At 52.3% G+C, this 55,935-nt stretch carries 57 protein-coding genes, 1 other RNA gene and 2 pseudogenes (1 of these 60 only partly in view); 33 read left to right on the top strand and 27 right to left on the bottom strand.

All coding sequences use genetic code 11. The features are described 5' to 3' along the window. The 4 genes in view from aroK to CX650_RS11460 are tightly spaced (at most 48 nt apart) and all read left to right on the top strand, a layout consistent with a single transcriptional unit that may run on beyond the window. Positions 1-508, top strand: partial view of a shikimate kinase AroK gene (gene aroK, locus CX650_RS11475; protein WP_025011596.1) — the 3' portion only. It extends 8 nt beyond the left edge of the window; only the last 508 of its 516 coding nucleotides appear in the window; its start codon lies beyond the left edge, outside the window; it ends in the stop codon at positions 506-508. An 8-nt stretch (positions 509-516) separates the two neighbouring features. After that, on the top strand, positions 517-1,593 hold the full coding sequence (aroB, locus tag CX650_RS11470; RefSeq protein ID WP_101095889.1) for a 3-dehydroquinate synthase: 1,077 nt from the start codon (positions 517-519) through the stop codon (positions 1,591-1,593). 16 nt (positions 1,594-1,609) lie between these two features. Next, entirely contained in the window at positions 1,610-3,079 is a 1,470-nt protein-coding gene (locus CX650_RS11465) for an AAA family ATPase (RefSeq protein WP_101095888.1), read from the top strand. Positions 3,080-3,127: 48 nt separating this feature from the next. Further along, positions 3,128-3,967 carry a Dam family site-specific DNA-(adenine-N6)-methyltransferase gene (locus CX650_RS11460; RefSeq protein ID WP_039035988.1) on the top strand — a complete coding sequence of 280 codons (840 nt, stop codon included), beginning with the start codon at positions 3,128-3,130 and terminating at the stop codon, positions 3,965-3,967. A gap of 21 nt (positions 3,968-3,988) precedes the next feature. Here the strand turns inward: CX650_RS11460 and CX650_RS11455 are convergent, their stop codons facing one another. Both CX650_RS11455 and CX650_RS11450 read right to left on the bottom strand, forming a co-directional pair. Then, on the bottom strand, positions 3,989-4,177 hold the full coding sequence (locus CX650_RS11455) for a DUF2970 domain-containing protein (protein WP_071475629.1): 189 nt from the start codon (positions 4,175-4,177) through the stop codon (positions 3,989-3,991). Between the two features lie 84 nt (positions 4,178-4,261). Continuing rightward, positions 4,262-4,612, bottom strand: coding sequence for a hypothetical protein (locus CX650_RS11450; RefSeq protein ID WP_039035990.1), 351 nt, complete (start codon positions 4,610-4,612; stop codon positions 4,262-4,264). A gap of 192 nt (positions 4,613-4,804) precedes the next feature. Here CX650_RS11450 and rpe point away from each other — a divergent pair, with 192 nt between their 5' ends. The 3 genes from rpe to trpS are packed head-to-tail and all read left to right on the top strand — an operon-like array spanning position 4,805 to position 7,176. Further along, complete coding sequence (rpe, locus tag CX650_RS11445) at positions 4,805-5,473, top strand: ribulose-phosphate 3-epimerase (RefSeq protein ID WP_039035991.1); 669 nt, start codon at positions 4,805-4,807, stop codon at positions 5,471-5,473. A gap of 3 nt (positions 5,474-5,476) precedes the next feature. Further along, positions 5,477-6,163 carry a phosphoglycolate phosphatase gene (locus CX650_RS11440; protein ID WP_373297554.1) on the top strand — a complete coding sequence of 229 codons (687 nt, stop codon included), beginning with the start codon at positions 5,477-5,479 and terminating at the stop codon, positions 6,161-6,163. Positions 6,164-6,171: 8 nt separating this feature from the next. Beyond that, on the top strand, positions 6,172-7,176 hold the full coding sequence (trpS, locus tag CX650_RS11435; RefSeq protein ID WP_025011602.1) for a tryptophan--tRNA ligase: 1,005 nt from the start codon (positions 6,172-6,174) through the stop codon (positions 7,174-7,176). 57 nt (positions 7,177-7,233) lie between these two features. Here the strand turns inward: trpS and CX650_RS11430 are convergent, their stop codons facing one another. After that, positions 7,234-8,124, bottom strand: coding sequence for a LysR substrate-binding domain-containing protein (locus CX650_RS11430; protein WP_101057323.1), 891 nt, complete (start codon positions 8,122-8,124; stop codon positions 7,234-7,236). Between the two features lie 122 nt (positions 8,125-8,246). Between CX650_RS11430 and CX650_RS11425 the strand changes: the two genes are divergently transcribed. Continuing rightward, positions 8,247-9,122, top strand: a complete 876-nt coding sequence (locus tag CX650_RS11425; RefSeq protein WP_101057321.1) for a DMT family transporter — start codon at positions 8,247-8,249, stop codon at positions 9,120-9,122. 35 nt (positions 9,123-9,157) lie between these two features. Here CX650_RS11425 and CX650_RS11420 read toward each other — a convergent pair whose 3' ends face one another. The 4 genes from CX650_RS11420 to CX650_RS11405 form a co-directional block, all read right to left on the bottom strand. Further along, on the bottom strand, positions 9,158-9,727 hold the full coding sequence (locus CX650_RS11420; protein WP_101057319.1) for a BON domain-containing protein: 570 nt from the start codon (positions 9,725-9,727) through the stop codon (positions 9,158-9,160). Continuing rightward, complete coding sequence (locus CX650_RS11415) at positions 9,724-10,317, bottom strand: phosphoheptose isomerase (RefSeq protein ID WP_039035996.1); 594 nt, start codon at positions 10,315-10,317, stop codon at positions 9,724-9,726. Before CX650_RS11415 ends, CX650_RS11420 begins: the two co-directional genes overlap by 4 nt. 96 nt (positions 10,318-10,413) lie before the next feature. After that, entirely contained in the window at positions 10,414-10,740 is a 327-nt protein-coding gene (locus tag CX650_RS11410; RefSeq protein WP_101057317.1) for a YraN family protein, read from the bottom strand. A gap of 8 nt (positions 10,741-10,748) precedes the next feature. Further along, entirely contained in the window at positions 10,749-12,578 is a 1,830-nt protein-coding gene (locus CX650_RS11405; RefSeq protein WP_101095887.1) for a penicillin-binding protein activator, read from the bottom strand. 88 nt (positions 12,579-12,666) lie between these two features. Between CX650_RS11405 and rsmI the strand changes: the two genes are divergently transcribed. The 6 genes and pseudogenes from rsmI to CX650_RS11380 all read left to right on the top strand — a co-directional run bounded on the left by rsmI (position 12,667) and on the right by CX650_RS11380 (position 16,637). After that, a complete protein-coding gene (rsmI, locus tag CX650_RS11400) occupies positions 12,667-13,509 on the top strand; it encodes a 16S rRNA (cytidine(1402)-2'-O)-methyltransferase (RefSeq protein WP_101095886.1) in 843 nt (280 codons plus the stop codon). A gap of 44 nt (positions 13,510-13,553) precedes the next feature. Further along, positions 13,554-13,923: RNase P RNA component class A (gene rnpB / locus CX650_RS11395), an RNA gene on the top strand. 40 nt (positions 13,924-13,963) lie between these two features. After that, positions 13,964-14,152, top strand: a pseudogene (locus CX650_RS20635) (DUF6538 domain-containing protein); the annotation flags it as partial. A gap of 30 nt (positions 14,153-14,182) precedes the next feature. Beyond that, complete coding sequence (locus CX650_RS11390) at positions 14,183-15,382, top strand: tyrosine-type recombinase/integrase (protein ID WP_157823022.1); 1,200 nt, start codon at positions 14,183-14,185, stop codon at positions 15,380-15,382. Between the two features lie 258 nt (positions 15,383-15,640). Next, entirely contained in the window at positions 15,641-16,369 is a 729-nt protein-coding gene (locus CX650_RS20630) for an ATP-binding protein (protein WP_380661587.1), read from the top strand. Next, positions 16,350-16,637: an STAS-like domain-containing protein gene (locus tag CX650_RS11380; RefSeq protein WP_101095883.1), complete on the top strand. Its 288-nt coding sequence runs from the start codon at positions 16,350-16,352 to the stop codon at positions 16,635-16,637. The genes CX650_RS20630 and CX650_RS11380 overlap by 20 nt, the downstream gene beginning before the upstream one ends. 519 nt (positions 16,638-17,156) lie before the next feature. Here the strand turns inward: CX650_RS11380 and CX650_RS11370 are convergent. From CX650_RS11370 to CX650_RS11355, 4 genes are all read right to left on the bottom strand, one after another. Further along, positions 17,157-18,611, bottom strand: coding sequence for an ATP-dependent nuclease (locus CX650_RS11370; RefSeq protein WP_101095881.1), 1,455 nt, complete (start codon positions 18,609-18,611; stop codon positions 17,157-17,159). A 500-nt stretch (positions 18,612-19,111) separates the two neighbouring features. Continuing rightward, positions 19,112-19,339, bottom strand: coding sequence for a hypothetical protein (locus tag CX650_RS11365; RefSeq protein ID WP_101095880.1), 228 nt, complete (start codon positions 19,337-19,339; stop codon positions 19,112-19,114). Between the two features lie 68 nt (positions 19,340-19,407). Next, positions 19,408-21,057: a BamA/TamA family outer membrane protein gene (locus CX650_RS11360; RefSeq protein WP_229800104.1), complete on the bottom strand. Its 1,650-nt coding sequence runs from the start codon at positions 21,055-21,057 to the stop codon at positions 19,408-19,410. Positions 21,058-21,213: 156 nt separating this feature from the next. After that, the gene (locus CX650_RS11355; RefSeq protein WP_025889321.1) at positions 21,214-22,434 is read right to left on the bottom strand and encodes a threonine/serine exporter family protein; all 1,221 of its coding nucleotides are present in this window, start codon (positions 22,432-22,434) and stop codon (positions 21,214-21,216) included. Positions 22,435-22,649: 215 nt separating this feature from the next. On the opposite strand from CX650_RS11355, the gene CX650_RS11350 reads away from it, so the two are divergent. Beyond that, on the top strand, positions 22,650-23,054 hold the full coding sequence (locus CX650_RS11350; RefSeq protein ID WP_039035849.1) for an MAPEG family protein: 405 nt from the start codon (positions 22,650-22,652) through the stop codon (positions 23,052-23,054). Between the two features lie 175 nt (positions 23,055-23,229). Beyond that, a complete protein-coding gene (locus CX650_RS11345) occupies positions 23,230-25,590 on the top strand; it encodes a YgiQ family radical SAM protein (RefSeq protein ID WP_101056796.1) in 2,361 nt (786 codons plus the stop codon). Positions 25,591-25,682: 92 nt separating this feature from the next. On the opposite strand, the gene CX650_RS11340 is transcribed toward CX650_RS11345, so the two are convergent. The 4 genes and pseudogenes from CX650_RS11340 to CX650_RS11325 all read right to left on the bottom strand — a co-directional run. Next, positions 25,683-28,391, bottom strand: coding sequence for a DEAD/DEAH box helicase (locus CX650_RS11340; protein WP_101095879.1), 2,709 nt, complete (start codon positions 28,389-28,391; stop codon positions 25,683-25,685). Between the two features lie 269 nt (positions 28,392-28,660). Continuing rightward, positions 28,661-29,815 carry a porin gene (locus CX650_RS11335; RefSeq protein ID WP_101056794.1) on the bottom strand — a complete coding sequence of 385 codons (1,155 nt, stop codon included), beginning with the start codon at positions 29,813-29,815 and terminating at the stop codon, positions 28,661-28,663. Between the two features lie 76 nt (positions 29,816-29,891). Then, entirely contained in the window at positions 29,892-31,211 is a 1,320-nt protein-coding gene (gene potE, locus CX650_RS11330) for a putrescine-ornithine antiporter (protein ID WP_101056793.1), read from the bottom strand. Between the two features lie 58 nt (positions 31,212-31,269). Continuing rightward, positions 31,270-31,899 (bottom strand): annotated as a pseudogene (locus CX650_RS11325) (Orn/Lys/Arg family decarboxylase); the annotation flags it as partial. 67 nt (positions 31,900-31,966) lie between these two features. On the opposite strand from CX650_RS11325, the gene CX650_RS11320 reads away from it, so the two are divergent. Next, positions 31,967-33,141, top strand: a protein-coding gene (locus CX650_RS11320) for an IS3 family transposase (RefSeq protein WP_101095878.1) whose coding sequence is annotated in 2 segments (ribosomal slippage) — positions 31,967-32,225 and positions 32,225-33,141 — 1,176 coding nt in all. Because the reading frame shifts where the segments join, the coding sequence is not laid out codon by codon here. Positions 33,142-33,152: 11 nt separating this feature from the next. Here CX650_RS11320 and CX650_RS20155 read toward each other — a convergent pair. Next, positions 33,153-33,320: a hypothetical protein gene (locus CX650_RS20155; RefSeq protein ID WP_164489371.1), complete on the bottom strand. Its 168-nt coding sequence runs from the start codon at positions 33,318-33,320 to the stop codon at positions 33,153-33,155. Between the two features lie 32 nt (positions 33,321-33,352). Then, entirely contained in the window at positions 33,353-34,315 is a 963-nt protein-coding gene (locus CX650_RS11315; RefSeq protein ID WP_101095877.1) for a LysR family transcriptional regulator, read from the bottom strand. A 335-nt stretch (positions 34,316-34,650) separates the two neighbouring features. Here CX650_RS11315 and CX650_RS11310 point away from each other — a divergent pair, with 335 nt between their 5' ends. Continuing rightward, positions 34,651-35,220 carry a hypothetical protein gene (locus CX650_RS11310; RefSeq protein WP_226684838.1) on the top strand — a complete coding sequence of 190 codons (570 nt, stop codon included), beginning with the start codon at positions 34,651-34,653 and terminating at the stop codon, positions 35,218-35,220. A gap of 48 nt (positions 35,221-35,268) precedes the next feature. Here the strand turns inward: CX650_RS11310 and CX650_RS11305 are convergent, their stop codons facing one another. The 5 genes from CX650_RS11305 to CX650_RS11280 form a co-directional block, all read right to left on the bottom strand. Beyond that, positions 35,269-35,847, bottom strand: coding sequence for a lipid-binding SYLF domain-containing protein (locus CX650_RS11305; RefSeq protein WP_039035833.1), 579 nt, complete (start codon positions 35,845-35,847; stop codon positions 35,269-35,271). Between the two features lie 192 nt (positions 35,848-36,039). Continuing rightward, positions 36,040-38,100, bottom strand: coding sequence for a S9 family peptidase (locus CX650_RS11295; RefSeq protein ID WP_101095874.1), 2,061 nt, complete (start codon positions 38,098-38,100; stop codon positions 36,040-36,042). 68 nt (positions 38,101-38,168) lie between these two features. Further along, positions 38,169-39,026, bottom strand: coding sequence for a hypothetical protein (locus CX650_RS11290; RefSeq protein WP_071475640.1), 858 nt, complete (start codon positions 39,024-39,026; stop codon positions 38,169-38,171). A gap of 57 nt (positions 39,027-39,083) precedes the next feature. Beyond that, positions 39,084-39,470 carry a nitrous oxide-stimulated promoter family protein gene (locus tag CX650_RS11285; protein WP_039035830.1) on the bottom strand — a complete coding sequence of 129 codons (387 nt, stop codon included), beginning with the start codon at positions 39,468-39,470 and terminating at the stop codon, positions 39,084-39,086. Between the two features lie 139 nt (positions 39,471-39,609). After that, positions 39,610-39,969 (bottom strand): DsrE/DsrF/TusD sulfur relay family protein, encoded by a 360-nt coding sequence (locus CX650_RS11280; RefSeq protein ID WP_039035829.1) that lies wholly within the window; start codon positions 39,967-39,969, stop codon positions 39,610-39,612. A 270-nt stretch (positions 39,970-40,239) separates the two neighbouring features. Here CX650_RS11280 and CX650_RS11275 point away from each other — a divergent pair, with 270 nt between their 5' ends. From CX650_RS11275 to CX650_RS11245, 7 genes are all read left to right on the top strand, one after another. Next, the gene (locus CX650_RS11275; protein WP_101095873.1) at positions 40,240-41,154 is read left to right on the top strand and encodes a hypothetical protein; all 915 of its coding nucleotides are present in this window, start codon (positions 40,240-40,242) and stop codon (positions 41,152-41,154) included. Between the two features lie 118 nt (positions 41,155-41,272). Then, positions 41,273-41,605, top strand: coding sequence for a hypothetical protein (locus tag CX650_RS11270; RefSeq protein ID WP_039035827.1), 333 nt, complete (start codon positions 41,273-41,275; stop codon positions 41,603-41,605). A gap of 5 nt (positions 41,606-41,610) precedes the next feature. Continuing rightward, the gene (locus CX650_RS11265) at positions 41,611-43,083 is read left to right on the top strand and encodes a protein adenylyltransferase SelO (RefSeq protein WP_101095872.1); all 1,473 of its coding nucleotides are present in this window, start codon (positions 41,611-41,613) and stop codon (positions 43,081-43,083) included. 64 nt (positions 43,084-43,147) lie between these two features. Then, positions 43,148-43,393, top strand: a complete 246-nt coding sequence (locus tag CX650_RS11260; RefSeq protein WP_373297557.1) for a DUF3630 family protein — start codon at positions 43,148-43,150, stop codon at positions 43,391-43,393. Continuing rightward, positions 43,390-44,391, top strand: coding sequence for a serine/threonine protein kinase (locus CX650_RS11255; RefSeq protein WP_071475645.1), 1,002 nt, complete (start codon positions 43,390-43,392; stop codon positions 44,389-44,391). The genes CX650_RS11260 and CX650_RS11255 overlap by 4 nt, the downstream gene beginning before the upstream one ends. Positions 44,392-44,538: 147 nt before the next feature. After that, positions 44,539-45,150: a thiol:disulfide interchange protein DsbA/DsbL gene (locus CX650_RS11250; protein ID WP_071475646.1), complete on the top strand. Its 612-nt coding sequence runs from the start codon at positions 44,539-44,541 to the stop codon at positions 45,148-45,150. A gap of 351 nt (positions 45,151-45,501) precedes the next feature. Continuing rightward, entirely contained in the window at positions 45,502-45,714 is a 213-nt protein-coding gene (locus CX650_RS11245) for a DUF1107 domain-containing protein (protein ID WP_025010850.1), read from the top strand. A 2-nt stretch (positions 45,715-45,716) separates the two neighbouring features. Here CX650_RS11245 and zapB read toward each other — a convergent pair whose 3' ends face one another. Beyond that, positions 45,717-45,920, bottom strand: coding sequence for a cell division protein ZapB (gene zapB / locus CX650_RS11240; protein ID WP_025010851.1), 204 nt, complete (start codon positions 45,918-45,920; stop codon positions 45,717-45,719). Positions 45,921-46,122: 202 nt separating this feature from the next. Between zapB and CX650_RS11235 the strand changes: the two genes are divergently transcribed. Next, the gene (locus CX650_RS11235) at positions 46,123-46,470 is read left to right on the top strand and encodes a RidA family protein (protein ID WP_039035822.1); all 348 of its coding nucleotides are present in this window, start codon (positions 46,123-46,125) and stop codon (positions 46,468-46,470) included. Here the strand turns inward: CX650_RS11235 and CX650_RS11230 are convergent. After that, positions 46,467-46,745, bottom strand: coding sequence for a Rho-binding antiterminator (locus tag CX650_RS11230; protein WP_039035821.1), 279 nt, complete (start codon positions 46,743-46,745; stop codon positions 46,467-46,469). The two genes, CX650_RS11235 and CX650_RS11230, sit on opposite strands and share 4 nt — an antisense overlap. A gap of 497 nt (positions 46,746-47,242) precedes the next feature. On the opposite strand from CX650_RS11230, the gene CX650_RS20420 reads away from it, so the two are divergent. Genes CX650_RS20420 through CX650_RS11220 form a run of 3 tightly spaced genes read left to right on the top strand, consistent with a single transcriptional unit; the run spans position 47,243 to position 48,484 of the window. Next, entirely contained in the window at positions 47,243-47,452 is a 210-nt protein-coding gene (locus CX650_RS20420; RefSeq protein ID WP_143078368.1) for a hypothetical protein, read from the top strand. Continuing rightward, positions 47,424-48,032, top strand: a complete 609-nt coding sequence (locus CX650_RS11225; protein ID WP_229800106.1) for a HipA domain-containing protein — start codon at positions 47,424-47,426, stop codon at positions 48,030-48,032. Before CX650_RS20420 ends, CX650_RS11225 begins: the two co-directional genes overlap by 29 nt. Further along, a complete protein-coding gene (locus CX650_RS11220) occupies positions 48,029-48,484 on the top strand; it encodes a helix-turn-helix transcriptional regulator (protein WP_039035248.1) in 456 nt (151 codons plus the stop codon). The genes CX650_RS11225 and CX650_RS11220 overlap by 4 nt, the downstream gene beginning before the upstream one ends. 247 nt (positions 48,485-48,731) lie before the next feature. Here the strand turns inward: CX650_RS11220 and fis are convergent, their stop codons facing one another. The 3 genes from fis to prmA form a co-directional block, all read right to left on the bottom strand. After that, positions 48,732-49,037: a DNA-binding transcriptional regulator Fis gene (fis, locus tag CX650_RS11215; protein WP_025011339.1), complete on the bottom strand. Its 306-nt coding sequence runs from the start codon at positions 49,035-49,037 to the stop codon at positions 48,732-48,734. A gap of 14 nt (positions 49,038-49,051) precedes the next feature. Continuing rightward, entirely contained in the window at positions 49,052-50,023 is a 972-nt protein-coding gene (dusB, locus tag CX650_RS11210; RefSeq protein WP_039035247.1) for a tRNA dihydrouridine synthase DusB, read from the bottom strand. A gap of 152 nt (positions 50,024-50,175) precedes the next feature. Further along, the gene (prmA, locus tag CX650_RS11205; protein WP_071476002.1) at positions 50,176-51,057 is read right to left on the bottom strand and encodes a 50S ribosomal protein L11 methyltransferase; all 882 of its coding nucleotides are present in this window, start codon (positions 51,055-51,057) and stop codon (positions 50,176-50,178) included. Between the two features lie 351 nt (positions 51,058-51,408). Between prmA and CX650_RS11200 the strand changes: the two genes are divergently transcribed. From CX650_RS11200 to CX650_RS11185, 4 genes are all read left to right on the top strand, one after another. After that, positions 51,409-52,134, top strand: a complete 726-nt coding sequence (locus CX650_RS11200) for a fumarate reductase cytochrome b subunit (RefSeq protein ID WP_101095870.1) — start codon at positions 51,409-51,411, stop codon at positions 52,132-52,134. A 130-nt stretch (positions 52,135-52,264) separates the two neighbouring features. Further along, a complete protein-coding gene (locus CX650_RS11195; RefSeq protein WP_039035245.1) occupies positions 52,265-52,930 on the top strand; it encodes a fumarate reductase cytochrome b subunit in 666 nt (221 codons plus the stop codon). A gap of 65 nt (positions 52,931-52,995) precedes the next feature. Further along, entirely contained in the window at positions 52,996-55,023 is a 2,028-nt protein-coding gene (locus CX650_RS11190) for a fumarate reductase flavoprotein subunit (protein ID WP_101095869.1), read from the top strand. Beyond that, the gene (locus CX650_RS11185) at positions 55,020-55,748 is read left to right on the top strand and encodes a fumarate reductase iron-sulfur subunit (protein WP_028781383.1); all 729 of its coding nucleotides are present in this window, start codon (positions 55,020-55,022) and stop codon (positions 55,746-55,748) included. Before CX650_RS11190 ends, CX650_RS11185 begins: the two co-directional genes overlap by 4 nt. Positions 55,749-55,935 lie beyond the last annotated feature (187 nt).

The following is a 55,935-nucleotide window of genomic DNA, read 5'->3' as shown; positions in this document are numbered from 1 at the left end:
AAAACGTAATATTTTTCTGGTAGGCCCTATGGGCGCAGGCAAGAGCACCATAGGTCGTCATCTGGCACAAATGCTGCACTTGGAATTCCACGATTCAGATCAAGAGATTGAAAATCGCACCGGCGCTGACATTGCCTGGGTATTTGACGTTGAAGGCGAAGAAGGTTTCCGTCGCCGCGAGGCTCAGGTGATTTCCGATCTGACCGAGAAACAAGGCATAGTTCTGGCTACTGGTGGTGGCTCAGTTCAAAGCAAAGATATCCGCAACTTCCTCTCTGCCCGCGGTATCGTGGTGTATTTGGAAACCACTATTGATAAACAAGTGGCCCGCACTCAGCGCGACAAGCGTCGCCCCTTGCTGCAGGTCGATAACCCTCGTGAAGTGTTGGAAGCACTGGCAGACGTGCGTAATCCTCTCTATGAGGAAATCGCTGATGTTATCGTCAAGACAGACGAGCAAAGCGCCAAAGTGGTGGCCAATCAAATCATTGAACAATTAGGTTTCTAGGACGCAAGATGCAACAGATCCGGGTTGATTTAGGTGAACGTAGTTATCCTATCTTCATTGGCCAGGGTCTGTTGGCCCAGAGCGATTGCCTGACGGCGAGCATCTTGGGTAAAAAGGTCCTCATTGTCTCCAATGACACAGTAGCTCCCCTGTATCTGCAATCCTTGCAGCGCCTTCTGCTGCCTGCGGCTCAGGTTTTTGCTCATATTTTACCCGACGGTGAGCAATACAAGACACTGGCACAGCTCGATAGCGTATTTACGGCTTTGCTTGAGCATAACTGCGGTCGTGATGTGGTGCTGGTGGCACTCGGCGGTGGAGTTATTGGTGATATGGTCGGCTTTGCTGCCGCCTGTTATCAGCGGGGGGTGGACTTTATCCAGATCCCCACTACGCTCTTGTCTCAGGTCGACTCATCCGTAGGTGGCAAGACGGCAGTCAATCATCCGCTGGGCAAGAACATGATAGGCGCTTTCTATCAACCCAAACTTGTGTTGATAGATACCCTGTGTCTGAAGACCCTGCCGGCGCGTGAATTTGCTGCCGGTATGGCTGAAGTGATCAAATACGGCATCATTTGGGATGCTGATTTTTTCCTGTGGCTCGAGAACAATGTCGAGTCACTCAAGTCGCAGCAGCCAGAGGCGTTGGCTTATGCCATCCGTCGCTGCTGTGAGATAAAAGCCGAAGTGGTTGCCGAAGATGAGACAGAGCAAGGTGTTCGTGCCCTGTTGAATCTGGGGCATACCTTTGGTCATGCCATCGAGGCCGAAATGGGCTATGGCAATTGGCTTCATGGTGAAGCGGTTGCCGCTGGCACAGTCCTTGCTGCACAAACTGCAAAAGCCATGGAACTGATTGACGAGTCAATTCTCTGTCGCATCAGTGCGCTGCTACAGGCATTCGACTTACCGATAACTGCACCAGAGTCCATGGATTTTGAAAGCTTTATCAAACACATGCGGCGTGACAAAAAAGTTTTGGCTGGGCAAATTCGCTTGGTTTTGCCCACTGATATGGGGCAGGCCGGTATTTTTGCTCAAGTGCCGGAATCCCTACTCGAACAGGTGATCTGCCGCGCTTGAACCTTGATGGGTGACAATGGTGGCAACCGAAGAACTTCTCCTGCCCTCGCAAGAGGCACTGTTACAAAGACTGCAGCATCTGGCCTGTTACGGTCAGAAGCTGGTTTTGTTGCAGGGGCAGGTCGGAGCCGGTAAGACACGGCTGTTGACCGCCTTGGCCAATGTGCTCGATGAGCATAATCTGGCGTTGGTCAGTTGTCCTCAACATGCGGATGCCGCCGAAATAAGGCGCAAGTTGCTGATCCAACTACTGCCCGACCCCCTGTTTGACGACGAACAGCCGCTGGCCGACACCCTGCTGCGTTATCTCGGTGAGATGCGCAAGCCCATCCACATTCTGATCGACGATGCCGACAACATGCCGCTGGTGCTCTGGGCCGAGTGTTTGTTGCTGACTCAGCTGCAAGCCAGAGGTGAACCTATCACGCTGACCTGTTCGGTTTCTCCGGAATTTGCCGAGCAGTTACAGCTACAATTGCCTAAAGCACAGAAACAGCAGGTATTGCCGGTTAAGCTTGAGCCGCTTTCTCTGGCCGAGCGTGAGGGGCTGTATCAAACTTTGTTGACTCGCAGCGCAGTACACACCTTTACGCCGCGGGCTATAGTGGTTAAGCAGTTGGAGCGGCAGCAGGGCACACCGGCCGAGGTTTTGGCATTGTTGGAGCTGGCATTGAATGGTGAGCCGCCGAGGCCAAGAGTATTCCCGTGGAAGACCTTACTGATGTCGAGCCTTGCTGTGCTGAGTTGTTTGGCATTGCTCTCCTGGTATCTGTTGCGTTCGACCGAGCCTCTGCCCGAGCTGACCAAGTCTGCCTTGGTGCTGGAACATAGGACAAGTCCCTTAAGCCAGTTTGCCGAGCGTTGGCTCGATATTGAATCGGAACCGGCCTCGAAAGTTCTCAGCTCGGCTCCTGTATATGTTCGTCTTGAACAACCACGAAGCCAGAGCCTTGTTTCACCAGCGATTGACTCGCAGCAAGACCCGAAATCAGCTCAGAAAACCGTGCCCCAAGCGGATAGTCAGTCGACCCCTGAGTCGGAAACTGGTTCTGAACTGCTCAGCGATGCCAAGGCGGCGCTGGATGTGGAAACCGCTCCTGTTACCCAAAAGCCGCAGGTCAAAGAGGCTGCCTCTATGAATAATGAAGCGCAGGAAATTCAAGCTCAATCTGAGCTTGAACAAGAGCCTAGTGCCGGAGTGCTACCGACACAAGGTTACACCTTGCAATTGGTAAGTCTGAAACGCGAGTCTTCACTGACAGCATTTATGATTAAGCTGAAAAAAGTGAAAAATGTCAGAGTGGCCAAACATAAGGATTGGTGGGTGGTATTGGTAGGGGAATATGCCAGCAAGCAAGAAGCCATCGAAGCCGGTAAGGTATTGCAACTGTCTTTGGACCTGCCTCAACCTTTGATTAAGTCCTGGCAATCACTGCAACACTATCGCTTACAAGCTGGCCTAAGTAACAGTGAAATTTCATCTTAAACCGAGTACAATCCTCACTTTCGTTTTTCCGGGCACCAATCAATTTTAATGAAGAAAAAACAAAGAGCCTTTCTCAAGTGGGCCGGTGGTAAATTTAAACTGGTTGATGCCCTGATTCAGCACTTGCCCAAGGGCGAGCGTCTGGTTGAACCCTTTGTCGGTGCCGGTTCTGTGTTCCTCAACACAGATTACCCCAGTTACCTGCTGTGCGATATCAATCGTGATCTAATCGATCTCTACTCCATCATTCAGACTCGTCCGGAAGCATACATAGGGGCGGCGGCCGAGTTGTTTGTGCCGCAGATGAACGACAAAGAGCAATACTATCTGATCCGAGATAAATTCAACCGTAGTCGCGACCCCTTCGATAGAGCTATCTATTTTCTCTATCTCAATCGTTTTGGTTTTAATGGCTTATGTCGTTACAACCGTAAAGGCTCATTCAATGTGCCCTTCGGTTCCTACAAGAAGCCGTATTTTCCCGAGAAGGAAATACGCGGCTTTGCCGCCAAGGCACAAAATGCCGAGTTTCGCTGTATTGGCTACGAGCAGGCGTTTGCTCTGGCCCAAAGCGGTGATGTGATTTATTGCGATCCGCCATACGCCCCCCTATCGACCACCGCCAGCTTTACTACTTATGTTGGGGCCGGCTTTTCGTTGGATGACCAGGCGCTGCTGGCCAGGCACTCTCGTCATACCGCTATTGAGCGTGGTATTCCAGTGCTTATCAGCAACCATGATATACCGCTGACCCGTGAGCTGTACCATGGTTCAAGAATGGAAACGATTCAGGTACAGCGCAATATCAGTCAGAAGGGCAGCAGCAGAACCAAGGTGAATGAGCTGATGGCTTTGTACGACGAAACCTATCACAACGAGAACGACTGAAAGTTACCTTTGCCAAAGTAATCAGGCGAGTACTTGATTTACCAGCAGCAATAGTCCAACCACCAAGAGTGCTGCCAGCAACACGCCTGTGATGATGTAAGGGAGAGGTGAGGAATTGGCGCTGAAGTCCCTGGCACGATTGGACTCACTCTGCACGCCGAAGAAGGCCGCTAGCGTACTGTAAAGATAACGCCAGTAGCGGCCAAACATTTAAAAACCGTTGTTGGAATTTGCCGGGGCGATATCGTCAACCGGTTTANTACTGTAAAGATAACGCCAGTAGCGGCCAAACATTTAAAAACCGTTGTTGGAATTTGCCGGGGCGATATCGTCAACCGGTTTACGTTGATGGCCGTGCAGTAACTCCAGTAAGTCGACAAAATGGAACTGGCCCGAACGACTCTTGCCGCTGAACCAGCCCCCCCAGCTCAAGTCATCTTCCTGAGTCGCACAGCGATTATTGGGATGGCTGGAAGGCAGATTGGGATTGTAGTCGTGTTCCTGGCTGTAGCTGCAGGCCAGATTATTCGCGGAAGAACCCAGGCTTTGGAAGCCAACAGCAGTCGCCCCCACCACGCCAGCGGCGGCAGCGAGTATGACTGCTGACTTGATGCTGTGTGTGAAAACCTGCGGTTTCTGGTTCATCCTGTTCCATTCCCAAATGTGACGTTGGTCGATTATAACAAAGCCGTTGATAAATTGAACAGCTTTTTACCAAGTAACAACCTTATTCCAACTTATGATGCTTTTCAACGGCAGAAATGGGCGCCAGGCTATAGAGCCTGAGCGCCTTGGCGGGTAAAATAGGCGACTTCTTAAACATCCTGTGAGATTGCTATGCGCCCATATCTTATTGCTCCTTCCATTCTGTCTGCCGATTTCGCCCGCCTGGGTGATGATGTTAAAGCCGTATTGGATGCGGGGGCCGACGTGGTTCACTTCGATGTGATGGACAACCATTATGTACCTAACCTGACCATAGGCCCCATGGTCTGCAAAGCTTTGCGTGACTATGGTATTACCGCCGAAATCGATGTGCACCTGATGGTGAAGCCGGTCGACCGCATAGTGCCTGATTTTGCCAAGGCGGGGGCTTCTATTATCACTTTCCATCCGGAAGCCAGCGAGCATGTGGACCGCACAGTGCAGCTCATCCGTGACCACGGCTGCAAGGCCGGCTTGGTATTCAACCCTGCCACGCCATTGCACTACCTGGACTATGTGATGGATAAGCTGGATGTGATTTTGCTGATGTCGGTTAACCCTGGGTTTGGTGGTCAGTCATTTATTCCATCGACACTGGATAAACTGGCCGAAGTACGCCGCCGTATCGATGAGAGTGGCCGCGATATCCGCCTGGAGGTCGACGGGGGCGTTAAGGTGGACAATATAGCCGAAATTGCCGCCGCCGGTGCCGACATGTTTGTTGCCGGTTCAGCCATCTTTAGCCAGCCTGACTATAAGGCGGTTATCGACCAAATGCGCAGTGAACTGGCGGGAGTGTAAGTTATGATCGCAAGCAGTATCAGCGCGATCGCCTTTGATCTGGATGGCACTCTGGTTGATAGTGTGCCGGACTTGGCCGCCGCGACCCAAGCGACGCTTGCCGATCTGGGGCTTAGAAGTTGCACTGAAGATCAGGTACGCAGCTGGGTTGGCAACGGCACAGAAATGTTGATGCGCCGCGCGCTGACCTTTAGCCTGGGGGCTGAACCGGATGCCTCTGTCATGGCCGATGCCATGCCGGTATTTATGAAGCATTATGAAGCTTGCCTTGAGCGTTACAGCAAGCTGTATCCCGGAGTTGAGTCTGTGCTTAGAACCCTGCAGCAAAGAGGTTTTAAGTTGGCGGTGGTTACCAACAAGCCTTATCGCTTTACTATCCCTTTATTGCAGGCTTTTGGTATTGAGTTATTTTTCAGTGAAATTCTCGGCGGCGATTCTCTCTCTAAGATGAAACCGGATCCCTTGCCGCTGACTCATCTGCTGGAGAAATGGCAGTTGCAGCCTCAGCAGATGTTGATGGTGGGTGATTCCCGTAACGACGTTCTGGCGGCGAAAGCTGCAGGTATTGCCTCAATCGGCTTGACCTATGGCTACAACTACGGTGAAGATATTGGGCTTTGCGGCCCAGATGCCGTATGCGATCATTTTGAGCAAATTTTGGCGCATTTACCGCCACAGCAATCGGAGTAATGAAATTCATGAGCAGTCCCAAACCCATAGTATTGAGCGGTGCCCAGCCCTCAGGCGAGTTGACCATAGGTAACTACATGGGTGCCCTGCGTCAGTGGGTAGCCATGCAGGACAGCCATGATTGCCTCTATTGTGTGGTGGATCTGCATGCCATCACTGTGCGTCAGGATCCCAATGCCTTGCGTGAAGCTTGCCTGGACACATTGGCGCTGTACCTTGCCTGTGGTGTTGATCCTAAGAAGAGTACAGTATTCATTCAGTCACAGGTGCCGCAGCACACTCAACTGGGGTGGGTACTGAACTGTTATACCCAGATGGGTGAGCTGAGCCGCATGACTCAGTTTAAGGATAAGTCGCAAAAGCACGCCAACAATATCAACGTCGGGTTGTTTGGTTATCCTGTGCTGATGGCGGCCGATATCCTGCTGTACCAGGCCAATGAGATCCCTGTCGGTCAGGATCAGAAACAGCATCTGGAATTGACCCGGGATATCGCCACCCGCTTCAATAACGCTTATGGTGACACCTTCACTGTGCCTGAGCCTTTTATCCCTGAGCTGGGTGCCAAGGTGATGTCGCTGCAGGATCCCACCAAGAAGATGTCCAAGTCAGATGACAACCGCAACAATGTCATCGGCCTGCTGGAAGATCCCAAGGCGGTGATGAAGAAGTTGAAAAAGGCGATGACCGACAGTGACGAGCCACCTGTGGTGCGTTTCGATATAGACAACAAGCCTGGGGTGTCCAATCTGCTGAGCCTGATGTCCGGGGTGACAGGCCAGAGCATAGCCGAACTGGAAGCCGAGTTTGAAGGCAAGATGTATGGCCATTTGAAAGTGGCTGCCGGTGAAGCCGTGGTTGGTATGTTGGAGCCACTGCAACAACGCTTCCGTGAGTTCCGCGAAGACAGAGCCTTCCTGGAGTCTGTGATGAAGCAGGGCGCCGAAAAGGCCCAGGCCCGCGCCGAAGTCACAGTGAAGAAAGTCTATGAGAAGATAGGTTTGCTGGTGTAATTCCGCCAATCTTGAGAGCCGACCTACAAGGTCGGCTTTTTTGTGGCTGCGTTCGAGTTACTGCGGTTGCGGCTGGCTTGCCATCAACATCAGCCAATCGGCAAAGGCCGCAATGGCAGGCTCTTTGAGGCGCCGCTCTTTACAGCAAAAAGTGAATTCAAACCCTGTGTGCACGTCCGGCAGTTCAGCTTCTATCAAACGGCCGCTGGCAATATCATCCTCCACCATAAAGTCTGACGCCAGTGCTATGCCTTGACCGGCAATAGCCGCTTCTATGGCCATCAACACATGGCTGAAAATATGCTGCCTGTGATTGGGGGTCAGAGTTACGGCGTTGGCCTCGGCCCAGCGGTTCCAGTCCAGTCCCAGTGGGCCTTCATCCACGGTCAACAGTGGATACTGCTGCAGACTCTGAATCGTTATTTGTCCGGCTCTGGGCGGTAACTGTGGGCTACAAACCGGAATAAGCCGTTCCTTGTGCAGCACAGTCTGCCAGTATCCCCGTCGTTTGAGACCTCCGCTGATAAAGAGATCGGCTACACTGTCGCTGAGCTCGGGATCTTGGGCCACCATCTCCAGCCTTATCTGTACCTCGGGGTGACGGCGGCGAAAGTCGCTGAGTCTGGGGATCAACCATTTAACCGCAAAAGAGCTGTAAACCGCCAGTTTCAGCTCACGATTGGGCTCGCCGAACAAGCGGCCAAGGTCAGCCAGTTCGTTGAATATTCGCTCCAGTTCTTCGTAGAGGATCTCCCCCTTGGGTGACAGTTTAAGGCTGCGCCCCTGACGCAGAAACAGAGGCTCGTCAAAGTGTTCCTCTAACAACCTGACCTGGTGGGATACGGCGCTCTGGGTGATACAAAGCTCTTCGGCAGCGCGGGAAAAATGGCTCTGGCGTGCTGCCGCTTCGAACACCTGCAGCGCTCTCAAAGGGGGAAGTTTTCGCATTGGCGACTCTGTTTTGATATTTAGTATGAATTTAATTCATTTATAGGTAAAAAACATCATTTCAATTTGGTTTTTAACCCGGATATGATGCCGCCGATTGAGAGTCGTTCAGGGTAACCAAGATGCAGAGAACCGTAGCTATCGGTTTGATTTTATTGACCGTAGGAAATCTCTTCAGTGCATTTTATGATGTGTCGGTCAAATGGTTGCCGGATGATGCCAATGCGGCGACCTTTCTGCTGGTGCGCCAGGTAACGGCGGTACTTATGTTGCTGCCTTTATGGATCAAGGCCGGTCGCCCGGGCACCTCTCATTTTAAGCTCCACCTTTGGCGTGCCAACACAGGAGCTGTTGGCGCGCTCTTTTTGATTATTGGCCTGATGGCGCTGCCCTTGGCGACTGTCAGCTCGCTATTCTATTCGGCGCCATTGATGATAATGGTGCTCGGCGCCGTATTTTTGAAGGAAAAGATCACGCCGTTGCAGTGGGGTATTGCCGCGCTGGGATTTGTCGGTATCTTGTTGATCCTAAAACCCAGTGAGCTGGAACTTGCCGGTATCGCTGTGTTGGTTTCGGCCTTTACCTTCTCCTTGAACCAGATGAGTCTGCGAAAGCTGCCCAGTACTGAGGCCGCCAGCCTGACTTTGCTCTGTTACAACCTGCTGAGTCTACCGCTGACTCTGTTGGTGGCACTGTCGCAGCAATTGGCCGGGCTCAGTTGGCAACTACTTGGGGTGGCGTTGTTATCCAATGCTTTCCTGCTGGCGTATCACTGGTTCTGTGTTCTGGCTTATCGCAGGGCCAAGGCCAGTGAAATTGCCGTGGCTGAATATAGTGGACTGATCTTTATCGTCTTCCTGGGTTGGCTGCTGTTCGATGAGTGGCTGGATACCCTGAGTTGGGTTGGGGCCGCATTGGTGGTGCTGCCAACCTTGTGCCTGCCTGCCATTGCCAAGCTGATGAAAACCCGTGAACTGAAAGCACAAGAGCCGGTATAACCGGCTCTTGTTTGCATAGACGAGGGATTTGGCTGTTAAGGGGTGACGTAGTCGAACACCTTGATCACCTTACGTACCCCCGCGGTATTGCGGGCAATTTCCACTGCCAGATCGGCTTGCTCGCGCTCGACCAAACCCAGCAGAAAGACTTCACCGTTCTCAGTGATCACCTTGATCTTGGTGACATCCAGATTCTTGTCGTTGAGCATCCGTCCCTTGACCTTGGTGGTGATCCAGGTGTCGTTGCTGCGGGTGGTAAAGGATGTCGGGTTACCAATACGGATCTGGTTGTGGATCTTGCCACCCAGTTGCAGCTCTTTGACCAGCCGAATCGCCTTGTCTCTAAGCATGGAGTTGGGCGCCTGACCTATCATCAGTACATTGCCGTTCATACTGACGCCGGTGATATTGGTCTGATTCTTCAGATCCTCCTCCGCGCCCAGTACGCTGGAGATACTAAAATCGGCATTGGTATCATCCAACTGGGTTTTGAGCGAGCGCTCATCGTTGACCACCATGGCGCCGCCGACTGCACCCACCATTACGGCTCCGGCACAGCCGGTCAAACTGGTAAGCAGTAGACACAGGGGCAGCAGACGTCTCATTGATGCTCGTCCTGCGGGAACAGGGTACGGTCAATGTTGTCACACAGGCAATGGATAACCAGCAGGTGCACTTCCTGAATACGCGCAGTGACATTGGAAGGAACGCGGATCTCCACATCATTGGTGCTCAGCAATCCGGCCATGGCTCCGCCATCTTTACCCGTGAGCGCCACTATGGTCATATCCCGGCTCAGTGCAGCTTCCATCGCCTTGATAACGTTGCCTGAATTGCCGCTGGTGGAAATGGCCAGCAGTATGTCACCGGGTTGGCCCAGTGCCAGGATCTGCTTGGAAAACACTTCGTCATAGCTGTAATCGTTGGCGATGGCCGTCAGAGTTGAGGTGTCTGTTGTCAGAGCTATGGCCGGCAGCGGTGGACGCTCCACTTCGTAGCGGTTCAGCAGCTCGGCGGAAAAGTGTTGGGCATCACCGGCACTGCCGCCATTACCGCAGGCAAGGATCTTATTGCCACCCAACAGACATTGCACCATCATTTCTGCGGCCTTGGAGATGGACTCTGGCAGCGCCTCTGCGGCGTCAATCTTGGTCTGAATCGACTCGGTGAAGCTGTCTTTGATACGTTCTAACATGGATAAGTCCTTCACTATCAAGTGTTGCTATCATGCCATAGGCCGGTGGCTTTTTTCAGGCATAAAAGTGTAAATTTGTTTCGGGTTAAGCGTTTACTAAAAAGCGTCTTGCAGCCATTTCACCTTGCCGCCATCAATGGCCAGTAGATCGAAGCGACAGGGAGCATTGATCCTGTGTTGCTGCAGATACTGACTGGCGGCCTTGCGAAGCCTGGCTATCTGAGCCTGGCTCAATGACTGCAAAGCGCCACCGAATCGGCTGGGTGAGCGGTATTTTACCTCAACAAACACCCATTGGCTGCCCTGTTTCATCACCAAGTCCAGTTCGCCGAAACTGTAGCGCACATTCTGTTCGACAAAGGTCAGGCCCTGTTGTTCCAGATAACGGCGGGCCAGACGCTCGCCTTCCTGTCCCAGATCCATATGCCGGCTTACAGTGGCCGTAAAACGCCACGTTGGTATTTGGCCCAACTGAGTTGACGATCAATCACCCCATCCGGGCTCACCGTCAACTGGCCGCTGCGGCCATTGTACTGATATCCGGGGAAGGCATGCATCTGAGCCAGACGATTGACCAGCTGCAGGGCATCATAGCCCATCACATACAGGCGTTTTTGGGCGTTGCCCCAGGTGGGCCACAACTTATTGACCACCTCGGTTTCTTCACTGGGCTGCAGTAACCAGGGGATATCACTGATGGTGATATTGTTCAGTTCAATCGCGGTTTGCTTGGCATTGTCTTCCTGACGGGCGCGGCTGCTGGTATACAGTGGCACCTGCTCGGCAAAGACACTGAAATTGACATCGATAAAGGGTTTAAGCAGTGGTAAGTCCTGAATGCCGGAGATCATATAGATGGCATCGATATCGGTACGGGAGCGGAAGTCGGCCTTCACCTTGCTGCCGAGCAGTGCCTTGATGGCCTGGATCCGCGCCTTGCTGTCCGTTACGCCGAGGGCGCTTTCCACGGTTTCGCGCATCTTGTCGCCGTTGTCATAGAAGTGGACTTCGGCATCACTGTCGGTCAGTTCCATCCAGGTTTGTTTAAAGCTCTGGGCCATACGTTGCCCCACTGCATCATTGCTGGCAAGCAGCAGTGGCACTTGTATGCCATCCTGATACATGCGTCTGGCAGCATCGCTCGCTTCCTGAGTGGGAGACAGGGCAAAGTAGTACTTATTCTGTTGCGGCGCCAGCTTATCTATTTGGTTGAGAAACAGTTGTGGCGGCGTGTTTGCCCCGGCAGCTTGCTGGGCCGCCATCACCTGTTCCACTTCGTTTTGCAGCAGTGGGCCAATCACAAATTCGGCGCCGCTCTGCAGCGCTTGCTGATAGGCCTTATCGGCACCTTGGGCCGTGTCGAAGAAGTTAAGGCTGACATTGCTGTCCGGTTCACTCAGATAACTGGCCAGTATGCCCTGACGCACTGTATTGGCGACCCCGGCTCTTGGGCCCGAAAGTGGCAGCAGCACGGCGATATTGCTCGGTCTGTAAGGCTTGGCGCTGAGCGCCAGTTGCAGATCCGAAGGCAACTGCACCGCGGCGGGATGATAAGGATTACGTTTCTGCCAATCACTCAACTGTCGAATCAGGCTTGAGGGATCCACCGCGTAGTGCTTGGCCAGATAAGCCAGCTGTAGCCAACCAGTAAATACGGCATCGCTCTCTTGCGCGGCAAAACTCAGCAGGGTTTCTTCCTGCAGTGGCTTGAGCAATTGCCAGATCTGGTCGTTAACCTCGCCGGTTGCCTTTACCGGCAGATACTGACTGAGCTGACTCAGCTCACGCACTTGCTCCACGGGTTGCTGGTTGGCAGCAAACAGCCGGGCACGGGCCTGGTGATAACTGGCCCATTGCCAATCGGGTAGTTGCCAATTACCGGGATAATTCAAGGTGTTCAGCGCTTCGGCACTCTTGCCGGTCAGCTCTTGCAGGCGGGCGCTGAGAAAGCGGTGCTCGGCCTGGATTTCATCCACCGGGCTCAGCCCGGCCTGCATTGAACGCAGAATATCTGCAGCGGCATCTGTATCCCCTTGCTTGAGGTAAGCATTGGCGGCCAACAGCAGATAACGCTCGCGGTTTTCCTTGTTGGGCGCCTTGGCGGCAAATGCCAAATACTCGGCCGGGGCTTGCGGGGCGCTGACCAGAGAAACGACGGCCAGCTGTTCTTTGTCTGCCGATGGTGTGCTGCCACAGCCCCACAGGCTGGCAAGCAGAATCGCAGCAGAAATGTATTTAACTCTATTCAGGCTTTTTAACACAGGGCTTCACTCTGGTAAGATGCTGGCTCTAGTTTAACCTTCTATTGTGCCTGACGAAAGTCTCGGCACTTTCATCTCCGAGGTAGTTATGGACCTGTCGGTCGCGCTGTATATAGTTCCCACTCCCATAGGCAACCTGGGGGACTTGAGCCCCAGGGCTCTGGAAGTACTGAATCGGGTGGCTTTGATCGCCTGTGAAGACACACGCCACAGCGGTAAATTGCTGAGTCACTTCGGCATAGACACCCGCACGACAGCGCTGCATGACCACAATGAACGTGCCCGGGCGCAGTGGATTGTCGAACGCCTCGGCGAAGGTGAAGCCATTGCGCTGATCAGCGATGCCGGTACGCCGCTGATTTCCGATCCCGGCTATCACCTGGTATCCCATGTGCGCGCCGCCGGTTATCCGGTGATCCCGCTGCCCGGCCCCTGCGCTGCCATTGCCGCGTTGTCGGCATCTGGCTTGCCCTCGGATCGCTTCTCGTTTGAAGGCTTTTTGCCGGCCAAAGACAAAGGGCGCCAGGATAAACTGCTGGCGCTTAGGGAAGACCCGCGCACCCTGATTTTCTATGAGTCACCGCACAGAATTCTGCCCAGCCTCAAGTCGCTGGTGGCGGTCCTGGGGCCGGATAGGCAGATGGTGATGGCGCGGGAACTGACCAAGACCTTTGAAACCTTCCTCTGCGGCACCACGGCCGAAGTGCTGGCGCAGGTAGAAGCCGATGCCAACCAGCAGCGCGGTGAAATCGTGCTTATGCTGCACGGTTTTGTCAGTGAAGAAGCCGACGAAACGCCCGCCGCGGCGCTGGATACCCTCAAACTACTCTGTGATGAATTACCGCTGAAGAAGGCGGCCGCCATTGCGGCACAGATCCATGGGTTGAAGAAAAACGCTCTCTATAAAAAAGGGCTGGAGCTGGGCTGGTAAGGAAATGCCTTGGTGTGAGGCTCGCTATGGGCTATAATCCGCGCCGAGTTGGCCGGGCAGTCGCTGCGTTCGCAAGAACGGGGAGGAAAGTCCGGGCTCCATAGAGCAGGGTGCCAGATAACGTCTGGGCGGCGTGAGCCGACGACCAGTGCAACAGAGAGTAGACCGCCTGCCTTCGGGCCGGTAAGGGTGAAAGGGTGCGGTAAGAGCGCACCGCGCGGCTGGTAACAGTTCGCGGCACGGTAAACTCCACCCGGAGCAAGATCAAATAGGGTTCCACTATTCTTCGGAATTAATGCGTGGCTCGCGTTGGAACCGGGTAGATTGCTTGAGCCTGTGAGCGATTGCAGGCCTAGAGGAATGACTGCCGCTCCTTCGGGAGAACAGGACCCGGCTTATAGGCCAACTCACCAAACCTTGTAGCACAGGGGCTCTCGAGCTTTTCGAGGCCCCTGTGAAACAAACTGCGAAACACGTAACACATCCCCATATCCCTTTTACCTACCGCCGGAATGGCGTTTTTTACTTCTGTTACCGCATCCCGAAAATACTTCATAAATACGGCCATTTTCCGCAGATCGTACGGCGGAGTTTGAAGACCAAGCATCCTATGCAGGCTAAGCGGCTCGCTATTGAGCTGGTGGGTAAATTTGAGTCATTGCAGGTTCGTCTAATGTCGCAAGAGAACGAAGAATTTTTAAGAATTAACTTTATTACTGTGTTCAATCGTCGGACCGGTAACGAGATTAAGTTTGAATCAGATGAGTATGGTACTGACGTTGAGAAACTTGAGCGTTTGGCTAAGTCTGAGGCGTTTCAGAATCTGTTTCCGAGTGTGGAAGAGTCAACTGAGCCCCAAGAGGTCGTTAGAGCGGCCAACTTTTCACTCAAAGACGCCGCTGAAAAGTGGTTGGCAGAGAGTACTTCACATCTTACATCTAAAGCTTTAGAAGAGAGAGAAAGACACCTCAATGTACTCTGTGAGGTGTTTCCCAATCACGATATAAATCTGGATAGGGCAGAAGTAAATCAATTGCTGACAGTCACTAAACAATTGCCAAGAGGAAACATCCTCCCATATTGCAAAATGCTTATTAGTGAGCGGGTTCAACTAGCAACGAGAAATGAGGTGCCAAAAGATGAGCAGATTTCAAATAGCAGTCATTTTTTAAAGACTTATCAGGGATTTTTCCATTGGCTAGTTTCGCGAGGGTCTCTTGAAAAATCGCCAATGGAGGCTCGTACAGTAAAGCCTAAAACTGGAGGAGAGCGAGGTCCGTTGGATATCGCCTCCACACAAAAGTTGGTTGATTATGCAGCCCAAGAGACACGGTCAGACATTAAGTGGTCTTTGCTTATAATGGCTTACACGGGGATGAGAAACGGTGAAGTTCTGGGGTTGCAAAAAAGGGACGTATGTCGATGTGATTCAACGGGTGTTTGGTACTTTAGGATTCGGCAGAGTAAGACTAAGTCATCAATACGGCGGGTGCCTATAGCGCAGTGTTTGCTTAAGCTTGGCCTTTTACAATATGTTGATGAGTTGGTAGCAGAAGAGTCTAGGTTGTTTGATATATCGGACAAGTACCTCACCAAAGCCTATCCAAAGATATGGGAATCCTTGGGCTTGCCCAAACAGACTGACTGCGGCAGTAAGTTATCCCTCCATTCCCTGCGCCATACGGTTATTTCGTTAATCAGAAGTGGAGGGGCTAATGAATTTATCAGCAAGGCTCTGGTGGGACACCAAGCTTCAAGAGGAAGTAATCAAATTCATGATGGATATTCCCATACATCAATGATCCCATTAGATAGGTTAAAGGTGTGTGTTGACGCACTTCCCTATTATCCCAAAGTGCTATTAAGTCAGTAAAAGGAACAAGATTGCTACTTTAGTTAGCTATGTCTCGTAGGTGGAAAGTGTTATGGTATCAACCTGATACGACTCTTATTCTTGAATTTTACTGAGGTATTTGGATTGGAGAAAACTTCGGCGACTGATGTTAGCTGGTGGATTTCACAGCTGGATTTGTACTTTGGCGCCCAGCCAGCAAAGATTCCGACGTTTATTCGGCCCTATCACATAGCCTGTCTAGCTGTCAGAGCAAGACAGGAGGGGGTCAATGTCGCGATGCCCAAAGACTTGGAGAGATACGCGGCTCGAATGGGGCTGTGGGATGTCCTCGACCGCCCCGCTCCGGTATCAATAGGCAGAGCGCCTGCCAGAGGCCGATTTGCTGAAGCTCGCCGAGTCACCGCCGATGATCAAGTGCATGGTGTTTCAGTAGAGTTGTCGTCAATGTTTCACCGTACAAGAGGGGTAACTCCAGCAACAATTGATGCAATCCAGATCATGCTCTCTGAGCTGCTAGGGAATAGTTGTGCTCACTCTCGTAGAACGGAAGTTGACCAAGTTTTTGGTGTCACAATCGGTCAGTCATGGGCTGGTGGGAATTTAGCGCAGCTATGCATAGTTGATTGTGGAATGGGCATAAGAAGCTCTCTGTCTCAGAATGCTCAATTGGGCTCGAGGCTAGCTTCTGAGAATGCGTGTCAGATAGCGACAGAGTATGGTGTAACTGGCAAACCCTTTGGACCGCACTCCGGATATGGGCTAACTTTTACAAATGATTTGACTTCTCAAAATGGCGGCTGTTTGATAGTAATATCAGGGAACGAATGCTACTCTAATCGCTGTGGGGTAGTGAGTACTAGCGTACTTCCCAATTTCTGGGATGGGACGATAGTTATATTTGAGTGGAATACTAATGTTTCACTTGATGCCAGACGCGTCTACGATGGCTGGCCAGATGGTGTCGATATGGAGGAGGAATTAGATTATGGAGACATCTTTAATTAGCCTTCCTCGTGAGTTTCATACTTTAGCAACGCGTAAGACGGGAGCTTCAGCCCGGCAAGTGCTCTTGAACAGGTTGGCTCACGGGGAAAACGTGATTCTCGACTTTGAAGAATCGAGTGTAAGCCCGTCTTTCGCTGATGAATTGATTGGCTTGGTTGCCAAAGAGTTAGGTTTTGATAGCTTTAAAAATAGGGTGAAGCTGATAAACGTATCGCCATCAACTAAGTCGATTCTGATGCATGTAATTAAAAAAAGGGTAGCAGAGTAAACGCATCCTGAAAGTGTCACAGAGAACCACTCGTTTATGAGTGGTTCTTTTTTTTGGGTATACCCAAAAGCATGAGTGTGACTGGCGTTGTGGCACAGTGCGATTACACAGAGATTGTGCCATTGGTCGGTGTCGCACGAGATTTGTTTGAGATCGAATCGGGGACAGAAGACATTGGTCTGCCTCCGGAATCCTATGAGGCCTCATTAAGTCAAACTTACTGGCTTAATACATGGCTCAAAAGAGATGTGAAGTATACCCGTCCGGATGGGACCAAAGAACGAGTTGACTGCCTCTGTAGGAGGCTTCCTATCAACTTGGGAGTAGCTGATTACCTTTCAAAGGAAATCGCATCTCTGGGAGAACAAACACGGCGCGTAGCCTACATCAACATGCAAAAGCTGAAAATCAGAAGAGCGAAAGCGTAGGGTGAGCTTGGCTAAAAGCTGTTGATAGATGTTGTTTTTAGCCCTGCATGGTGCGGGGCTTCTGTCAAAATCAGGTCTGAACCACTACAACTTAGGTATTGGCTTTGACTGCATCAATAATGTGCTTGTAAGACTCCGCTCCAATATTATCTAGGTAGATACGTATAACTTCATCTCTCAAAACGATTGGGTGCATTGAAATCTCATTAGCTAAGCACTTGGTATACCCATGGTGGTTAGTTACCCCTCGCAACGCAAGAACATTGTGAACATCCAAACCATATGTATGTTCTAGGTAAGCGAGAACAGCCCCATTATTATAGACCTCTTTCTCTGGTGCTAGCTGACCAGGAAATGAGTAAAGTCTCTCACCTTCAGCGGCTCCTTTATCTGCATCTCGCACAGCAATACAGGGTTTTTTTATCTGATCCATCAGTTTTAACGCATTGCGAACGGCTTTAGTATCTCCAATTTTTTCGATAAATACCGCAGCAAGCAATTCGGGAGCTGAGTTTCTGAGCATTTTTGTTAGCATATCGACCGCAAACTCATCTTCAACGAAAATTGCGAGTGATTTTACTGCGCCAAGGGTAAATATCGATCTTGCTCTGGTGGATGACAGTCCCTCATAAGATTTCACCCCATCAAAGTTGCGGTGTAAAAGAATTCTGCCCTCTGGCGGCAATGCACTAAGCATAGTGTCAGAGTGAGTAGTGAAGACAATTTGATGCCCTTTGCGATCACATACATCCAGCAGATATTTTACCAACTCATACTCAGCATGCTCGTGGAGAGACGTTTCAGGTTCTTCAATCACGAAAAGGCTGTTGTCTGGGGCACTTTCAAGAAGATCTACTATGTAGAATGTTCTTCCTTCCCCAAAGCCCATATTATTCTCTGAGTAACTAGCGCCAAACCTAGCGGCTATGCCCAGCTCTGCTTGGTGTTTTCCGTGACGAATTCCTTGGAAGTGAAGTTCTTCGTACTGTTGACCGAGGATTCTACCTACTTTTATTTTTGTTTCGTCGGGAATGTCACGTCGCTCAGTTAATGCGAAGGAGCTACCTTTGTAAATACTGAGGTCTTTCCGTTCAACCTTAGGAATATAAACGGTAAAGCCAATATAGTAACAATGCCTTTTGGGTTGACGTTTGTAGCCGCTCCATTCCTTCTGGTTCCGCTTAACAGTGAGCTCTTGAGGTGCATTAACATCAGGTGTTTCGTAGTGGAAAACTATGCTCGCGTCGGCCTTGAATGGATTAGGGTCAGCTGCAGAGGCTGGAAAAAAGTCTCGAACATAGAAGCGTTTGTATGACTTTGGAGCATCAGAAGGTTGTCTATATCCACTTAAACAAATTTGTCCTAAGGTGCTTTTTCCTGCTCCATTTAGTCCAGAAATCGCAACTACAGGATAGTTGAATTGGACTTCTAATCCATCGATTCCTCTGAACCCATTGATGGTCATTGCTCTGATTGATGAACCAAAGTTGGCAAATCTATGCTCCAATTTGTACTTGTGTGTTAGTCCTGACTTCGGTGTCGCCATCAACCACTTACTCCTAATTTATTGGTGAATTCTTTTCTTCACAGTTCATCGAAAACTTCAGTGCCGTAGTCTATGAGATGTAAAGTTTCGAGAATCTAGCAAACTTCAGATTCCCTGTCTTCTGAATTGTATCTGGCTGATTTATATGAGTCATACATTGATTAGATGTGTGTTGTGTGCTGAAGTTTTAGACTAGGTAAAGTCCTAGAACCACAGCTATAAGCCAGAGGTGGTGGTTTCTGACCCGGTAAGGCGATTTGAAAATTGAAGGCCTAGCGAAGGCCGCTGTTCAGATCCCGTTGATTTTTGTCAGGCTTACAGATAGCGTTGAAAGGTGTGCTACAAACTGTGTAACAAAAGGGGCTGTGAATGCCCCTGAAATCCCCTGTAATCAACTGATTTGCTGTGAGGGAGTGGGCTTATCGGCCAACTCACCAAATAAAACGAGGCCGCCCGTGTTATCACGGGCGGCCTTTTGCTTTTCTACTCGAGTGGAATGTTCATGGCTTGGGCTTGCTCAGGCTGCCATTGGGCCACAGCTTGAGTTGGCAGCCTTCCTCCCAGCGCTGGCAGGCCAGGCGAGTCATCTCTACCATGACGCCCTTGAGTTCTCCTTCTTCCTGAAAGCTGTATGGCGCAAAATCAAAAAAAGCGATTTTCAACGTGCTTGCCTGTGCCGATATCAGGTACGACAGGCCGAGCAGCACAGAGGAAAGGAGTTTTTTCATGTCAGCTCCAGGTTGCTGTGACCCTTCAAGTTTAGTGCAGAGTTTGCCGCTGGGGTGGCAAAGTCAGCCTAGAAACTCTGCTTCACTTGAAAGCGCCATTCCCAGCCGTCCACTTCATCGCCCCGGGTAAAGGGCACGCTGAAATCGATATGGGCGACATGACCATAACTGGAGCGGGAAGAGTAGATTCTGGCACCTATACCGACAGAGCCTATGGGGCCTGAGACTTCGTTGTCATTGGCCATGGCACCACCAAAGGCCTGACCGACATCGATAAAGGCGGCCCAGCCCAATTCTGCCAGTTGGTAGAGGTTGATATTGGGGTAATAGCGGATTTCGCCGGTCAGCAGCCATTGATTGTCACCGTGCTGGTAGTCGTTGGGATAACCGCGAATGCCGGTTTCATCCCCCAGCGCAAAGGGACGGTCGATATAGTTGTTGTTGGAGTTGGACAGCCGCGCCTTGGAATAGGCGGTCCACTTGGGGGTGAACTTATAGAAATACTCGGCGGCAACATTCACTTGATAAAAGTCCCGTTGCCGGGTGGCCAGGGTGGCTTCACCGCCAAATGCCAGCAACAGCAGCTCCTTACCCTCAAAATAGCCGCGACTGCTGCGCCAGTTGAGGTGATAACCCAGGCTATCACTGTCTTTGGTTTCCAGCCCCAGTTTAACGCTGTGATGCCAGCCGAGGTTGAAGTCTTCGTTATAGTTGACCAGGTGAATATTGGTCAGTACCCGAAAGTCATCCTGCAAGTACTCCCATTCTACCCAGGGGTAGAGAAAGTCTCTGTCCTGAGGCAAGGGCTGCTGCGGGTATTGAGGCAGGGCGTAAAAGCTGTGCTTATCCTGGGTAACTCCAAGGCGTAATCTTTGCCGGCTCTGGTTTTCTTTGGCGAACATAAAGCCCCAGTAGAGGTTACGATAGCGGAGCTCTTCATTGAATTCGTTGATGTCGAGGCCGTTTTGGCGAATGGTGTCGATTCTGTCTTCATCCAGATACTCGGCGCCGTAGGCGCGGGTGTCGTCCAGAGTATAGAAAGGCTTGTCGAAATACAGCTGTTTGGCCTGACCATCGCTGTTGTCATAGAAGTTGGCCGCCACAGTGGCATTTTTGATGATGTTCAGCGGCATTTCGAACGCGACTTTGTAGCCGGTTCTGTCCTCGTCGGATTGGTACTTCAAACGGGTGCGGATCCCCAGACCCAGAATATTGTCGTCTTTCAACCCGACGGAGAAGCTGTTGTTGCCGCCGCTGCGTCCCAGGCTGATGGTGGGCAGCAGCGACCATTGATCCCAGGTTTCTACCAGCAGGGTTTCACCATCAGGCTGTTGATCGGCACTCGGGTCGGCCTTGACCACAGAGATCCTGGCGTCTCTGAGATAGGGCTCACGCCTAAGAATTCGCTGCGCTTCTTCCAACTGCCTTGGGGTCACTTCCTGCCCCTCCTGAATACTGAGGCGATTAAGGATCACCGACTCCCGGGTATTGATATGCAAGGCGTTGGCCCAATTGTGCAGGAAGATGGCATTCTTGGCAGACTCGTCGAAAATCGGGTTGCTGACCACCACAATTTTGCCAACCTTGAACCGCTCAGATAGTGGATTTTGGCCTTGGGAAGACGAGGTGATGCCATCGCCTGCGGTGCCGGTTTCGGCCAAAACGGAGAGGCTGGCAAACAGGGTTGCCAGAAGCAAGACACTGCGGCTTGTTGCCATAGACTGCCTCCTCTCGGTAGTGAATATCGGGCTGATATTCACACTTCAATAACACAACCGAATAGGCGGTTAGTCAAGAAGGCTGGCGAAATAAAGTAATGATTTAGCTTGTAATAAACTATCTTTTCCCGGCGCTAATGCCCACGGCAGCTGTGTTTAGAGGGTGTTTCTCGGCGGCACCACCACGTTGGAGAAGATGAGCCCGGCGATCAGTGACATGAATATCAGAAAGATCTGCGACCCCAGATGCGACTGGTTCAACATGGTTTCACCCGAGATAAGCACATTGAGGCCGATATAGGTCTTGGAGCCAGGCACCAGGATGACTATCCCCTGCAGCAGGGCGATGGAGGCCGGTGCCTTCATCCAGCGGGCAAACAGGTTGGCGTAAATACCCACGGCCAGGGCGCCGAAGAAGATCCCCAGAGAATCCCCCAGATAGAGGCCGCCGAACATGGCGGAGAAGAAGGCCACAATACCCGCCAGTACGCCCCAAGGGGCATCTTTGAGCCTGGCCTTGAAGATAAACACCAGCGCCATGGAGAGGATGGGCACCGCCGACCAGATGGCCCAGCGAGGCAGTGGCATGGGTTCGATATAGAGGGATTCTCCGAACAGGGCATTGCCTATTGCCACGCCGAGTACGGCGCCGAAGTAGAGTTTGAATAGCAGCATTACCGCATCCATGATCCTCATGGTGCCTGACATAAGATCCCTTGCCGCCAGTTCGGCCAGGCCCAGGGTCAGCGCCAGGCCGGGAATAAAGACGATGATCCCCGACAGTACCACCACGGGGATATTCAGCCCGGCATCCAGTTGCGCCAGGCCGCAGGCGGCGAAACCGGCCAGCATGGCGGCTAAAGGCTCCAGCAGTTCGGCCATCCGCCGCGAGCGTTCGGCGCTGAATACCAAGCCATAGACCAACATGCCTATCAAGGCCGACCAGAACACATCATTCCAGCTGCTGCCCATCAGCATGGCAAAGGCGGCGGCCGAGGTGCCAAAGGCGCCCAGGGTTAACATGGGGCCATAGGGATTGGGCTTGTTGGCTATCTCATCCAGCCGTTCCAGCGCTTCACTCAGGCTGCGTTGCCCCAGGCTCAGCTCCTGCACTAAGGCGTCGGTGCGGGCCAGCGACCCCAGATCCAGCTCGCCGGGTTTGACCCTGGCAACATGGTTGTATTCCTGATCTGTGTCGTGCTGCAGCACAAAGGTCATCGAAGTGGGCGAGATCAGAAAATAGCCTTCGATGCCGAGCGTCTTGGCCACTGTCTGCAAGTGGGTTTCGAGCCGATAAGCCGGAGTGCCGAACTTATGCAGAGCCTTACCCAACTTGATGATAAAACGGCGCTTTTCAATGAATTCTTGATTATCCACTCGGTTTCCCACTGTGCCCTTGGTTGGACGGACGGTTTTTTGCCCGCGCGGATTCTACAGCAAGGGGGCTGAATCCGGTTAATGACATTTTAAAAATTATTTCCTTTATGTGAGCTTAAGTGCAAGCTTGTTGCGTTAAGGTTGATGCGCACACCTGGATTTTATGGGGCCAATAGGGGCTGAATAGAGAAGGTTAAAAAGGAGAGTTTGAAATTATGTCATTGTTTATATCGGGTTTTTATGCCGCCTTGACGGGACTTTTGGTCTTGGTTTTGGCTTACCGGGTGGTAGGGCTGCGCCGTGCTTACAAGATAGGCCTGGGTGATGGCGGCAACGATGCACTGTATCTGGCCAACCGGGTACACGGTAACCTGCTGGAAAATGCCCCGATAGCCTTGCTGCTTTTGGTGTTGGCCGAAGCCAACGGCATGGCCGGCGTTTGGTTACATCTACTGGGGACGATTTGGCTGGTGGCCAGATTGCTGCATGCCATAGGTCTGACCCAAGGCAAGGGCGGTTACCACCCGGGCCGATTCCTCGGCACCTTGTTCACCTGGATAAGCATACTCGTGCTGGCGCTGTTTAACCTCTGGCAGTATGTGGGGCGCTTGCTGCTTTGAACCCGAGAGAAGCCACAATCCAAGTAGGGCCTTGGCTTGCAGGCACAAGCAAGGGGGATAAATAGTCGGCAGTTGGTGAAAAATCAGTCACACTTAACCCGGTTAGCCTGTTATACTCCGCGGCCCTGAGGCAGCGTGGCTGCCGTGTGTCGAATCCTTTGATGGTCAGTCTCAAATGCAAGTCGAATCCAGCTTATTTCAGTATCCCAAGTATTGGGCCGAGTGTTACGGCACGGCTCCCTTTTTGCCCATGTCCCGCAAGGAGATGGAACAACTGGGATGGGACAGCTGTGATGTGATCCTGGTGACAGGTGATGCCTATGTGGATCACCCCAGTTTTGGCATGGCGGTGATAGGCCGTTTGCTGGAAGCGCAGGGATTCAGAGTGGGGATCATCTCGCAGCCGGATTGGTCCAGCAAAGAGGCTTTTATGAGCCTGGGTAAGCCGAATCTGTTTTTCGGGGTCACTGCAGGCAATATGGATTCGATGATCAACCGTTATACTGCCGATCGTAAACTGCGCCACGACGATGCCTATACCGCAGGCAATGAAGGCGGCAAGCGCCCGGATCGCGCCGTGACTGTTTATACCCAGCGCTGTAAGGAAGCCTTTAAAGAGGTGCCCGTGGTCATAGGCGGTATTGAGGCCAGCCTACGGCGGATTGCTCACTATGACTATTGGTCCGACAAAGTGCGCCGCAGTGTTATTTTTGATGCCAAGGCTGACATCCTGATCTACGGCAATGCCGAGCGGCCGCTGGTGGAAGTGGCGCACCGTCTCGCCAAGGGTGAAACCATGGCGCAGATGCAGAATATCCGCGGCACAGCGGTTATCCGTAAAGAGCCTCTGCCAGAATGGCGCGGCATGGACTCGCGCAAGATAGATCAGTTGCATAAAATTGACCCTATCCCCAATCCCTATGGCGCCGATGATGTCGGCTGCCAGAATTTGTCCGGGCCATCCGACAAGAAGATCTTCGACAACGACGCTCCCAAGCCCATCAGCGTGCAGCCACCCAAGCCACGGCCCTGGGAGCAGACCTATGTGTTGCTGCCGGCCTTCGAGCGGGTGAGTGAAGACAGATACCTGTACGCCCATGCATCGAGGATTTTGCATCAGGAGCAAAACCCAGGTTGTGCCAGAGCCCTGTTCCAGCCCCACGGCGACCGTGGTGTTTGGGTCAACCCACCGGCCTGGCCGCTCAACACAGATGAGATGGATGCGGTATTCGACTTGCCTTATGCCAGGGTGCCACACCCGGTTTACGGCAAGGCCAAGATCCCGGCCTACGACATGATCAAGACCTCAATCAATATCATGCGAGGTTGTTTCGGTGGCTGCTCATTTTGCTCGATAACCGAGCATGAAGGGCGCATTATCCAGAGCCGCTCGAAAGAATCCATTATCAAAGAAATTAAAGATATACAGCAGAAAGTGCCCGGCTTTACCGGGGTGATTTCCGATCTCGGCGGCCCAACGGCCAACATGTATCGTCTCGGCTGCAAGAGCGAAAAGGCCGAAAAGACCTGTCGGCGCTTATCCTGTGTCTTTCCCGGTATTTGTGGCCATTTGGACACAGATCATCAGCACACCATAGATCTTTACCGTGCCGCCCGGGATGTTCCCGGGATCAAGAAGGTACTGATTGCCTCCGGCGTGCGGTATGACCTGGCGATTGAAGATCCTCGTTACGTTAAAGAGCTGGCCAAGCACCATGTGGGTGGCTATCTCAAAATAGCACCGGAACATACCGAAGAGGGGCCTTTATCCAAGATGATGAAGCCAGGTATGGGCACCTACGACAAGTTCAAGGAGCTGTTCGACCAATACTCGGCCGAAGCGGGTAAGCAGCAGTATCTGATCCCCTATTTTATTTCGGCTCACCCGGGCACCACGGACGAGGACATGCTCAACCTGGCGCTGTGGCTCAAGGAGCGTAAGTTCAAGCTGGATCAGGTGCAGAACTTCTACCCATCGCCTATGGCCAATGCCACGACCATCTACCACACAGAGCTGAACTCGTTGAAAAACGTCAAACACAGCAGCGAAGAGGTGCCGGTGGCCAAGAAGGGGCGCCAGCGGCGACTGCACAAGGCCTTGCTGCGCTATCACGACAGCGCAGGTTGGCCGTTGATCCGCGAGGCGCTTATCGCCATGGGGAAACAGCATCTTATCGGCACCGGGCCACAGCATCTGGTGCCCCCGGAAGGCCGCGCCGAAGCCTGGGCCGGTAAGCATAACCGCAAGGGGGCCGACAAGGGCCGCCAGGGACTCACCCGTTTCAGCGACAATCAGTTTGCAGAGCGCAGCGGCAAAGCCGCCAAGGGTAAGCCAACCGAAGGGGCCAAAGGCGGTAACAAGGCCGGAAAAGGCAAGGGCGGCGACCACACAACAACAGGCAAAGTGGCAACAGCTAAAGGCTCCAAGCCCGGCAGTGGCAAAGCCAGACCCGGTGCCAGGCCTGTCTTTGGCCATGCACAAAGCCATGCTCAGGGTAAAAATCAGGGTAAAAGCCAAGGTAAGAAACCCAAGTAAGAACTCAAGCACCAACCATTATCGCTAAAGTGGAAAGTAGGAGCGCTGAGCCAAGGGGCCGCGCTCCCTCCAACACTTCTCAGAGGCTATCCCTAAGTCTCTGCGCCGGATAAGGTCCTTACCTGGCCAAGCTTACTGCGAATGCGCTCGATACAGGCACTGGGATTCTTCAACCAGAGTCCATAGCTGATGGGCAACGTGGGCACCTTGGCCCGCTGCAGTATCTTGTATGTGTCCAGTTCAAAAAAGTCCATCCAGGGGCCGGGAAAGCCGATGAGATCCAGCGCCAGATACTCGCCCTGCCAGCGGCAGAGGATATCCACCTCTGTGCCGGCTAGCTCATAGCCCGGCCAGGTTTCGATATTGTGTCCGGCCAAGGCGTCACAGAGCTGGCGCTGAAACTTATCAAGGTGATCATTTTGCCTGTGCCGAGCATTGAATTGACGGCTGGATTCCAGATAGCGGCGCAGCAGGGAATGACTCGGCAGCTCTTGGGCCGCTACTGAAACAAACAGGTGTTGTTGCTCTCTGGCGCGGGTAATAGCCACATTGAACACATCTTCGCGGTTGAGATATACCGCGGCTCTCTTGCTCTGTGGGTCAACGGCAAATGAGAGATACATAATGTCGCGCTCCTCCCCCTGAAAACCAAAGGGGGTGTCGGCCCGCAGGCGATACTTTTTCAGTTCGGTGGCGGAAAACTGTTTGAACAAAGTATCGGCCAGCGCATCGGCCTGAGCCCTAAAAGGCGATAACACTCCCAGCGACTTGGTCATGCCCGCTTGTTCGCAGCTGTCTATCTGCTGCCTTATCAGGTTGCACAGTGCACTGATTTCAGCCTGGTTGACTCCCTGTTCATTGCGCTCGCCCATCACTGAGTGCAGATGCAGATGGCCGCTGCTGGTACAGGGTCTGTGCTGCATTATCCGCAGTCGCTGCTGATAAAACTGCGAGTTGCTGAAATTGATAAGCTCGGGAGCGCTGCGAAAGTGCTCATCGAGAAAGGCAACCTGCTGCTGGGAGGCTATCTGCTCGGCCACCAGATCCAAAATCGATTTATCGCGATAGCTGCAGATGCCGGGTTGCGCTGTGGAAACGCCATGCAGTTGTTGTAACGCCTGCTCTTTGCTGCGGGACAGGAAGGAGATATGCCTGAGCTGCTTGCCATCGCCGACGACCAGGGCCCGTTTGGCCCGAAACAGTGCCGGTAAGGCGCTGGTGATATTGCTCTGGCTGGCTTCATCGAAGATAACCAGATCGAATAGTTCCCGCTGCAGCGGCAATACCTTATGCAGGGTGTTGAGGCTAACCAGCCAGATGGGAAACGCTTGCTGCAACACCTGGTAATCCAAGGTATCGAACAGGGCAAACTGCCGTTGTGAGGTGCGGGAACGAATCGCTTGATTGAAAGTTTGCAGCTGTTGCCTGTGGTTATTCAGCAAGTCGGCAACCCGGCTGGTTTTGACATTTTGCAGCAACTTGGCGGCCAGCGCCTCCTTGGTTGTCAGACTATCGTTCAACTCATCCAGGGTGTCCCAATGTTGGCTCAGGTTTTCCATGCTGTGGCCAAACAGAGCAAGATAGAGCTGCAATAACCAGCGCCGCTGTGAGCGTTCCAGTTTGTGCAGCCTTTGACCACGGCGAATGGCGCGGCGCAAAAACTGCAGCAGCCGGCGTTCTGAGTTGTCCAGTTGCCGGTTCAATAAATTGAGCTGGCTTTCCAACTGCTGCGGTGGTGTGTGCTCAAGTGAATGATAGCCGTTCAGCAGATTGCTGAGATAATCCTTGAGCTGTTTCAGGAAGGCCTTTTGTCCCGCTCGCAGGCTGATGTCCTTGAGCCCGAACTGACTCTCAAGCTTGTCGTTGATGACATCGAGCGCATGCTCGTTGTTGGCGACGACCAGCACAGACTCGCCCCGGGCCATATGCTCGGCCGCGACGGCGGCTATGGTATAACTCTTGCCGGTTCCCGGCGGCCCGACAACGCAGCCAAGACTGTGGCCGGCGCCTATCTCCAGCACTTGCTGCTGTGCCCGGGACAGGAGGCAGGGCAGGTACTGGCTTTTGAGCCGGCGCTTGGCTTCGGTCTTGGCTGGCAGTTGTGTTCCCATCAGATTCTGCAGCGGCGCCGAGAGTTCGGCCGCATTCATCATGGCAGAGATCTCATGCAGAATGCCGCGACTGGCGCTGGGGCGTTTCAGAAACACCAGCGCCGATGCCGGCACCAGAGTTAACTTACGCTTGCGGGTCAGGCGGGCGAGGCTGTCATAACCTGTCAGTTTGGGGAACCCCAGCAGCCCCAGGGTATCTATGTTCTGGTGGCTCTGGCTCAACAGCGAGGTCCAGCTGTCGGGGCGCTCGGGAGCTAAGATGGCGTCAAAGCCGGCTTCCATACTGTCTTCCGGCAGCAACAGCCGCAGCAAGGATTCGTTAATCTGCAGTGCCCCCTCTTTGAGGGAAACATAGAAGCTGCCGTCATCTTCTTCCAACTGGGCTTCTTTAAAAACCAGAGGGCTGAGTACAGTGCGGGTCTGCCCCTCTTCCTTTAACTGGCCGACCACAAAATGGGAAACGTAAAGCAGTTGGCGCTCGCGCTGGTACATGGCGATTCTGGGCAGGAGCTGCGCCCCGGCTTCATGGGCGATTGGCTGTCTTGGCAGGAAGCCTGAAAGCAGCGAATCCTCGCCCTCAATAAACAGCCTGTCTTCCTGGTTTAGTTTGCCAAGGTGCCACAGATTAAGGTCGACACAATCTTCCTTATAGCAATCCTGGTAGTAAGCGAGTAATGGTTTGGCGGGCATGACCTTGACTACTTTTTTGCGTTGGCGCGGCTGCGTCCACTGAAGCCGCGGGATGGCAAGTATCCTAACGGTTTAGGCGTAAGCTTTCCAGAAATGCGCCTTGATGCCGGTCGTTTTGAGTGGAGCCTGGGGGGCATATCTCCCGCCAAACTTTTCGGTTTTAAGTAAAAAAAGACCACCCTGGAAGGAAGTGGGCAGGGTGGCCGAGCGTGCCTGGCAAAAGGAGGTTGCCAGCAATGGAGCGGGAGTGTGCCGCTATAGAAGTTCAGTTAAAAGAAGTAGTTGATCCCCACGGCGAAGTTATTGTCCTGGGCGGCATCTTCGGCCGGGTCATCCATGTCGCTGAAGTCCAGCTTGGCCTCAAAGAACATCACAGTGTCTTTGCTGTATCTGTAGTGCAGACCCAGCATGGCAAATTGGCGACGCCAGTTCCCTTGAATGGCACTGTGCTGATCTGTATCCAGATCCAGGTAGCTCAGCATGGCAATGGGCACAAAGCCGTTGTCGTATTGGTAGGCTAGCATCAGCTCGGCGCCGGTGGCGTCGTACAGTTCACCGCCAACCAGTTCGTTGTTGTCACTCTTGTGGGCGTTGAAACCCACATACAAACCGCTGGCTTCACGGTTGGGCGCATAGTGATAATAGTCACCATACATGGCACCTATGCCTATTATCTGGTTGGTCACCTTGAGTTCGCTGCCTTCCAGGTGGCCGTCGATATCACCACGGTTGAAGCCGGCCAGCAGCTTGAACTTGTCGGTGACGCTGTAGGTCAGGCTGGCACCGTAGCTGGAATCAAAGTCCAGTTCAGAGTTGGCCAGTGGTTCGCCGTTGCTGTCCTGTACCGAGACCTCACCATCTTGCTTGGCGGCGTATTGCAGTGCCAGATGCAGCGGGCCAAAGTCATTGCGGTATTGGAATGCGGCATCGGCGCGTCCGGTACCCGTCAGGCCACCATCACCGAAGGTGTAAGCGCCGACGGCATAACCGGCCACGACATTGGGTAAGTCTGTAGTACCGGCCACATCATAATAGGCGCCCCACTGCTTCCCGAAGGTCAGGCTACCCCAGGTATCGTGGGACAGACCGACATAACCCAGGCGGTTGTTAAGGAAATCATCGGTTTTCTCTGCGGCGAGTCTGCCGCCCTGTAGCACCAGATTGTCATCACTGGTGACCATATTGATGCCCCATTCGGTGACGGCATAGGCGGTCCAGCCGTTGCGCTCTTTACGCTCGAAGCTCAAACGTATTCTTGACGTGTCGTCAATTACCGAGGTCTCGTGGCCATCATTGTAGGCGGCGAAACCCAGCCAGCCGCTGATGCCAAAGCTATTGCTGTCATCCTTGTACAGCTCGATTGCCTGGGCTGAGCCGCAGAGCAGCAGCGCAGGGATTGCCAGCGCCAGTATTGTCTTGTTCATAGTCCACCTCATCCAATATTGTTATTGATTTAACTTTTGGGTGGCGCGCACGCCGGGGTGTGCACGCCCGTACGCCTTAAGCGTGTTTCAATTGCTGTTTGGCATTTTTGTTGGAGATGACGCCGAACAGGGTCCAACCGAAGAAGGTGGCGATAGACCCCAGCATCACGGCGGTTTCCCCTGAGCTATAGAGGGCATAGAAGCTGTACAGGGCACCAATTACGGCCATAAAGTTGGCAATTCGGGCTTGTTTTACAGGGATATTCAATTGCTTTTGCATCACACCCAGAGCCGCCATGGAAAGGATGTAAGGGATGATGTTGGTGACCACGGCCAGGTTAACCAGCGCCTCAAACTGTTTGCTCAGCGATGGGCTGATGGTCATCAGTGACAGTACGGTTTGTACCGAAACGATGATCAGCATGCCGACAACCGGGGCGTCTTTCTTGGTCACCTTGGAGAAGGCTTTAGGGAAGAAACCTTCATCGGCAGATGACTTGAACACCTGGGCGATGGTGAACTGCCAACCCAGCAGGGAACCGGTACAAGAGATGATGGCGCAGGCCATGACGATGGAACCGATAGTAGGGTTGAACATTTGCGCAAAGGCCAGCCCGAAAGGTGCGTTGGACAGCGCCAGCTCACCGTTGGGCACAATACCGGCGATCACGTTGGTAGAGATGATGTAGATAACCGCTGCACCTATGGTGCCGCCCATTACCGCGATAGGCACGTTTTTCTCTGGGTTCTCTACTGCTTCAGAGTTGGCACAGGCAGATTCCAATCCCAGGAAGGCCCACAGTGTCATGGCGATTGAGCCACCCAGAGCCTTGAAGAATGGCATGTCGTGGGGGTTCCATGCTGCCTTGTACAGGTCTAAGTCGAACCAGTACCAACCTATGATGGATACCCCGATAACCGGAATGATGATCCCCCATACTGTGATACTGGATACCTGACCTGTGATGCGGGCACCACCGAAGTTGGCCACAGTGGCCAACCAGAGCACGCCTATGGTGGACAGACAGATGGCTATGGGGCTGAGTTCGACACCGAACAGCACGGCACCATAACCCACGGCGGAAATCGCGATGGCCACGTTGGCGATCAGCAGAGATACCGCGTAGGTATAGTTGGCCATAAAGTTGCCACTGCGACCGAAGGCGTACTCGGCATAACCGCCCATACCACCGGATTTTTTGCTGAACATACCGCACTTGGCGAAGGCGTAGGCCAATGCCGTTGAACCTGCTGCTGTCACCAACCAGGACAGAATTGAAATCGTTCCCACCTGAGCCAGCTGGGTTGGCAGCATAATGATACCTGAGCCCATCATGTTCACTATGGTGAGTATGGTTAACTGAACCACGCCAATTTTATTATTTGCTTTGCTCATAATTATTTACCTAAGTCATGTTGCCAGGTGGCGGGGCGCCATGCCCCGCCGCTTATGGTTAAGCTTTCAGGACATAGCCCATGGCCTGTTGCCGGCCTTCAGGGGTTTGTTCCAGATACACACCCTGCAGCTCAGGTGAGAAACCCGGCAGCAGATTGATCCCTTCTTCCAGGGCGAGGAAGTAACGTTGAACCGCGCCGCCCCAAATCTCGCCGGGAACCACACAGAGCACTCCCGGTGGGTAAGGCAGGGCGCCTTCGGCCGCGATGCGACCTTCCACCTGTGACAGGGGCACCAGCTCCACATTGCCGCGGATAAACTCTATGTTGGCTTCCTGTGGGTTCATCACGGCTTTGGGGAAGTGGACCTGACGGAACATCTCTTTTTGCAGCTGTTTCACATCATGACTGACATAGAGGTCATGCATCTCCTGACACAGCTGACGTATGGTGTAACCCTGATAGCGTTCCTTGTTGGCGTTGTAGACATTGGGCAGCACTTCAGACAGCGGCGCATCTTCATCGACCAGCTTCTCGAAGCGGGCAATCTGAGATACCAGATGCTGCATCTTGGCCATGTTTTCGGCCGGGGTGATCAGGAACAGAATCGAGTTGAGGTCGCACTTCTCCGGAATGATGTTATTTTCACGCAGGAAGTTGGCCAGAATCGTCGCCGGAATACTGTAGTGGCATAGTGAATTTGGCCATCTAAATAGACGAAGTGATAGACTCACTTTTCGCAAATGGGTGGCAGATATGAAGAACACAAGACCGACATTCAGCGCTGAGTTTAAGCTAGAGGCTGCTCAGCTAGTAACAAAGCAAGGCTATAGTGTGGCAGAGGCTGCAATCGCAATGGGAGTCAGCAATTCAGCCATGCGAAAGTGGGTAAAACAGCTCCAACAGGAACTGCAAGGCGATTCTCCCAAAGGCTCACCACTTACGCCTGAGCAACAGCGGATCCGTGAGTTAGAAAAGAAACTTCGCCGCATCGAAGAAGAGAACATTATTTTGAAAAAGGCTACGGCTCTCTTGATGTCAGACTCACTGAACAGTTCTCGCTAGTCGAGAAACTCAGGCAGAGCCATAGTGTAAAACTTATTTGTTCAGTATTTGGTATTCATCGCAGCAGCTATAAGTATTGGCGAGGTAGACCCAGCATTATTAGCTCAGAGCAGGTGAAACTGCATAGCTTGGTGCGAGGGGCCCATAAAGCCAGCAACGGCTCTGCAGGTGCAAGAACCATCGCCAATATGGTGACAACTGCGGGTATACCATTGACGCGTTATCGCGCGACAGGGTTGATGAGAAAACTCGGATTAGTGAGCTGCCAGATACCCCAACACCGCTACAAAAAGGCGGATAAAGAACATGTCGCTATCCCTAACCATCTTGCTCGTCAGTTTGCAGTGACGGCGCCAAATCAAGTGTGGTGTGGCGATGTCACGTATGTGTGGACTTGCAAAGGTTGGGCTTATCTGGCGGTCGTGCTGGATCTATTTGCCCGTAAACCGATAGGTTGGGCCATATCCTATTCGCCTGATAGTACTCTAACGAGTAAAGCCTTAGTGATGGCTTTTGAAGCGCGAGGCAAACCGAAACACCTTATGTTCCATAGCGATCAAGGTAGTCACTATACGAGTCGTGGCTTCCGACAGCAGCTTTGGCGTTATCAGATAAAGCAAAGCATGAGCAGACGAGGAAACTGCTGGGACAATAGTCCGATGGAGCGTTTCTTCAGAAGCTTAAAAACAGAATGGATACCGATGACCGGCTACCGAAGTATCAGTGAGGCTCGGGTTGAAATATCACGATACGTGACGGGGTATTACAGTCAGCTTAGACCGCATCAATATAACGGTGGGCTGACACCGAACGAGTCAGAGCGAAGATACTGGCTTGAATACAAAACCGTGGCCAATTTAACTTGACCACTACATCTTTAGTAATTTCCGACTGGAAGTAAAATGCCCCAGGACATCATGATCCAAATAAAGAAACTCATTCCGATACAACCGAAAAGAAGTTTATCTGCCAGTTTTTCTTTTTCTGGTTTCTTATAAACCAGATAAGCGGCATAGGCCGTAATGCAAAATAGTGTGAACTCCATTGGATACCTCTTGTTTCACTTGTGATTTATCTCTATGTGGCCGCAGCCAAACGCCATTCTCGTTCCAATCCATACACGAGCTTTGATTTCACCCAGTTGAAAGCTGGGGAATTATTAATGTTTCCATAAAGGATATAATTGCCTACCGTACGATGTTCGCTACGAATTTCTTTTATATTTTCAATCATGTTGTCAGATAATCTTCGATAACTGACCCCAGGTAACATGTCGACAAACTTGCGAGTAAATTGATTGCAGCTGAGAGTGATATAGTCTGACTCGGCAAGGATTTGCATTGCAGTGGCGACACTGTCGGTGTAACCGGCAACATCCATTTGCAGGCCATTGTCCCGACATAGATTTACTAATAATGGACAAGTCAGGTCGTTGTAATTGTCGATTTCCAGCAGTGGATAGTGGGACAACTGCTCCAATGACATCGACTCAGCCAGCACTGGGTGGTCCTTTTTGGCCAGAATGTAGATGTCACCTGTTTCAGAGAAGATTTCATAGTTGAGTCTGGCATCATCGAAGCCTTCATAAACCACCACGAAATCGACGCCGCCACCAATGAGTTCATTGCTGCAGTCATGGCTGAGTGTACGAATATCGAACCGTAAGTTGGGTGCTTCTGGAAGAATGTAATTATTTATGACTTTATGAACAGCATAGACAAACTCATCATAGGCCCTGATAACAAAATGACCGCCGGATTGGCCGGGGGAAAATACAGAGTGTTGTCTTTCAAGCAACTGATATTGCTCGACTAGTAATTTGGCATGTGGGATTAATTCTTCGGTCTTTTGTGTAGGAATTAATCCATTTGATTTACGAACAAATAAAGAGTCCATAAATACATCACGTAGCGCATTTAGTGTTCTGGTGACGGCACAACTGGATATGCCCAATTCGGTCGCTGCCAAGTTTCCTTGGCCATGTTTATATACAGCTAGTAAAACTTTTAACTGGTTATAATTAAGGCTGTCAATTTTCATCTAACTGTCCCCACTCTGCAGAGACATTACTATGAATTCATTGTTAGGCTATTGCCAAGATTAAGATCACATTGAGAAATAGTTAATTATTTGAAACATGAATTGCTTCCTATTTTTAGTCAGGCGAAAAACCCTTATTTCCTCAAGTGAAATTAATGAAAGCCCGTTTTTATTCTCAGGGTGTGAATTTAATCAAGTAAAATAGTGAAAGAAATTCGGAAATGATTCGTTGTGACTTCGTGGCTTGCTTACTATGATGATTTGTTGTAGGGATTCAGTTTGGTTTCAAGCAGCCTCGTTATAGTCGTTCATTTAATCAAGAAGGAACAAGAATAATGAAACGATTGGGAATGATAGCAGCCTTGTTGTTGACAACGTCGGTACAGGGACAAGAATTGACTGCTGCCGAGCAGTTTTTTAACCAGTTATCCGGTTTGTGCGGTAAGGCTTACAGTGGTGAGCTGATCAAGGGAGGGAGTGTCGGCGATGGTTTCACGGGCCAGGAGTTGGTGATGCATGTGCGCCAATGTTCAGAGACCGAGATCCGTATTCCGCTGCATGTGGGAGAGGACAGATCCCGCACTTGGGTGATCAGCAAGACGGCCGATGGCCTCAGGCTCAAGCATGATCATCGTCATCAGGATGGCAGCGAAGATGCCGTGACTCAATATGGCGGTGACAGTCGCATTCCTGGAACTGAGTCCTGGCAGTCTTTTCCGGTTGATGAATTTTCGATTGCCAACTTCAAACAGCATGGTCTGACGCAGTCGGTCACCAATGTTTGGCATCTGGGGTTGGATCAGCAGAACTTCAGTTATCGCCTGACCCGGGAAAACCGAGACTTTCTGTTGCAATTCAATTTGAGCAATGAAGTGACGCCGCCACCGGCACCATGGGGACATTAATAAAAAGGGTTAATAGATGAGGCGACCTGAGTCGCCTCGTCAATGGGCTTATTGCGCTTCGAAGGTAAATGACTGCCCGGCAAGAGCGGCTTCTACCATGAGGCCACCCTTGGCGGCAGTAAATACCGCCATACCGTTGATATAAGCTGCCTTGGCAGCCTGACTGCCGCCAGACTGACCGGCACCGGCCGAATTACCTGTGGTACCTGCTTGGGCGTTGGCGCCGGCATTGATGGCTACGGCTGACGCCTGGGCGCCGAACTCAAAGCTGCCGCTGGTAAAGTCGCGGTAGGCCTGTGCATCCTTGAAGAAAATAATCTCACTGTAGGCCTGACCGCCAATTTGGAAGCCAATGGAAACCTGAGTCATGCTCGAGTCACCGGTATAGGCACCACCGCGATAGACGCGTCCCTTGCCGTAGGCCGCTCCGATACCAAGTCCCCCTTTCCCTATGGTAGGAAAAATTGCATAACCATAGGCAGAATCGAAGAATTTGTGGGTTTCGCTGGCTTGTTTGAAGGTAGCTATGGCGCTGCTGTAGCTGTCATTGGCACTGGCTGTTGGGACCAGTAGCAGGCTGCCTACCAGCGCAAAGAGGGTAAATAGGGTATTAGAAATGGTTTTCATGATGAACCTCCAAATTGAGAGTCTTGGGCTCCCGGTCAATGGGGCCTGGATACCTTTGGCTACTCTTGAGCTTACTTGTCCGGCAGCAAAAATACAGGGGGGGGAGGCTAAAAAAGCGCCTGCAATGGCGCTTTTTAGTGTGAATGTCAGCCAGAGTTCAGTTAACTCGGCTTCTATGACTGAGCCCTTAGGCTAGGGCAAGGGTTTGCCGAGAACATAATGTTCAAACCAGGCCTGATCCCAGTCCATCTTGGCTTGTCTGTGCTTATAGTGGCTCAAACCATGGCCTTCTCCTGGGTAGGTTATCAGCTCCACCGGCACATTCAGGTAATGTTTTAGGGCGCGGTATAACCCTTGGGCATGTCCTAAAGGCACCCGGGCGTCTTTCTCTCCAATATGGATAAGAGTTGGGGTCTTTATCTTGTCTGCATGTGTCAACGAAGAACCATGGGTATAGGCCTCAGGCTTTTCCCATGGCAAGCCTTGCATAAAGTTGACCACATGTCCTGGTGTATCTTCCAGCATCCATTGCAGGCGCTGATCGAATACTCCAGCCCCTGAGCTGGCGGCCTTGAATCTGTCGCTACTGGCGATAAGTGCATTGGTTAGATAGCCGCCGTTGCTCCAGCCCATGACGGCCAGCTTGTCGGCATCGACCAGGCCATCGGCGATGAGTTTGTCCACGCCGGCCATGATGTCGTTTACCTCAATCTCGTGTTCATGGCCCACAAGGTCAGTGAGGAACTTGTCGCCATAGCCTGTAGAGCCGCGGTAGTTGGGCGACAATAAGGCCCAGCCATTGGCGGCGAAAGTGGCACGGCCATAGGATTTGTGTTGCAGTGCAAACGGGGTGGCGGCAGTAGGGCCGCCGTGAATTTGCACGACAAGCGGTAGGGGGCCATCGGCTTTGCGGTAGCCGGGCGGTAATTCCAGTATGCCTTCAACCTGAGTGCCATCGGCGGCTTGCCACTTGATTATGCTCAGTTGTGGCAGTAGCCAGGAATCGGTTTGCGGATTGATATGGGTCAGACGCTTGGCCGGGGCTTTGCGCTTCTCGGCGTTGGCGATAAACAGATCGTAGAAGTGATCCAGGCCGTTATGACTGAACGCCAGTTGTTTGCCATTGTGACTGAAGCTGTAGCTGCCGATGACGGTATCATCTTGCAGCAGAGTTCGGGTGTTGCCCTGTTTCAGATCATTGATTTCGGTGCAGTAGAGACGTACCAGCGCATGATCGGCGCCGCGATAGCAGAGCTCTTCACTGCCCGGGCGCCAACCGATATCGCCGCCGCTGAGTGTCATATCGCCCTGACGCATAACACTCAAGGGTGCCTGCTTAGGTTGACTGGTATCACTGATAAACAGGTTGCCGGGATGACCGTCGAAGTCGATTCTGAAGGCGAGGCGGCGGTTGTCCTCGGCCCAACTCAATCCCAGTAACCAACCGTAAGGAGAAGGCGCCTGTTCACGCCAATACTTGTCTGCCAGAACCTGATTGGTGGCGTTTTTGATATCGAAGACTTCTACTTGGGACCCACCTTCCAGATTGACCAGTTCATTGTCTTCTGTGGTGATACGTGCCAGTTTATTGCCATCATGGCTGACGCTGAATTCCCAAACTACCTTGCCATCATCCAGCAGCAACTGCTTGCGAAAATGCTGTAGATCCAAGCGGTAAAGGGGGTTGGTATCGCGGCTGCCGTGACCATACTCAGGGCCTTGGTGAGCGGCGCGCATATTGGCCCAGGGATCTTTATCTGTCAGGGTTTTATAGGTCAGGAAATAGAGCTGACTGCCATCGTCACTCAGTTGGTAACTCTTGATGCCACCGGCCTCTTGGGTAACGGGAACGGCTTCGCCGCCATGAATCGCGAGGCGATAAATTTGCGCTTTCGCGTTGAAGGGGGCTGGCTGCTTGGCATCGCCGCGGCTGCTGAGGAAGTAGATATATTGGCCATCGGGACTCCAGCTGATAGCGCTCTCACTCTCGTTGCTGAAGGTCAGGCGTTTGCTTTGGCGGCTCTTGCTGTCGACCAGCCAGATGTCTTTCTGAGCCTTATCCAGATTTTTATCCCAGCGCGACTCCAACCAGGCGGCCATTTTGGCGTCTGGGCTGAGAGCGACCTGGCCCATGTTGGCTATCTCGAAAAAGTCCTGATTGGTTATTTTATGTTGCCGCTCAAGGGCGGAAACCTGGGTTCCCATACCGATAAGGCACAGGGCCAGCAGGCGGTAGCTGTTAGACAATCCCATCTCTGTTCCTTTGTTTTTGTTATTAAAAGCCGCATTAGATTAACGTAAAGGTCAGAGCCAGGGTGATGTTACTTATCTTTTTTTTCGCGCAGTATCTCATTGAGAAAATCCAGCTCTTCTTTATCGAGCGGCGGTTTGGGGACAGAGGTGCCCTGGGGGTGGAATTCACGTCCACGCAGATAGGCGGCGCGGGTGAGCTGATTGAGGCCGTAGATGGCCAACAGATAGAGGGTCAGTAGTAGCGCCAGTCTCGGGATTGCCTGCGCCACAACCGAAAATTGATCGCCGAGAAACAGAGTCAAGAGCACGGCAATATTGCGAACCAGCCAGTTCAGAATCAGCGCCAGAGTCAGCACCAGCAGCCCGTTGTTGCGTAGTTGTCGCAGTCGGTTTTCCTGTTGATCCAGCGTATGGTAGTAGTGCTGCATCAACTGTAACACCAATGCCAGATACAGGGTGGTTTGCAGTAACAGCAACAGCGGCAACAGCAGGGAACCCCAACTTAGTCGGGGTTGGTAACCCAGTAAGGCTACACCTGTGACCAGGCTGGGGTTGAATAGCCACAGCAACATCACCAGACACATAGCGAGTATGGATGGTAACAGGTGCTTGAGTGGCAATTTTGAATCCGCAGTTGGGCTTAGCTGTTGCTTCAGGTATTGATACAGTGCCGGCATCAATAGGAAGTACAGTGGCAGCAATAGCAGAAACAGTAGGTGAATAGGGGCCGGGGTATTGTCGCGGTTGAACAGGCCGGTAAAGAAATAGAGCGCCATCAAGGCAAAGATACCGGCGAGTAGCCGACGTTGGCTATGGCTGTCCTGATAGACAAAGCGTGCGTAGATGGATAACGCCAGGCAATGCAGGCCTCCAAGCAGCGATAGCCACCAGTAAGCTTGGGTAAAAATGTCGCTGAATGCAGTCATCTGGCCCCCTTAACGACATTCTTATATCAGCCACTTGAGGGGCGCAACAAAAAATAGTCAGTTTTTGCTGTTATGCATGCGTTTATGGCGGTTTGAGGCGTCCTTAGGTGGTTTGCCCGGTGCGGCTTTGCGCTCGCACCATAGGTGGCGCAGAGCCAGTATCGGATGACTCAGTAACATGCGTGGACCGGCGTAACGCATCACCTGACGCATCTGTTCTTTGGGTTCAGGTTTGTAGCAGTGTACCGGGCATTTATTGCAAGTAGGTTTGCTTTCACCGTAGGGGCAGCGGTCGAGACGGGTATGGGCATAGTCCATCAAGGCCTGACAGTCGGGGCAGAGGCTGCCATCGTCGCTTCTGGGATGGTGGTCACGGCAGTAGATCCACACCATGGCAGAAACAGTGCGGAATTCGGTCAGCAGTTTTCCTTGCAGCAGCTCCATAGCCTTACCTTAGTAAATTACTCAACTATGGCTATCTTAGTCCTGAGAAGGGGGCTGGTTCAAAATCAGTGGCAGGAATTATGAAGGTGCGCACAAAATGAAGCTTTGTGCGCACTCAAGGTTAAATTACAAGTTAACCCTAGATATGGATAACCTTGTCGGCTTCCAGAGTCCAGCGGCTTAAATCGCCGAGTGTACCAATGGCTGCGCCATCCAATAGCATATCTGCCACTACGCCGCGGGCCTCAACACAGGTCTTGCACAGCAGTAGAGGAACGCCTTGAGCAGTAAGGATTTCGAACATCTGCTGCAGGTTGTAGCTGAGATCCGGGGTATTCTGGCCTTTAACTGCCCCAAAGACAGCGTCTGACATTAGGAATAACTTGAGTTCCACTTCTGTCTGCTCCTGATCTTTCAACGCCAGGGCGATACGCAGAGTGTTAAACAATTTTTCTGTGCCATACGGGCCGGCGTGAGCGACTATCAGTAATTTTTGCATCTGAATCCTTGTTTGCCATTCTTGGGATCAAAACCCCTGGAGTGTACCAGTTTGTACCTACCTATGGCGCGCCAAGGGTCACAGACTGAGTTTCGATCGCAAAAAGCGCCGTAAACCGGGCAGAAAAAGCATAAATACTTGATTTATACTAAGACGATACTCTATTAATATCGGTTAAACTCTGTGCAGAGCGGGGTGGCTTTGGCTGATTGCCATTACCACAAAACAGGGCTGCCAGTCGGCCCGACACTCAAAAAATGGTGGACGAAGATGTTTAAAATCCTGGTCATAATCTTGTTGGTCGCAGCGGGTATTTTCCTCTACAACAGAGCGCAGCGTCTGGCAAAAGAGGAGCGTGATGAGGCGCTTAAGCTCAAAGATAGAGCTTCAGCCATGCCTCAGGCGCCACAGGCCGAGACAGCAAGCGAGACTCAAGAGGGGCACCAGAGTGTCGATTTGGACTTTGCCGAAATGAAGGAGCAAGCTGAATCCCAGCCATCGGCTGAGCAAGTGGTTACCGAGTCGCCTGAGCTTGAGTCTCAAACCGAAAATAGTGCGCCAGAGGTGGAAGTCGGCCGCGCCGAGGTCGAGACTGTCCTGCCAGAGCCAGAGCCAGAGCCAGAGCCAGAGCCAGAGCCAGAGCCAGAGCCAGAGCCAGAGCCAGAGCCAGAGCCAGAGCCAGAGCCAGAGCCAGAGCCAGAGCCAGAGCCAGAGCCAGAGCCAGAGCCAGAGCCAGAGCCAGAGCCAGAGCCAGAGCCAGAGCCAGCCAAGGCGGCTGCGCCGGATATCAGTTGGGGCAATATCACCCTCAAGCGGGCGATGGAACAGTATCAGGCCTCTGAAGGCGCCACCGAAGCACATGACGCTTTACTGGCCGTGATTGGCGAATGCTACAAGCAGCGGAAAAACAGCAAGTATCTGCAGTTGGGACAAGAGTACGATGGCGCATATAGTGCATTGTTTGCCGCCAGTCGGGAGAAAGTACTCAGCAAATCACCCAAGGCCGAGTTCAAGGGCACAGGGTTTATGCAACTCTCTACCCTGTGCAGCGATGCCGGCCGTTTCGATGCCGCCATTGCCCTGTGCAACAAGGCGATTGAATATGGGCTGCAAGATGGCACAGTGACGGGTTTTGAAGGTCGTATCAAGCGTATCGAAAAGGCCAGAGATAAAGCCTCTGCCTGAGTACAAAAGTCGATTCAATGTGTAGAATCAAGCAAGGAGGGCCGGGTTAACTGCCGTGTCACTCCTTCCCAAGCTAAGCGAGCCTGCGGGTTCGCTTTTTTATTGATGGAGAGCCGCAATGAAACCAGCGACTTTATGGGTTGCACTTACTTCGCTTTTGCTGCTGGCAGCCTGCAGCAAGCAGCCGCAATGGACTCTGTTTTACTATCCGGATACGGATATACAGCAGCCGAATAGAGATAAGTCGGACGTCGAGCCGCAAACGGCCGAGACGTTGGATCGTTACCACGCGATAGCCGGTTACTATCAAACTCTGCAGCAGTGTCAGGGCAAGGGCAGAGGTATGCAACACCTCAATGAAGGCAAGGGCAGTTTCGAGTGTGGTCACAACTGCCGTCTAGACGACAGGGATATGGTAATCTGTGACCAATGGCACACTAACGGCCCCTAAGGGACATGAAATTTAAACAGGATTACTTCACCCGCCTGGCGGGATTTTACCAGCAGGTATTGCCTTCTGGGCTACCTTCGCCCCATTGGTTGGCCTGGAGTGATGATGCGGCGGCGCTTTTGGGCTTGGCTGGTCCCAATGAAGCCTTGCTGCAGCAACTCGCCGGCAACCAGAGAATGCCGGGCGCCGAGTATTATGCCCAGGTTTACAGCGGACACCAGTTTGGCGGCTACAGTCCTAGATTGGGCGATGGCCGTTCGATCATTCTCGGTGAGGCTCTGGGGCCAGAAGGTGCCTGGGATCTGGCCTTGAAGGGGGCGGGACCCACGCCATACTCGCGTCACGGTGATGGCCGGGCGGTGATGCGTTCGGCGGTGCGTGAGTTTCTGGTGTCCGAGGCGCTGTATCATTTGGGCGTACCCACCACCAGAGCGCTGGCGGTGATCGGCTCTGAGCTGCCTGTGTGGCGCGAGTCGCTGGAAAAAGGAGCCATTACCGTACGCCTGGCCCGCAGTCATATACGTTTTGGCCACTTCGAGTATTTCTGTTACAGCGAAAAAGGGCAGGCCGACAAGCTCAAGCAGTTGCTCGATTTCACCCTCAGCCAGCATTATCCCCAACTCAGCCTGGACTATGAGGGTTATAAGGCCTGGTTTGCTTTGGTGGTACGTGATACCGCGCGCATGATCGCCCACTGGCAAGCGGTGGGCTTTGCCCACGGGGTGATGAATACCGATAATATGTCGATTCTCGGTGATAGCTTCGACTTTGGCCCCTTCGCCTTCCTCGATACCTTTAAGGAAGACTTTATCTGTAACCATTCAGATCCCGAAGGGCGTTATGCCTTTGGTCAGCAACCCGGCGTCGGCTTGTGGAACCTGCAACGTTTGGCGCAGGCGTTGACGCCTGTGCTGGCTTCCGATGACTTGATAGCCGCGCTCAATACTTATCAGCATGAATTGGTGCAGCAATATCTTGGCTTGATGCGCGCCAAGTTGGGGCTGGCCCCCTTGGCTGAAGATTTAAGCCTTGATGCCCGGCTGGAACAGGACAATAAAGACTTGGCGCTTATCGGCGCCTTTACCGGCTTGTTGGAACAAAATGCCTTGGACTACACCCAGAGCTTGCGCCGCTTCGGCGAGCTGGATCCCAAGGCAGAAAATAGCAGTCTGAGGGATGATTTTATCAATCGTCAGGGCTGGGATGATTGGCTGACCGATTATCGGCGCCGTATCGATTCAAGTCGGGAACTTGAGCTGTGGCAGGCCGATCGCCGGGCCCACAACCCCAAATATATTTTGCGCAATTATCTGGCTCAGGAAGCGATCATTGCCATCGAAGAGGAGGGCAATAGCCAGCCGCTTGAGCAGTTGTACCAGCTCCTCCGGCGTCCGTTCGATGAGCAGCCTGAGATGCAGGAGTTTGCCAAGCGACCACCGGATTGGGGGCAGGGGTTGATCATGTCCTGCAGTAGTTAAGGAATAGGATTAAAAGATGCAGTATCAAAATCTTAGCTTGGATTCAGAGCACAAAACCCTGTCGATGACGGCCGGGGTCGAGTTTGAAGCCTTCGACAGCTTTGCCGATCCTTTATGCCGGGCACTTGATGCCAAGGTGTTGGAGCGGCAATGGGGGGCAGATCGTCACCAATGGTTGCTGGATTTTGAAGGCAGCCTTTTGTGGCTCAACTATGAGTTCTACGGTGAGGTGTGCTGGTTGAGCTGCCAGAGTGAACAAGACTGGGAAGTGTTGGTATACCTGAAACATCTACTGGAGTCACAGGCATGACAGAAAAGCAGGCCACGGCGGCGTTTCATTATCGGGATCTTTCCCCTGAACTGATTTTGGATGCTATCGAAAGTCTAGCGATTTATCCGGAGACGGGGCTAACGCCACTCAACAGCTATGAAAACCGGGTCTATCAGTTTCGTTGCGATCGCGGCCAGAGGTATGTGGTTAAGTTCTATCGCCCCGAGCGTTGGACCGATGCCCAGATTTTGGAAGAGCATGAATTTACGTTCGAGCTGGCCGAAGCCGAGATCCCTATTGCCGCTCCTTTGGTGCTCAATGGCCGCAGTCTGCATCACTTCAAAGAGTGGCGTTTTGCGCTGTTTCCTTCCATAGGAGGTCGCAGCTTCGAGGTGGACAACCTGGATCAGATAGAGGGGGCAGGCCAGTTTATCGGCCGTTTGCACCAGTATTCCCGTGGCAGCCTGTTCAAGCAGCGCCTGAATCTGACACCGACAACCCTGGGGGCTCCGGCGCTGGAGCAATTGCAGCATACAGAGCTGCTTCCGAACGCGTTGCGGGATCAGTTGCTAGAGGCGGCGTTCAGCCTTTTCTCTGAGCTGCAGTTGCGCTGGCAGAGTATTGCATACCAGAGTATGCGCCTGCATGGCGATCTGCATCCCGGCAATATTCTCTGGACCCCCAATGGCCCCGGGTTTGTCGATCTCGACGATGCCTGCAACGGCCCTGCAGTGCAGGACCTGTGGATGATGTTATCCGGTGACAGGCAACAGCAAACGCTGCAGTTGGAAGTCTTACTGGAAGCCTACGAGGCTTTCTCCAACTTCGATACCAAAGAGCTGCAGTTGATAGAGCCACTCAGAGCACTGCGGATGCTGCATTACAACGCCTGGCTGGCCAAGCGCTGGGATGACCCCGCGTTTCCGCGTCACTTTCCCTGGTTTGCGACCGAAGAATACTGGCGACAGCAGTTGCAGGCCTTCAAAGAACAACGGCAGCGTCTGGATGAAGCGCCACTGAGTCTTATCCCCTATTGAGTGGTACTGAGACCCAAAGGTGATACCTGCAGAGGCTTGGATTTAACAAAAAGGGAACTCAGGGCTTGAGTTCGACTCAAAAAGAAGATTATGTTATTCAGCCACTCCAGCAGTGTTGGCTGAAATTTTAATAAACAAGGAACTCCAATGAAGAAAATCCTGATGTTGGCAGCGGCATTTTTGCTGCTTCCTCTGGCGGCCACAGCGGCCCAGTACAAAGAAGGCGTGCATTATACTGTGGTTAGTGAAGGCCCCGCCTCCGCCAAGCCTGAAATTACAGAGTTTTTCTCTTTTTACTGCCCCCATTGCTATAACTTTGAAAAGAACGTGATCCCCAAGTTGAAGGCGCGTTTGCCCGAAGGAGTCGCTTTTGAGCAAAACCATGTCGACTTTATCGGTCGCGAGATGGGTGTGGAGATGTCCCGTGCTTTCGCTACTGCCGAAGTGCTGAAGGTGTCCGACAAGATTAATCACGCCATGTTCAGTGCGATCCAGGACAAGAAGCAACACTTCACCAATCGTGATGACGTCAAGGCGCTCTTTGTGGCCAATGGTGTAGATCCCAAGCAGTTTGATTCTGCGGCCAACTCTTTTATGGTCAACAGCATGATGGCCAACATGAAGCGCAATACAGAAAACGCCAAGATCTCAGGTGTGCCTGCGCTGGTAGTGAATGGTAAGTATCGGGTTGAAACTGGTGCCATCAAGTCTTATGACGAGATGCTGGATATTGCTATCTACCTGACTCAGTTGAAGTAATTCGGTATATAGATACAAAAAAGGGGCCGACATGGCCCTTTTTTGTTACCCGGAAATACTGGTCGAAACCCCAAAAAAAACCGTACTCCTTGGTCGCAAGAAGTACGGATTAGAGCCATAAGGCTCAGTTTTTACCCTGAGTAACGGCATTACTTTAACAGTGCGTCAAAAAATTGGCAAGCGCTGGATTTTTGACTTCGTTTGCCGGGTATAGATGTATAACAGGAGAATTTTTATAACAAAGACTCCTACTTACGACTTTTGGATCATTTTACTGAATTGAGATGAAACCTTCTGCCGGGTTAGGAGGTCAAAACTTCGGGATCGGAAATCAACTAAAGGAGGTTTCTCGTGCGTGTATTTCCTGTCTATGCTCCCAAGCTGATTGTCAAACACGTAAGGATATTCTTGACCGGCGCCGTCTGGGTGAAAGATCTGGGAAGATTAGAGTTTGATAAGGGGCGCTTTTTGCTGCCGAGAAAAAGCCTGCCAAAGGTAAAGCAGGCTATCATGGAATTGAACGAACTCATTGAAACTCAGAATAGTCAAGCTAAAACCGTTTAGATTCAGTTGACTTCGTCGTTGAGCAGACCAACAAGGCCGGTAACTTTCTCGTTCCACGAGTTGAGATCTTGCTGAAGTTGTTGGTTTTGCTCTATCAGATGAGCATTTTTCTGCTTTTCTTCTTCCAGCTCCATTTTCAGAAGCTCAATATTTTCGAGCGCAGCCTGGATTTTGGTCTCCAGTTTGGACAGTAATTCTAGGCTCATACAGGAGTCCTTAAATAGTTGGGCGAATGAGATATTGATTCTATCAGTGCCACTGGCTTAAGGAATAGCTCTTATCTCCAAGTGTCCAAAAAATATGCGATAAAATTGGTTGTTTGATAGTTTTTTTCACTTATCTGAATCCCGGCTGTCCCAAGTGAGCTTTTGCCGGATAAAATAATAATTTTCGCCCCGGAACTAGCCGATGACAATTCAACGTATCGATACCAATCCACGCATGAGCAGCATAGTGATCCACAACAACACGGTTTATCTTTGTGGTCAGGTTGCCAAGGATAAGTTCGCCGATATTCAGCAACAAACCCGGACCATGCTCGAGGAAGTGGATGAGCTGCTCAAGCGGGCAGGCAGCGGTCGTGAACGGATCCTTTCAGCGACTATCTACCTGAAACAGATGAGTGATTATGATGCCATGAATGCCATCTGGGATGCCTGGTTACCGGCAGGGCATGCACCGGCCAGAGCTTGTGTGGAGGCCGCGATTGCCGAGCCCGAGTATCTGGTGGAAATTTCAGTTATCGCGGCGATTTAAATCTCACTGCCGGCCGAGGCAATCAGCACCCGGCCAAATTCAGCCCCTTCAAGCTCAGGAGTGATTGCCAGCAACTGATCCATACGAATGGCGCGGTTGCTGGTGGTCGTTTGTACCAGTAGCCACTCGCTCTTGTCGGGACGGGTCTCGGTGATCAGTGCCTTGCCATGTAGTATCTCGCCTTGTAGCAGTTCTATTTTCAGCGGATAACCGCGAATACAGGCCAACTCCAGGTAATCATAGTGGCCACAATCTATCGCTTGGTAAGGTTTCATATTTTAGTCTTTTAGTTTGAAGTTAAATAATAATCTTCCTGATAGAAGCTGGCACTAATCGGAATTAAGTCAATATCTAAGCAGAATGGTATAAAAGTAGCCTGATTTTTCACTTATACCAAAATAAGTTGCAGCAAATTGTGAAGTCAGGAATGAAACCGAATGGCAGCTTGGGGGGGCCAGAGGGGCAGGAAGAGGGGCAGGACAAGCACAGAGACTGTGCTCAATGCTGATGGTTCTTGGTTTGAGAGTGGGACTACCGCACCCGCCTCATGGGAAGGGTATCGGGCATCGCTTAATGGCATTTGTCTATTGATGTAAGCTTACTGTTGTTTATTGCTTATAAAAGCTTGGTATATCTTCTAGGCTAAAGTAGAGTTTGAGTAATTAGTTACTCATTAGTTGTCTTTTTTGGATTTAATGAGTATTTTGATACTCATAATTTCTTTGGGAGCGCTCATGGAACATTTAACCATTCAGGCTTTTATCAATAGCCAATGCTAGATATTGCAAAGCTCTCTTTTCCAAACAGCGAACAAGGTCATTATCGGCTTACCTCATTAGATTACGAGCAAGATTATGCCTTGGCAGAACTCAATAAAGACGACATGCATGCCGTTTCGATAAACCACCCTGTCAGCCTGTTTTTTGATGAGCCGGGGTGGCTTTGTTTCCTCGATGACATCATTGTGGCTGCCGCGTTTTGATATTTATTTCCATGAACTCGGCCTGCAGCGTTACGCGATGGAATCGGTTTACTCGATACTGGGTAAAGCTGCGGGAGTTAGCTTAGATCATGAGCAAACCATAAGAAGGCTTGTCCACAAGATCACTCATAGCCATATGGTCTTAGAGCAAGGTTATCAGTTTGATATTCAGGCTTTTGTGCTTGAGTGGGTTCAGAGAGACTTACTCAATATCCTATTTGGTAACAGTGATAACCACGGGCGTAATACCGCACTTCTTAAAGGTGATGGTTGGATAAAGCTTGCCCCTATCTATGACTTTGCACCAATGAAGGCTGATCCTGAAGGGGTGGCCAGAACCACAAAGTGGCAAGCACCGCTCGAAGTTGGGGGTGAGTATGACTTTCAAGGTATTGCCGATTCGTTGGCCGATTTGGTGCCTGCTCAAGAGTTAATGGCAGCATTAAAGCTCACCGCCCGGCAATGTCTTAACTTGAAGCAGCGCTTAATTGCGCGTGGTGTACCGGAACGGATTATCGATATGCCTGCGATTGGCTTTACTTATATCGAAGACAAGCTAACAAGGTGGGGATTGGTATGAGTGATAAAACATCTACCCTTGAGTCTGCTAAAGAGGCTATTGCTCGTCTTAGAGCTAATCGTCGGCAAGCTGGTGACGTTGCAATTGAAGCGTCAAAACGCCGGCTCTCACTAGGCGCTGAAGAGACTCATGCAAAGCAAACTCCTTCTCCCCAACGCGCTTCCAAGCATAGCGGGAGGGTGAGTACTGTTGAGAGACGTAAGGCCATCGAAGGCGTTACCCAAAGGCTATTACGCGGAGAACTTACTCAAGGGCAAGCTCTTAAAACTTTACGTATTGAGGTTTTAGGTCTAACCCAAGAGGAGTATGCAAATTTGGCTAAAGTGTCACGCAAGACCCTCTCTGACGTTGAGAACGATCGGGGTAGCTATAAGACTGATATTCTCGACCGATTGTTTAAACCCTTTGGCCTGAGAGTGGGGATTGTGCCTATCTCTACCGGCATCAAATAGCGACTATGGTTGTGCCTTTGTGGGGAGAATAAATACAGTTTCATACTGTATTTATTCTCGATTACCCGCTGGTTCCCTTGATCATTCGTTATCGAAGTGGTCGTTAGCATCCAGCTACTGCATAGTTTCTAGCTGGCCCTGATTGCTCCAGCTAGGAGCGTGTGTAACTCGGTGTATAACTAGAAGCAAAAAAGCCAGTCGTAGTGACTGGCTTTCTCTTTTAATACAAGCTCTTAATCCTTATGGATTAGTTCATGCCGTATTTTTTCAGCTTCTTGCGCAGTGTGCCGCGGTTGATGCCCAGCATATTGGCGGCGCGGGTCTGGTTGCCACGAGTGTGCTGCATAATGATATCAAGCAGAGGTGCTTCAACTTCGCATAGCACCATTTCATAAACTTCCTGGGCTTCTTGACCGTCCAACTGAGCGAAGAAGTTGCTGACAGCGCGCTTTACGGCGTCGCGCAGTAACTGGGGCTTGATGGTGCCGTTAGCGGTTTCGATTTTGCCTACGGTAAGCTGATGAGCTTCTGTGTGAGTTGTCTGATCAAACATTCGTATTCTGCTCTTTATTTATCTAGTACACATTCATCAAAAAAACGTTCCACCATGGAACATTGTTCTGCAGCGGTTTCCAGCCGGTTAAAGTCGGCACGGAACTGGCGCTGTTCTTCCTGGTCCAGGTACCATCCCATATGTTTTCTGGCGAAGCGGACGCCCTTTACTTCCCCATATAAATCATACAGTTTGGTTAGGTGTTCCAGCATCACTTGACGCTGCTCTGCCATCCCAATGGGCGCTAGCTTGCTACCTGTGTCCAGGTAATGCTGGATCTCTCTGAAAATCCAAGGCCTTCCCTGGGCACCCCGTCCTATCATCAGGGCATCGACACCTGTGTAATCCAGCACGAAACGCGCCTTCTCCGGACTATCGATGTCCCCGTTGGCGACAACAGGAATCGAGACATTCTGTTTGATCGCCTTGATGGTGTCGTACTCGGCATGACCCTTGTACATGCATTGGCGGGTGCGGCCATGAACCGCGAGCGCCGTAATGCCACTATCTTCGGCAATCCGGGCGATTTGAACACCATTTCTGTGTTCTGGGGCCCAGCCCGTGCGAATCTTCAGCGTTACCGGCACATCCACTGCGGCAACCACGGCATCCAGTATTTTCTTTACCAGTTCCGGCGATTGTAGCAGGGCAGAACCCGCGAGCTTTTTATTCACTTTTTTTGCCGGACAACCCATGTTGATATCTATGATTTGGGCGCCTTGCTCCACATTGTAGCGGGCGGCCCAAGCCATATTATCGGGGTCAGCCCCGGCAATTTGTACTGAGCGTATGCCTTCTTCACCCGAGTGCGTCATTCTCTGGCGGCTCTTGTCTGTGTCCCAAAGGTCGGGATTGGACGAAAGCATCTCTGACACTGCCATGGCTGCGCCATAACGGATACAGAGATTGCGGAAGGCCTGATCGGTGACACCTGCCATTGGTGCCACGATCAGCTGATTCTTCAGTTGATAGGGTCCAATCTGCATTTTACTGTTTCACCTTGCTCTTCAAAGGGGCGCTATAGTACGCCTTTTTGCCAGCGGTGAAAAGGTCAATAAATGACCTGAGCAAAACTTTTTTACTTGACTTTTGATTGGTTGGAAGTCAGCGCCAGTGCGCTCTGGCGCCGTCTTTAACGCTATTTGCGCACTCCTGTCAAGCGGCTCCAATCTTCTTTGTGAACCGCTTCGTCCATCTCGAACCATTGAGCGTAAAATTCGCGGATCTCTTCGGCTTGTTCCTGCAGTAAGCCGGACAGCGCCAATTTGCCACCCGGACGAACCAACTCGGCGATTAGGGGGGCCAGTTCCCGCAGCGGTCCTGCCAGAATATTGGCAACCAACACGTCGGCCTGAATATCTTTGGGTTGATCTTCAGGCAGGTAGAGGCTGAGTCTGTCATCCACGCCGTTGCGCTTGGCATTATCACGGGAGGCGTCTATCGCCTGGTAGTCTATGTCTATGCCTATGGCGTTGGTTGCACCCAGCTTGAGACCGGCGACCGCCAGAATGCCGGAACCGCAGCCGAAGTCGACCAGCTGTTTACCTTGCAGCTCCAGGCCATCGAGCCACTCCAGGCACAGGGCCGTTGTGGGATGTGTGCCTGTACCAAAGGCCAGGCCGGGATCCAGGATCACGTTGACGGCTTCTGGCTCCGGGATTTCACGCCAGCTGGGACAGATCCACAGACGCTTGCCGAACTGAATGGGGTGGAAGCTGTCCATCCATTCGCGGACCCAGTCTTTATCTTCTATCTGCTCTATCTTGTAGTTCAGCTTGCCTTCGAGGAAGGGTTGTTGCTTGAGCATCTCGACTGTGGGAGTCAGATCTGTGCCGGCATCGAACAGAGCGACCACCACAGTGTCGGCCCAAAGTGGGGTTTCTCCCAGTTTGGGCTCAAAAATCGGTGTATCTTTACCATCTTCAAAGGTGATGGAAACACTGCCTTCCTCCAGCAACAGGTCGCTGAGCGCTTCGGCGTGCTCGCTGCTGCTGTGGATGCGTAACTGGATCCAGGGCATGGAATCTTCTCTCGTGGGGGACAATAAAGCGCTATTGTAAGCCATAGGCTGCCGGCCTTGCCAGCACGCCGGGGTAAAGAGGACGGAGTGAAACCCGGTTTCAGCTTTGGCCCATCAGTGGCGCAATTTACGGTAATTATCTGTCTTTTTTGTTTCAAAATTTCAAATAAACGTTTGATTTATATTGGTTAATTGGTATTACCTCTGTTTTGCTGTAAGTGGTTTATTTGTGAGCATGATCAGATAATCCCCCACTTTCGATTGAGGCAGGTCACATTCAGACTCCTTGGTTGTTGGCGCAGTTTGGCTGTGAGTTATGTTGTAGATCCCAAGGATCTGTACCCAAAAAACATGCTGACAAAATATCACATCCCCGAGCGTTGGCTCGGTCATGCCAACAGCCACCACTGGTCGGCCAGAGCCGATCGCCTGCAGAGTGCCAGCGGCATTTTGCTGGGCATGTTTCTGTTGGCGCATCTTCACTTCGAATCCAGCATCATGCTGGGTAAAGAGGCTTTCTATAAGGTAGTGCAGGTGCTGGAAGGCGGTTGGTTCAGTGCCAGTGGTCACGGTTACCCACTGCTGACGCAACTCTTCTCTGTGTTCATTCTGCTGGTGGTGATACTGCATGCTGCCATGGCGCTCAGGCGCTTTCCGGCGCAGCTTGGCCAATGGCGGGCGCTGCGCAGCCACCTGCATCTGATCAAACACCGCGACAGCCACGCCTGGTTTTGGCAGTTGGCCACCGGCTTTATCCTGTTCTTCCTGGTGCCCATGCACCTGGTCACCATGATAGCCAATCCGGAAATCGGCCCCAATATGTCGGCCTACCGGGTTTGGCACGACAACACCTGGCTGCTGTATATCCTGCTGCTGCCTGCGGTGGTGATCCACGCCATGATAGGCCTGTATCGGGTGGCGGTGAAATGGGGCCTCAGCTTTAACCGCTCAGGCCTGAGGAAAATAGCCAAGCTATTGATTGTATACCTTATTGTGCTTGGTTTAGGCAGTTTGGTGACCTATATGCTGCTAGGTAATGATCTGAGCCTGCCGCTACAGCCGTTCGTTCCCGGTTAACTCAATATCAGTTAAAGGTAAATTAACCGGCAGAAGTTTGATCTGCCTCAGGGTTCGTTCGTCCTTTGTGATCCACATTGGTTTGACTATCTTTAAGCGGTTAAGCCATTGGATGACAGGGAGAATATGGATGATACGACTGAATGAGCGCTGGGGAGGCTGGTTGGATCTGGGGCAGAGTGCTTCAGGCGTGTTGTTGGCGCTGTTTTTGTGGACCCACCTGTTGCTGGTGTCTTCAATACTGCTGGGGGCGCCGGCAATGGAGTGGGTGGCCCGCAATATGGAGCTGAGTTTTCTCAGTGACGATGGCCACGGCTATCCCTGGGTGGTGAGTCTGATAGCCATAGCCGTTGCCGGGTTGGCGTTGCTGCACGTGCTGGTGGCTTTGCACAAGTTGCCTCTATCGCTCCGGCAGCAAAAGGTTCTGAAACAGCAACTAGTGCAAATTGATCATGGCGATACCCGCTTGTGGGTGTGGCAGGCCGCGACCGGAGTGGTGATTTTGCTGTTGCTTCCTGTGCATCTTTGGTTGGTGGGTTCGGCCCCGGAAACCATAGGGCCACAGGGCTCGGCCGACAGGATTTGGAACCAGTATGCCTGGGCCTTGTACCTGCCACTGCTGCTGACCGTGGAGTTACATGCCGCCATAGGACTGTACCGGGTGGCATTGAAATGGGGCGCAGCGCGGGATCTCAACAGCCGGGCGCGCCTTAGAAAAATTAAAACCATACTCAGTGTGGCGTTTATTGCCGTAGGTCTGGCGTCCTTGCTGGCCTTTTGGCCCCACGCGAGCTGAGTATCGATAACCCAAACAGATAGCTTTCGGGTAAACGGCATTGGGCCGTCCCATAAGGAGTGTGTGTGAAACTCATCTATACGGATTCGTTGGTTGTCGGCGCCGGATTGGCGGGGCTGCGGGTAGCCATCGCTTCCAAAGAGCGTGGCCTGGATACCCTGGTACTGTCGCTGATCCCTGCCAAGCGTTCTCACTCGGCCGCGGCCCAGGGCGGCATGCAGGCCAGTCTCGGCAATACCGTCAAGGGCATGGGCGACAGCGAAGATGTGCATTTTCAGGACACGGTCAAAGGCTCAGACTGGGGCTGCGATCAGCAGGTGGCGCGAATGTTCGCCCACTGTGCTCCCAAGGCGGTACGTGAGCTGGCCAACTGGGGCGTACCCTGGACCAGGGTGACTGCCGGGCCGCGTCAAGTTGTGGTCAATGCCGAAAAGGTGACTCTGGAAGAAGCCGCCGAAGCTCACGGGCTGATCAACGCCCGCGACTTTGGCGGTACCAAGAAATGGCGCACCTGTTACACCGCCGATGGTACCGGCCACTCGCTGCTGTATGCGGTGGACAACAAGGCGATCTCCATGGATATCCCGGTGCATGAGCGGGTCGAGGCGCTGAAACTCATCCACGACGGCAGCCGCTGCCATGGGGTTATTGCCCGCTGTTTGATCACAGGTGAACTCAGGGCCTATATCGCCCGGGCCACCACCATAGCCACAGGCGGCTATGGCCGTATCTATGAGGTGTCCACCAATGCGGTGATCTGTGAGGGGATAGGCCAGGCGCTGGCGCTGGAAACCGGGGTGGCGACCCTTGGCAATATGGAAGCCGTGCAGTTCCACCCCACAGCCATAGTGCCCGTTGGCATTCTAACCACAGAGGGCTGCCGTGGAGACGGTGGCTTGCTGCGGGATAAAGACGGCTACCGCTTTATGCCCGACTATGAGCCGGAAAAGAAAGAGCTGGCCTCCCGTGACGTGGTATCACGGCGGATGACAGAACATATGCGTAAGGGCAAGGGAGTCGACAGCCCCTATGGCCCGCACCTGTGGCTGGATATCACCCTGCTGGGGCGCAAACATGTGGAAACCAACCTGCGGGAAGTCAAAGAGATCTGCGAGAACTTCCTCGGCATAGATCCGGCCGAAGAGTGGATCCCGGTGCGGCCGACCCAACACTATTCCATGGGCGGTATTCGCACCAATCACACAGGAGAGAGCCCGCAGCTCAAGGGGCTGTTCAGTGTCGGTGAGGCGGCCTGTTGGGACATGCATGGCTTTAACCGTCTGGGCGGTAATTCGCTGGCGGAAACCGTGGTCGGCGGCATGATCATAGGCAAATATGTGGCCGACTTCTGCGAGCAGGAGGAGCTGGTGCTGGATACGGCGCTGGTGCAGCGTTTCCGTGATGAGCTCAACCAGGAAATAGACGAGCTGCTGGCTCGGGAGCAGGGCGAGAGCCCGTTTGAGCTCAAGCGCCTGATGCAAAGAGTGATGATGGACTATGTCGGCATCTTCCGTAACGGCCCAGAGCTGGAAAAGGCGGTGGCCGAACTCAAGGATTTGCTGGCTCGCTCGCGCAATATTGTTGTCACCTGCAAGAAGCGCCACGCCAACCCCGAGTTGGTCGAGGCCTTACGGGTCAGGCGTATGCTTAAGGTGGCACTGACAGTTGCCTGCGGCGCCCTGGCGCGCACCGAGAGCCGTGGCGCCCATGCCCGCGAGGATTACCCGCAGCGTAACGACAAAGACTGGCTCAGCCGTACCCTGGCCAGTTGGCCGGACGCCGACGCGCTGGAGCCTGTGCTCAGCTACGAGGCGCTGGATGTGATGCAGATGGAACTGCCGCCCGGCTATCGCGGCTATGGTGCCGACAATGCCATTGCCCATCCGGATACCGCCAAACGCGAGCAGGAGATTGCTGCCATTCTCGCGTCTTTGGGGCCGGATGCCGGCGCTGAAGACAAGCAGCGGGCGCTGATGCCGTTCGAACTGCCGGAAAGCCTGCGCCCCGGCAACGAGCGCCTGAGCGACCGTCTGGCTTGCCCACAGACTTCAACCCCTTCTCAGCCTAACCCTGCCGGAGATGACAACGCATGAGTGGCCGCACTTTAACCTTCAGGATCTTCCGTTACGACCCACAGCAAGCGGGAGACAAGCCACAAATGGTGGACTATCAGCTGCAAGAAACCCCGGGGATGACGGTATTTATCGCCCTCAATCGCCTCAGGGAGGAGCAGGACCCATCGTTGCAGTTCGACTTTGTCTGTCGCGCCGGGATTTGCGGCAGCTGCGCCATGGTGATCAACGGCTTTCCTACCTTGGCTTGCCGCACCTTGACCGCCAAATATCCAGATGGACTGATCACCCTGATGCCGCTGCCAGGCTTTGAGCTGATAGGGGATCTGTCGGTCAACACAGGCAAGTTTATGCGTGAGCTGGCTGAAAGGCTCAAGCTGTGGCTGCACCCCAAGCCGGATCAGCAGGATATCCACCATCTGGAAGCCCCGATGGACCCGGAGGAAGCCGCCAGACTCTATGAACTGGAGCGCTGTGTGGAGTGCGGTGTCTGTGTCTCGGCCTGCGCCACCAAGCAGATGCGCGACACCTTTGTCGGCGCCGTCGGCATGATGAAAATCGCCCGCTTCGAGCTGGATAGCCGCGATGCCCGCAGCGCCGAGGACTTCTACCATGTGATAGGCAATCAGGATGGGGTTTTCGGTTGTATGACCCTGCTGGGATGTCAGGACAACTGTCCTAAAGACTTGCCCCATATGCAGCAGATAGCCTACCTGCGCCGCAAGATGGCCAGTACCTTGCTTTAAAGTGATTAAGCATTCAGAAAACTAAGCCTTCAGGGAACTATGCCTTCAGAGAACTAAGCCCTCAAAGAGCTAAGCTGAGGTTCAAACAGAAAAGCCCGGAATTTTCCGCAACGTAGTTCACTTAAGCGGAGCTGCCTTGTGATTAACAGGATATCGGGTCTTTGATATTTTTACCGCCCTAGGCCGA

Source organism: Shewanella indica, from assembly GCF_002836975.1.
Taxonomy (GTDB): Bacteria; Pseudomonadota; Gammaproteobacteria; order Enterobacterales; family Shewanellaceae; genus Shewanella; species Shewanella indica.
Note: the sequence above shows the minus strand (reverse complement) of the source record. Positions and strands in the feature narration are given on the sequence as shown.

Bases quoted from the DNA above. Each gene is read 5' to 3' on its own strand.
- aroB (WP_101095889.1), top strand. From the start codon at position 517: ATGCAACAGATCCGGGTTGATTTAGGTGAACGTAGTTATCCTATCTTC.
- CX650_RS11465 (WP_101095888.1), top strand. From the start codon at position 1,610: ATGGTGGCAACCGAAGAACTTCTCCTGCCCTCGCAAGAGGCACTGTTA.
- CX650_RS11460 (WP_039035988.1), top strand. From the start codon at position 3,128: ATGAAGAAAAAACAAAGAGCCTTTCTCAAGTGGGCCGGTGGTAAATTT.
- CX650_RS11455 (WP_071475629.1), bottom strand. From the start codon at position 4,177: ATGTTTGGCCGCTACTGGCGTTATCTTTACAGTACGCTAGCGGCCTTC.
- CX650_RS11450 (WP_039035990.1), bottom strand. From the start codon at position 4,612: ATGAACCAGAAACCGCAGGTTTTCACACACAGCATCAAGTCAGCAGTC.
- rpe (WP_039035991.1), top strand. From the start codon at position 4,805: ATGCGCCCATATCTTATTGCTCCTTCCATTCTGTCTGCCGATTTCGCC.
- CX650_RS11440 (WP_373297554.1), top strand. From the start codon at position 5,477: ATGATCGCAAGCAGTATCAGCGCGATCGCCTTTGATCTGGATGGCACT.
- trpS (WP_025011602.1), top strand. From the start codon at position 6,172: ATGAGCAGTCCCAAACCCATAGTATTGAGCGGTGCCCAGCCCTCAGGC.
- CX650_RS11430 (WP_101057323.1), bottom strand. From the start codon at position 8,124: ATGCGAAAACTTCCCCCTTTGAGAGCGCTGCAGGTGTTCGAAGCGGCA.
- CX650_RS11425 (WP_101057321.1), top strand. From the start codon at position 8,247: ATGCAGAGAACCGTAGCTATCGGTTTGATTTTATTGACCGTAGGAAAT.
- CX650_RS11420 (WP_101057319.1), bottom strand. From the start codon at position 9,727: ATGAGACGTCTGCTGCCCCTGTGTCTACTGCTTACCAGTTTGACCGGC.
- CX650_RS11415 (WP_039035996.1), bottom strand. From the start codon at position 10,317: ATGTTAGAACGTATCAAAGACAGCTTCACCGAGTCGATTCAGACCAAG.
- CX650_RS11410 (WP_101057317.1), bottom strand. From the start codon at position 10,740: ATGGATCTGGGACAGGAAGGCGAGCGTCTGGCCCGCCGTTATCTGGAA.
- rsmI (WP_101095886.1), top strand. From the start codon at position 12,667: ATGGACCTGTCGGTCGCGCTGTATATAGTTCCCACTCCCATAGGCAAC.
- CX650_RS11390 (WP_157823022.1), top strand. From the start codon at position 14,183: ATGTCGCAAGAGAACGAAGAATTTTTAAGAATTAACTTTATTACTGTG.
- CX650_RS20630 (WP_380661587.1), top strand. From the start codon at position 15,641: ATGCCCAAAGACTTGGAGAGATACGCGGCTCGAATGGGGCTGTGGGAT.
- CX650_RS11380 (WP_101095883.1), top strand. From the start codon at position 16,350: ATGGAGACATCTTTAATTAGCCTTCCTCGTGAGTTTCATACTTTAGCA.
- CX650_RS11370 (WP_101095881.1), bottom strand. From the start codon at position 18,611: ATGGCGACACCGAAGTCAGGACTAACACACAAGTACAAATTGGAGCAT.
- CX650_RS11365 (WP_101095880.1), bottom strand. From the start codon at position 19,339: ATGAAAAAACTCCTTTCCTCTGTGCTGCTCGGCCTGTCGTACCTGATA.
- CX650_RS11360 (WP_229800104.1), bottom strand. From the start codon at position 21,057: ATGGCAACAAGCCGCAGTGTCTTGCTTCTGGCAACCCTGTTTGCCAGC.
- CX650_RS11350 (WP_039035849.1), top strand. From the start codon at position 22,650: ATGTCATTGTTTATATCGGGTTTTTATGCCGCCTTGACGGGACTTTTG.
- CX650_RS11345 (WP_101056796.1), top strand. From the start codon at position 23,230: ATGCAAGTCGAATCCAGCTTATTTCAGTATCCCAAGTATTGGGCCGAG.
- CX650_RS11340 (WP_101095879.1), bottom strand. From the start codon at position 28,391: ATGCCCGCCAAACCATTACTCGCTTACTACCAGGATTGCTATAAGGAA.
- CX650_RS11335 (WP_101056794.1), bottom strand. From the start codon at position 29,815: ATGAACAAGACAATACTGGCGCTGGCAATCCCTGCGCTGCTGCTCTGC.
- potE (WP_101056793.1), bottom strand. From the start codon at position 31,211: ATGAGCAAAGCAAATAATAAAATTGGCGTGGTTCAGTTAACCATACTC.
- CX650_RS20155 (WP_164489371.1), bottom strand. From the start codon at position 33,320: ATGGAGTTCACACTATTTTGCATTACGGCCTATGCCGCTTATCTGGTT.
- CX650_RS11315 (WP_101095877.1), bottom strand. From the start codon at position 34,315: ATGAAAATTGACAGCCTTAATTATAACCAGTTAAAAGTTTTACTAGCT.
- CX650_RS11310 (WP_226684838.1), top strand. From the start codon at position 34,651: ATGAAACGATTGGGAATGATAGCAGCCTTGTTGTTGACAACGTCGGTA.
- CX650_RS11305 (WP_039035833.1), bottom strand. From the start codon at position 35,847: ATGAAAACCATTTCTAATACCCTATTTACCCTCTTTGCGCTGGTAGGC.
- CX650_RS11295 (WP_101095874.1), bottom strand. From the start codon at position 38,100: ATGGGATTGTCTAACAGCTACCGCCTGCTGGCCCTGTGCCTTATCGGT.
- CX650_RS11290 (WP_071475640.1), bottom strand. From the start codon at position 39,026: ATGACTGCATTCAGCGACATTTTTACCCAAGCTTACTGGTGGCTATCG.
- CX650_RS11285 (WP_039035830.1), bottom strand. From the start codon at position 39,470: ATGGAGCTGCTGCAAGGAAAACTGCTGACCGAATTCCGCACTGTTTCT.
- CX650_RS11280 (WP_039035829.1), bottom strand. From the start codon at position 39,969: ATGCAAAAATTACTGATAGTCGCTCACGCCGGCCCGTATGGCACAGAA.
- CX650_RS11275 (WP_101095873.1), top strand. From the start codon at position 40,240: ATGTTTAAAATCCTGGTCATAATCTTGTTGGTCGCAGCGGGTATTTTC.
- CX650_RS11270 (WP_039035827.1), top strand. From the start codon at position 41,273: ATGAAACCAGCGACTTTATGGGTTGCACTTACTTCGCTTTTGCTGCTG.
- CX650_RS11265 (WP_101095872.1), top strand. From the start codon at position 41,611: ATGAAATTTAAACAGGATTACTTCACCCGCCTGGCGGGATTTTACCAG.
- CX650_RS11260 (WP_373297557.1), top strand. From the start codon at position 43,148: ATGACGGCCGGGGTCGAGTTTGAAGCCTTCGACAGCTTTGCCGATCCT.
- CX650_RS11255 (WP_071475645.1), top strand. From the start codon at position 43,390: ATGACAGAAAAGCAGGCCACGGCGGCGTTTCATTATCGGGATCTTTCC.
- CX650_RS11250 (WP_071475646.1), top strand. From the start codon at position 44,539: ATGAAGAAAATCCTGATGTTGGCAGCGGCATTTTTGCTGCTTCCTCTG.
- zapB (WP_025010851.1), bottom strand. From the start codon at position 45,920: ATGAGCCTAGAATTACTGTCCAAACTGGAGACCAAAATCCAGGCTGCG.
- CX650_RS11235 (WP_039035822.1), top strand. From the start codon at position 46,123: ATGACAATTCAACGTATCGATACCAATCCACGCATGAGCAGCATAGTG.
- CX650_RS11230 (WP_039035821.1), bottom strand. From the start codon at position 46,745: ATGAAACCTTACCAAGCGATAGATTGTGGCCACTATGATTACCTGGAG.
- CX650_RS20420 (WP_143078368.1), top strand. From the start codon at position 47,243: ATGCTAGATATTGCAAAGCTCTCTTTTCCAAACAGCGAACAAGGTCAT.
- CX650_RS11225 (WP_229800106.1), top strand. From the start codon at position 47,424: ATGACATCATTGTGGCTGCCGCGTTTTGATATTTATTTCCATGAACTC.
- CX650_RS11220 (WP_039035248.1), top strand. From the start codon at position 48,029: ATGAGTGATAAAACATCTACCCTTGAGTCTGCTAAAGAGGCTATTGCT.
- fis (WP_025011339.1), bottom strand. From the start codon at position 49,037: ATGTTTGATCAGACAACTCACACAGAAGCTCATCAGCTTACCGTAGGC.
- dusB (WP_039035247.1), bottom strand. From the start codon at position 50,023: ATGCAGATTGGACCCTATCAACTGAAGAATCAGCTGATCGTGGCACCA.
- prmA (WP_071476002.1), bottom strand. From the start codon at position 51,057: ATGCCCTGGATCCAGTTACGCATCCACAGCAGCAGCGAGCACGCCGAA.
- CX650_RS11200 (WP_101095870.1), top strand. From the start codon at position 51,409: ATGCTGACAAAATATCACATCCCCGAGCGTTGGCTCGGTCATGCCAAC.
- CX650_RS11195 (WP_039035245.1), top strand. From the start codon at position 52,265: ATGATACGACTGAATGAGCGCTGGGGAGGCTGGTTGGATCTGGGGCAG.
- CX650_RS11185 (WP_028781383.1), top strand. From the start codon at position 55,020: ATGAGTGGCCGCACTTTAACCTTCAGGATCTTCCGTTACGACCCACAG.